This window comes from Isoptericola sp. NPDC019482 (genome assembly GCF_040632295.1).
Taxonomy (GTDB): Bacteria; Actinomycetota; Actinomycetes; order Actinomycetales; family Cellulomonadaceae; genus Isoptericola.
The window spans coordinates 1-55,956 of record NZ_JBEYBQ010000007.1; the positions used below are offsets into that span (position 1 = coordinate 1).

A 55,956-nucleotide genomic window follows, 5' to 3' on the forward strand; every position below is an offset into this window, starting at 1 on the left:
CTTTTTCTACCCCCCGGGGGGGGGGGTTTGGGGCCCCACCCCCCCCCCCTGCTCCGGTGGTTGTCCTCCCACCCCCTCCCCCCGGTTTTCTCCCCCCCCCCCCCCACGCTCGATTCGTCTGGTCAGCGGCCGCCCGCGGGCTCGGCCGGGTACTCGGCGGGCCGCTTGCCGAGCTCGACGGCGAGCTCGCGCCGCCCGGCGAGGATGTCGGCCCGCTCCTCGTCGCGCTGGCGCAGGGCGTCGGCCTGCAGCTCGGGCGACAGGTGGTCCCAGTAGAGGGTGCCGTCCAGGTGCTGCGCCTCGTGGATGAAGGCGCGGGCCAGGAAGCCGCGGCCGGTGAGCTGCACCGGCCCGCCGTGCTGGTCCACGCCCCGCACCGTGGCGGCGCCCGGCCGCTCCAGCGGCTCGTAGGCGCCGGGCACGGACAGGCAGCCCTCGTCCTCGGTCTCGGGGTCGGCGTCCGCGTCCACCTCGAGCACCGGGTTCACGACGTGCCCCACGTGCCGGTCGCCGCGCTCGTCGGTGACGTCGTAGACGAACAGCCGGATCCCCACCCCGACCTGCGGCGCGGCGAGGCCGACGCCCTCGGCGTTCTCCATCGTCGCGAACATGTCGTCGATCAGGCGCGCGAGCTCCGGGGTGGAGAACTCCTCCACGGTGGCGGCGGGCGTGTGCAGCACCGCCTCGCCGATCTCGGTGATCCGCAGCACGCGACCGCGTGCCGCCTCCGGCGCCTGGGCGGGGTACGGGTCCACCGGCTCGCCCAGCAGGTACGTGGTGGGCCGACGACGACCGAAGCTCCATGCCATGCGAGAAAGCCTAGGTGAGGTCGGCCTGGTCGCCGTCCCCGGTCGCGGGAGCGTGCCGACGTCCAGGCCGCGCTCGACCGGCTGGCCTCGGGCACCTACGGCCTCTGCGAAGTCTGCGGCCGTCCCATCCCCGCGGCTCGGCTCGAGGCCCGGCCCACCACCACGCGCTGCGTCGAGCACGCCACCTGAGCACCGGGCGGCCCCGACCCGGCCCGACGTCGCCCGGCGAGCATCCGCCCGCGGCGCCATCCTGGCCGTGCCCGCGTCGCCGACCGCCCGGAGGTGCCCGTGCCCCGCTCCCCCGACCGTCCCGGCGCTTGGCGCTGGGTGCCGGACGGCGCCGAGCGGTCCGACGTCGCGACGCTCGCGCAGGCCGCGCACGCGTGCCGGGGCTGCGAGCTCTGGCACGACGCCACCCAGGTGGTGTTCTCCGCCGGCGCTCCGGACGCCGACCTCGCGCTGGTCGGCGAGCAGCCCGGCGACCGCGAGGACCGCGAGGGCGAACCGTTCGTCGGACCCGCGGGCCGGGTGCTCGCGGACGCGCTCGACGCCGCCGGCCTGGAGGCGGGGTCGGTCTATCTCACCAACGCCGTCAAGCACTTCCGGCACGTCGAGCGGCCCGAGCGCGGGAAGCGCCGGCTCCACAAGACGCCGGACGTCGCGCACGTGCGCGCCTGCCTACCGTGGCTGGAGGCCGAGCTGGCCGCGGTCCGGCCACGCGTCGTCGTCGCGCTCGGGTCGACCGCCGCCCGCGCCGTCCTGGGCGCCCCCGCTCGGGTCGGCGAGCTGCGCGGCCGGGTGCTCGACCCGCCCGACGACGGCGCCTTCCCCGGTGCGGCCGTCGTCGTGACGACGCACCCCTCGGCCCTGCTGCGGCTGCGCGACCGCTCCGGCTGGGACGACGCCTTCGCCGCCCTCGTGGCGGACCTCGGCACGGCGGCCCGGGCGGCCCGTTCCGCCTGATCCTCCGGGGTCCCCCGGAGCCGCCTCGCGGCCGCGTCATACCCCAGGGGGACCCCGGCCGCGGCGGAATCCGCTCGTGGTCCGACGCGGGCCGCGGGACGCCGCGGGCACGGTAGGTGTCATGACACCTCTGCTGAGCGCGCGCGGACTGACGATGCAGTACCCCGGCGGGGTCACGCCCGCCCTGGACGCCGTGGACCTCGACATCGCCGCGGGCGAGTCGGTGGCGATCATGGGCGCGTCCGGCTCCGGCAAGACGACGCTGCTGCACTGCCTCGCGGGCATCCTGCGGCCGACCGCCGGGTCCGTGACGTTCGCGTCGGGGCAGGGGCTGGTGCGGGTCGAGTCGCTCGACGACGCCGCCCGATCGCGACTGCGGCGCGAGGAGCTCGGCTTCGTGTTCCAGCAGGGCCTGCTGCTCGACGAGCTGACCGCGCTCGAGAACGTCGCCGTGGCCCGCATGCTCGCGGGCGTGCCGCGCGGCCAGGCCGAGGCCGAGGCGGCGCAGTGGCTGCACTACCTGGGCCTCGCGGGCCTGGAGCAGCGCCGGCTCGGCGAGCTGTCGGGCGGTCAGGCGCAGCGCGTCGCGATCGCGCGCGCCCAGGTCACGGGCGCTCGCCTGATCTTCGCGGACGAGCCCACCGGCGCGCTCGACTCCGCCACCTCCGTCGAGGTGCTCGACCTCCTGCTGTCCGCCACCGCGCAGGGCCGCACGCTCGTCGTCGTCACGCACGACGCCGACGTCGCGCGCCGCTGCGCCCGCACGGTCGTGCTGCGCGACGGGCGCGTCGTCTCCGACACGGCCGCCCCCGCCCCCGCGACGGCATCCGCCGAGGTGTCGCGATGACCGCCACCGCCCCGGCACCGGCCACCCTGCCCGGTGCGCGCCCCGCCGGCTCGCTCGCCACGGCGATCCACCTCGCCCCTCTGTTCCGGCGGCGGCGCGACGGCGACCGGCTGGCCACGGCGCTGCCCGTCGCGAGCTTCGCCGTCGTCACCGCCCTGCTGCTCGTGGTGCTCGGCGGCGCGCAGGCCTTCTTCCGCTGGGACGACGAGCTCGCGTCCACGTATGAGTCGCTCGCCGTCATCGCCGTGGTGCTGCTCCTCGTGCCGCTCGCCACGGTCGGGGCATCGGCCGCCCGCCTCGCCGCCCGACGGCGCGACGAGCGGCTCGCGTCGCTGCGCCTGCTCGGCGCGACCACCGGCACCATCACCGCGCTCACCGTGCTCGAGGCGGCCGTGACGGCGCTGGTCGGCGCGGTCCTCGGCGTCGCCCTCTACGCGGTCCTCGCGCCGCTCGTCGGCCTGCTGCACTTCCGCGGCGAGGCGCTGGGCGCGCAGATGTGGGTGCCCTGGTGGTGGCTGCCGCTCGCCGTGCTCGGCGTGGCGCTGCTGGCCGCGGCGAGCGCCGTCGTGGGGCTGCGCGCCGTCGTGGTGACGCCGCTGGGCGTCCGCACCCGGCAGAAGGCCGGCACCGCGCACTGGGTGCGCGTCGTGATCGCCGTCGGGGTGCTCGTGGTGGGCATCGCCGTCATGGCGGTGGGGCTGCAGGTGTTCGGCGCCTGGGGCGGCGTGATCGCGATCATCACCGCGATGGCGATGGTGTTCGGCGGCATGCTGCTCGCCCTCGACGCCCTGGGCCCGTGGTTCGTCCGCGTGCGGGCGCGCCGGCAGGCCCGCAGGGCGCAGACGGTGCCGCGGCTGCTCGCCGCGCGCATGGTGCTCGAGGACCCGAAGGCCGCCTGGCGCCAGGTGAGCGGCGTCGCGATGACCAGCTTCGTCGGCGTCTTCGGCGCCGTCGGCCTGGCCATGGCGGGGACGACCTCGACCGAGGGCATGGACGCCGACGAGCGGTGGCTCATGCAGGACGTCTCCACCGGCGTCCTCGTCACCGTGGCGGTGTCGTTCCTCATGGTCGCCTGCTCGGTGGGCATCAACCAGGCCGCGTCGACCCTCGACCGCGCCGCGGTGCACGTCTCCCTGGACCGGCTCGGCGTGCCGCGCGACGTGATGAGCGAGGCCGCCCGGCGCGCCGTGATGTCGGCGCTGTGGATGGTGGCCGGCGGCTCGGCGCTGTGCGCGGCGGTGCTGCTCTTCCCGCTGGTCGGGTACGCGATCTTCATTCAGCCCGTGGCGATCGTGACCGCCCTGGCCGTCTTCGCGCTCGGCTTCCTCGCCGTCCGCGGTGCGGCGGCGCTCAGCGCGCGCCTCGTGCCGGGCATCCTCGCCCGGCCCGAGCGCGCGCTCTGAGGATCACTCCCCCGTCTTCTGCCCCGTCTCACGCTCCCAGGCGTCGAGCTGCTGGGTGAGGGCCCGCGCCAGCTCGAACACCTGCTGCGGGGGGATGCGGACGCGCGAGACCACCCGCCCCGGCACCACGCGGCCGGTGACCGCGCCCGTGTCGGGGTCGGTCACCGGCTGCGGCGGCTTGGTGGCCGCGACGAAGTCGATGACGAACGACGTCGACGTGTGCCACAGCGACGCGAAGTCCGCCGGCACGCCGCCCTCCAGCTCGGTGGGGACGTCGATCTTGAACTTCACCTCGTTGCTCGCCATGGCCACTACTGTCGTCCTCCGGCGGCCGCGTCGCCAGCACCCCGCGCGCGGCGCGACGGACGCGCGGTCAGCAGCGCCCAGACGGCCAGGCCCACGACGAGCGCCCAGAAGGCCGACCCGACGCCGAGGACGACGACAGGGCTCGCCGCCGTGAGGAACGTGGCGGTCGCGGCGACCCGGTGGGGCTCGTCCCGGAGGGCGGCGGCCAGCGCGGCGCCGAGGGTGGTGAGCAGCGCGAGGCCGGCGACCGCCTCGAACGCTCCCGCCGGCGCCGCGGCGACGAGCGCCGTCACCAGCGGCGAGAGCGCCGCGAGCACCAGGTAGGCCCACCCGGCGGTCTGCGTCGCGACCCAGCGACGCCGGGGGTCCGGGTGCGCCTCGGCCGACGCCGGGAGCGCCGCGGTGATCGCGGCGAGGTTGACGGCATGGCCGCCGGCGAACGCCCCCACCACCGTCCCGGCGCCCGTGACCAGCAGCGTCTCCCGCCAGGGCACCGCGTACCCGAAGGAGGCGAGGACGCTGACCCCGGGCACGTTCTGCGACGCCATCGTCACGACGTACAGCGGGAGGGCGATCCCGACGACGGCGGGGAGCGTGAGGTCGGGCGCCGTCAGCACGAGGGCGGGCGGCCGCAGGCCCAGCGTCCCCTCCCCGGTGGCGACCACCGTCAGGACGAGGACGACGGCGAGCCCGAAGGCGGCGGGCGTGGCCCATCGCGGCGCGAGCCGTGCGAGGAGGAGCCACAGCGCGATCACCGGGCCGACGAGCAGCGGCGCGGCCGTGACGGCGACCAGCGGCTGCAGGCACAGCGGGAGGAGCACCCCCGCGAGCATGGCCTGGGCGACGGGCACGGGGATCGCGGCGACGAGCCGGCCGAGCGCGGGCCACGCCGCGGTGAGCCCGATCAGGGCGCCGCACACGACGAACGCCCCGACGGCGGCGGGCCACCCGCCCGCGACGCCGCCCGCGCTCGCGAGGACGGCCGCGCCGGGCGTGGACCACGCCAGGGTCAGGGGCGCGTGATGGCGGCGGCTGAGCCAGATCATCCCGAGGCCCTGGACGACGCACAGCACGAGCAGGCCGGACGCCGCCTGCTCCGGGGTGGCCCCCACCGCGGTCAGGCCCGCGACCACCACCGCGAACGAGCTGGTGAAGCCGACCAGGGCGGCGACGATCCCGATGCCGACGGGCTGCGCGAGCGAACGTTCCACGAACGGAACGGTAGGGCGGCACCGTATCGTTCCGCAAACAGAACACTAGGCTGGCGGCATGCGATCCACCGAGCTCTCCGCGCTCATCGGCGAGCGCCTCACCTCCGCCCGCGCCGTCCGCGGCCTCTCCCTCGGGGCCCTGGCGCGTGCCGCCGGGATCGGCAAGGGATCGCTGTCGGAGATCGAGGGCGGCTCGCGCAACCCGAACCTCTCCACCCTCTACGCCCTCGCCGCCGCCCTCGACGTCCCGATCTCGTGGCTGCTCGCCGAGCAGGCGGGGGCCGAGGTGTCCTCGCCCGGCATCCACACCCGGCTGCTGGCCGCCACGCAGGCGGACGACGTCACCGTGGAGGTCTTCGCCCTCCGCCTCGACCCCGGCCCGCCGCACCGCTCGGAGCCGCACGGCGACCACGTGACCGAGCACCTGCTGGTCACCCGCGGCCGGGCCGAGGTCGGCCCGCTCGACGCCGCCGTCGAGCTCGGCGTCGGCGAGGCCCTGCAATGGACCGCCGACTCCCGGCACGGGTACCGCGCCCTCGACGACGCGCCCGCGGAGGCCGTGCTCACCATGTGGTGGCGGGGCACCGAGCTCTAGTCATACAGATTTCATACTTGTATGCTCAATCGGGTCGCCGGGGACGAGCCCGGGGCGGCCGCGACCGCGGCCCGCAGACGCGAAGGAGCGCCATGTCCCACCAGCCGCCCTACCAGCCCGACGCCATCCGGTCCGTGCAGCTCTCGACGCTCACGCTGCCGCTGGCCACCGCCATCTCCGACGCCAAGGTGTTCACCGGTCGACAGAAACCGATGACCGAGGTGGTGTTCCTCGTCGCCGAGATCACCACCGAGCAGGGGCACGCGGGCCTCGGCTTCTCCTACTCCAAGCGCGCGGGCGGGCCGGCCCAGTACGCGCACGCCAAGGAGGTCGCGGGCGCCGCGATCGGCGAGGACCCCAACGACATCGCCAAGCTGTACACCAGGCTGCTGTGGGCGGGTGCGTCCGTGGGCCGCTCCGGCGTCGCCACGCAGGCGCTCGCCGCGATCGACATCGCGCTCTACGACCTCAAGGCGAAGCGCGCTGGCCTGCCGCTGGCCAAGCTGCTCGGCGCGCACCGCGACTCGGTGCGGACCTACAACACCTCCGGCGGCTTCCTGAACGCCAGCATCGACGAGGTGAAGGACCGCGCGTCGCTGTCGCTGGCCGAGGGCATCGGGGGCATCAAGATCAAGGTCGGCCTGCCGGACACCCGCGCCGACCTGGCCCGCGTCGAGGCCGTGCGCGAGCACCTCGGCCCGGACGTCCCGCTCATGGTCGACGCGAACCAGCAGTGGGACCGCACCACCGCGCTGCGCATGGGGCGGCGGCTCGAGCCGTACGACCTGGTGTGGATCGAGGAGCCGCTGGACGCCTACGACGCCGAGGGCCACGCCGCCCTCGCCGCCGCCCTGGACACGCCGGTCGCGACCGGCGAGATGCTCGCGTCGGTGGCCGAGCACGAGCGCCTCATCGCCGCGCGGGCCTGCGACATCATCCAGCCCGACGCCCCGCGCGTCGGCGGCATCACGCAGTTCCTGCGCCTGCTCACCCTCGCCGACCAGGCGGGCCTGGACCTCGCGCCGCACTTCGCGATGGAGATCCACCTGCACCTGGCGGCCACGTACCCGCGCGAGCCGTGGGTGGAGCACTTCGACTGGCTCGACCCGCTGTTCGAGGAGCGCCTGGAGACGAAGGACGGCCGGATGCTCGTGCCCGACCGCCCGGGGCTCGGCGTGACGCTCACCGAGCAGGCGCGGGCGTGGACCACGGACAGCGTGCTGGTCGGGTCGCGGTGAGCGACGGCCGGGGCGTACCGGCCGGGGTGCGTCGGATGGAAGCATGAGCCCATGCCCCCGACCCTGAGCGGCGCCCTGGTCGCCGCGCTGCGGGCGCGGATCGTCGACGGCGACATCGCCCCCGGCGAGAAGCTGCCCAGCGAGACCGCGCTCGCCGTCGAGCACCAGGTCAGCCGCACCGTCGTGCGCGAGGCGATCGCCCGCCTCAACCTCGAGGGGCTGGTCCACACCCGGCGCGGCAGCGGCAGCTACGCGCTGACGCCGCCCGCCGAGGACGGTGACGACGCGCCCGTCGCGCGCTCGCTCGAGGACCGGCTCGGGCTGGTCGACTTCCGGCTGGGCGTCGAGACGCAGGCAGCCGCCCTCGCCGCGGAGCGCCGCACGGACGCCCACCTCGACGCGCTCGCCGCCCGCCTGCGGGACCTCGGGGCCGCCCAGGGGCACCCGGCGACGGCGATGCAGCACGACTTCGCGTTCCACCGGCTCGTCGCCGAGGCGGCGCAGAACCGGTATCTCCTCGACGCGCTCGACCGCCTCGGCCCGCAGATGATCGCGATGCCGCGCGGACGCCTGGGCTCGTCCGCCGCGCCGTCCGCGGGCACGGAGGACGGCACTCCAGGACGGTTCGCGACCGTCGCGCAGGAGCACCGGGCGATCCTCGACGCCCTGGCCGACAAGGACCCGCTCGCCGCCGCGGCCGCGATGCGCGTGCACCTGGCCGGCTCCCGGCGGCGGCTGCTGACGGAGTCGGGCGCGGGGTCGGGCACAGGGTCGGGCGCCCGCTGACCGGCGGCTCAGCCCGCCTGCGTGCCGGCCAGCGGCAGGGCGAGGATCGTGAGGTCGAGCCACCGGCCGAACTTGGTGCCCACCTCGGGCAGCCGCCCGACGTGGGTGAACCCGAGGGACTCGTGCAGCCGGACGGACGCGGTGTTCCCGGCCTCGATGTCGGCGAGCATGACGTGATGCCCGGCGGCGCGGGCGCGGGAGACGAGTTCCACCAGCAGCGCCCGACCCAGCCCCCGGCCCTGATACCCCTCGGCCACGTAGACGGAGTCCTCCACCGTGTGGCGGTAGCCGAACTTGGCGCGCCACTGCGCGTAGGTGGCGTAACCGGCCACGGTGCCGTCGTCGTCCGCCACGAGCACCGGGTTGCCGGCCGCCGCCTGCGCGCCGAACCACTCCTCCCGCTCGCCGCGCGGCACCTCGTCGTCCGTCCAGATCGCCGTCGACGAGCGGATGGCGGCGTTGTGGATCGTCAGGAGGGCGTCGAGGTCGGAGTCGACGGCGTCGCGGAGCAGCATGCGCCTATAGTACCCATCATGGCTACTATCGTATTCGCCGCGGTGCCGTGACGGACGACCTGGGCGCCGCCCTCGCGCACACCCTGCAGGCGGCCCGGGCCGACCGCGGGCTGACGGTCGCCGCCCTCGCCGAGTCCTCGGGCGTCTCCCGGGCGATGATCTCCCGCGTCGAGCGCGAGGACGCCCAGCCCACCGCCGCGCTCCTCGGGCGGCTCGCCGCCGCGCTCGGCATGACGCTCTCCGAGCTCGTCGCCCGCGCCGAGGGCGACACGCGGCGGATCGCCCGCCGGGCGGAGCAGCCGGTGTGGACGGACGCCGAGACGGGCTACACCCGGCGGGCGGTGTCGCCGCCGGCCAGCGCGGCGCTGGAGCTCGTGGAGGTCGAGCTCCCGCCCGGCGCCGAGGTGACCTACCCCGCCGAGTCGTACCGGTTCGTCGACCAGCAGATCTGGGTGCTCGACGGGGAGCTGCGCTTCGTCGAGGGCGAGCAGGTCCACGACCTCGGGCCCGGCGACTGCCTCCAGCTGGGCGCCCCCGCCGACTGCACGTTCGTCAACGCGACGCGGTCGGCGTCCCGCTACCTCGTCGTCCTCGACAAGGTCGCCTCGCCGCGACGACCGCGCTGAGGCCGGCGGCGCCGGCCGCCGACGTCTACGACGCCGGCTTGACCGCCAGCACCGGGTGCTCGGCCTGCAGCAGGATCCGCTGCGCGACGGAGCCCATGATGAACTTCCCCACCGGGCTGCGGCGGCGGAGCCCGATGACGATGAGGGTCGCGTCGTGCCGCCCGGCGAGCTCGAGGATCTCGTCGCTGAAGTCGTCGCGGTGCGTGCCGCGCACCACCCGGGCGGCGACGCCGGCGTCCGACGCCGCGGCGAGCACCCGGTCGAGGTCGTCGTCGGTGGCGACCGTCGTCTCGACGAGCGACCCTTCGCGCGCGGAGTTCACGACCAGCAGGTCCTCGCCCCGCAGCCGGGCCTCGGTGATGGCCGCCGTGGCGGCGGCCTCCCCCACCGGGGTGGGGACGTATCCCACGACGATGCTCATACGGACGCTTCCTCTCGGTCGGGGGCCGGCGCCTGCGCGGGCCGACGGCGACGGGCGGACTGCACGAGGGGCCAGACCGCGACGACGACGAACAGGGCGAGCAGCACGGCGGAGATGGGGCGGGTGACGAACCCGCTGGGGTCGCCGCCGAACAGCAGCAGCGAGCGCCGCACGCTCTCCTCCAGCAGGGAGCCGAGCACGAAGGCCAGCACCAGCGGGCCGGGCTCGAAGCCGAACTTCTTCATGAGGTAGCCGACGGCGCCGAAGACGACGACGAGCAGCACGTCGAAGACGGAGTTGTTGATCGTGTAGGCGCCGATCATCGTGATGAGCGCGGTGATCGGGGCGAGGATCGCGGCCCGCACCCGCAGGATGCGCACGAAGACCCCCACCAGCGGGATCGACATGATCAGCAGCAGGATGTTGCCGACGTACATCGAGTTCACGACGCCCCAGAACAGCTCGGGGTGCTGGTCGACGAGCTGCGGGCCGGGCGTGATGCCCTGGATGAGCAGGGCGCCGAACATCAGCGCCATCGTCGCGTTGGCGGGGATCCCGAGGGTGAGCAGCGGGATGAACGAGCTGGTGGCGGCGGCGTTGTTCGCCGTCTCGGGGCCGGCGACGCCCTCGATGGCGCCCTTGCCGAAGCGCGACGGGTCCTTGGCCCGCTTCTTCTCGGCCGCGTAGGCCGCCATCGACGCGATGGTCGCGCCGCCGCCCGGCAGGATGCCGAGGAAGAAGCCGAGCACGGACCCGCGGGTCACGGCGCCGGACGACTCGCGCAGGTCGGACCGCGACGGCCAGACGTTCGTCACCTTGCCCGGGGCGTGCACGGCCCGGTGCCGCTCCTCGAGGTTGTAGAGGATCTCCCCGAGCCCGAAGAGGCCCATCGCGACGGGCACGAAGTCGATCCCGTCGGCGAGGTCGAGGCTGCCGAACGTGAACCGCTCGGTGCCGGTGAAGGCGTCGCGGCCCACGGTGGCGAGCAGCAGGCCGAGCGCGGCGGCCACCAGGGCCTTGACCCGCGCGCCGGACGCGATGGTCGAGACGAGCAGGATGCCGAGGAGCGCGAGGGCCGCGTACTCGGGTGGGCCGAAGTCGAGCGCGAAGCTCGCGACCAGCGGCGCCAGGAACGTGAGCCCCACGATGGCGACGGTGCCGCCGACGAACGACCCGATGGCGGCGATGCCGAGCGCGGTGCCGGCCCTGCCCTGCCGGGCCAGCGCGTGCCCGTCGAGCACCGTGACCACGGAGCTCGCCTCGCCGGGCAGCCGCAGCAGCACCGACGTGATGGTGCCGCCGTACTGGGCGCCGTAGAAGATGCCCGCGAGCATGATGATCGCCGTCACGGGCTCGATCCCGTACGTGAGCGGCAGCAGGATCGCGATCGTCGCCGCCGGGCCGAGGCCGGGCAGCACGCCGATCAGCATCCCGATGAGCACCCCGACGAGGCAGTAGAGCAGGTTGGTGGGCTCCAGCACGACCTCGAACCCGGCCATGACGTTCTGCAGGTTGTCCACGAGACGTCTCCTTCAGAGGGTCGGAACGGGCGGGTCAGAACAGGTGCGGCACGTTGGTGCCGAGCGCGGCCACGAAGACGAGGTACAGCGCGACGACGGCGCCCAGCGAGCACACGACCGACGTGCGCCACGACTCCCCGCCGAGGAACCGCATCCACACGAGGCTGAGCAGCAGGGACGGGATCTCGAAGCCGATCACGGGCAGCAGGGCCACGAGGCCGAGCAGCGTCGCGAGCCCGACGAGCGGCATCCACGAGTGGCGCGTGAACCGCTCGCCGTCCCCGCCGGCCCGGCCCACGACGAGCTGGGCCAGCGAGAGGACGACGAGCCCGACGCTCACCACGAGCGGCCACATGCCCGAGCCGGGCTGCGCGGGCGTGCCCACGCCGAGGGCGAGGGAGACCACGACGCCGCCGACGCCGAGGGCCAGGGTGACGAGGCCGGCGCCGAGGTTGGCGAGCGGCCCGGCGGGCGGCGGGCCGTCGTCGTGCGTCTCGGGCTCGACCGCCTGCTCGACGGCGGTCTCGACGGGGGGCTCGACGGCGGGCTCGGGGTCCGGCGGGTGCGGGGCGGTCATCATCGGTCTCCTCCTGCGGGGTTGCTCACTCGGCGAGCGAGATGTCGTACTCCGCGGTCAGGTCCTGGTACTTCTCCGCGAGCGCGGTCCACTCCTCGACGACCTCCTCGCCGCTGATCTCGTGCGGCGTGAGCAGGTTGTTCTCGTTGAACGACGTGTACGCGTCCTCGGCCACCGCGGCGTCGACGGACTCCACGAGCCGCGCCTTGACGTCGTCGGGCAGCCCCTTGGGCGCGGCCAGCGCCCGGTACTGCGAGACGGGCACGTCGTAGCCCTCCTCGACGGCGGTGGGCACGTCGGGCAGGAACTGGTTGCGCTCGGCGGAGAACGCGAGCAGCGGCACCACGTTCCCGGCGTCGATCTGCGGCTTGGCCTCGCCGAGCTGGATGGTCGCGACCTGCACCTGGTCGCCGACGACGGCGGTCAGGGCGGGCGAGCCGGAGTCGAACGGCACGCTCGTCCCCTCGATCTCGGCCTGGGCGAAGAGCACCGCCTGGGCGAGCTGCGAGCCGGTGCCGACGCCGGTGGTGCCGTAGGTGACCTTGCCGGATGCGTCCTTGAGGTCGTCGAGGTTCTCGAAGCCCGACTTCTTGCTCGCGACCAGCACGTAGTCGTCCTGCGACAGGCCCTTGATGACGTCCACGTCGTCGAGCGAGACGGCCTCGTCCTCGGAGACCGCGAGCGGCGTGATCGTGATGAGCGAGGCGTTGAGCAGCACGAGGTTCGAGCCGTCGGCGGGCTTGCCCGCCACCTCCTGCGTGGCGACGGCGCCGTTCGCGCCGGCCCGGTTCACGACGGGCACCGAGACGCCGAGGTCGCCGGACATGCCGTCCGCGAGGGCCCGGGCGATGAGGTCGGTCGAGCCGCCGGCGTCCTGCCCGACGGTGAGGGTCACGGGGCCGGAGGGGTAGTCCGACGACGCTTCTCCCTCGCCCGACCCCCCGGCGACGTTGCCGCCGCAGGCGGCGAGGGTGAGTGCGGCGACCGCGGCGGTGGCACCGGCGACGGCACGGCGGTGGGCAAGTCTCATCACAGCTCCTCGGTGAACTTCGTGGTGGGGTGGTCGTGCGCTGGTGGCTGGGTCAGCCGTTCGCGGCCTGGTACGCCGCCGTGAGCTCCTCGGTGATCGTGTCGAGGCCCTGACCGCCCAGGCCGTCGATGATCGCCTCGTACTCGGGCATCTCGATCTGGCCGGACAGGTACTTGTTGTAGGCGTCGTTGGCCTTCTCCTCGAGGGTCGACCACTGCCGGTCGAAGGCCTCGGAGGTGAGGGTCTGGGCCGGGTTGAGCACGGCGTCCGGCGCCTGTTCGGTCATCTTCTCGTTGGCCTCGTCCACGTACGCGGTGGCGCTCTCGCGCAGGAAGGCGTTCTCGGACGGGCGCGAGGACGCGTACGGCTGGACCTCCTGCTCCCAGGCCGTCTGGTCGGTGATCGTCACGACGTCGTCGTCGACCGAGTAGTGCGTGCCCTCCACGCCGTCGGTCATCAGCGTGTACGCCTTCTCGTCCATCAGCTTGTCGATGAACGCGAGCACCTTCTTCAGCTGCGCCTCGTCCTGCACCTCGGTCTTGGGGATCGCCAGCCAGCCGCCCATGCCGCCGCCTGTGTCGGAGATGATCCGGTGCGGCCGGCCGTCGTAGGTCATGTCGTTGACGAGCGCCCACTCCATCGGCGTCTCCGGGTCCGCGCTCTCGGCGAGGGCCGCGTAGTTCTTGGCCTCGAACAGGCCGGTGACGACGATGCCGCCCTTGCCCTGCGCGATCGCGTCCTGCTGGTTCGACTTCTGGAGCGTGATGAACTCCTGGTTCACGCCGCCGTCCTCGTAGACGCCGCGGTACCACTCCATCGCCTCCTTGAACGCGTCCGACGCGAAGGCGGGGGTCACGCGGCCCGCGTCGTCGACGTCGAACACGTTGCCGGCGCCGAAGTAGCCCGCGAGCGAGTTGAAGCCGAAGTGGAAGCTCTCCGCACGGTCGACGAAACCGGTGGTGTCGTCCTTGCCGTCGCCGTCCGGGTCGTCGTGCGTGAAGGCGTGCGCCACCTTCGTCAGGTCGTCGATGGTGTGCGGGACGTCCAGGCCCAGGGCGTCGAGCCAGTCCTGGCGCACCAGCACGCCGTAGCGCGCCTTGAACTGCTGGAGCGGCACCCCGTACAGCGTGCCGTCGATGCGCGCGGCGTCGATGATCTCCGGGTCGATCTCGGACAGGTTCGGGTAGTCCGCGAGGTAGGGCTCGACGTCCCAGAACGCCCCGGACTTGAGCGCCGAGCGGACGCTGGTGCTCTCGGTCTCCGTGAGCGAGACGATGTCCGCGAGGTCACCCGAGGCCAGCGCCGCGTTGACCTTCTCCTCCTTCGAGGCGGCGGGGACCCACTGCATCTCGAAGTCCTGGCCCGTGTGCTCCTCGAGGGCCGCCTGGACGGGGCCGTCGGCGTCCGGCGTGCTGGGCGTGTGCAGCATCGCCATCCACGTGATCGTGCCGTCGTCGCCCCCCTCGCCGCCGGGAGCACCGCACCCGGCGAGCGCGAGCGCGGCGACCGCCAGGCACGCGGCGCCCCGGGCGAGCGTGGCGGGTCGTGCCGGGGATGGACGGTCGACAGGTGTGATCACGGCTCTCCTCGTTGAGATCTCGATCGAGCGGCGCGAGCGTCGGCGCCGCGGCAAGTCCGGTCGGGCGACGACTCTAGGGAGCCATACGATGCCTGTCTAAGCCTCAATCTGCATGGCTTGATCCACTGAGGGCATCAATCACGCCACCCGCGAGGAGCGCACCGGGATGACCACCGCCTACACGCTCGACCAGGTCCGCTGCTTCGTGGCCGTGGCGGAGGAGCTGCACTTCGGCCGCGCCGCCGAGCGCCTGAGCATGACGCAGCCCCCGCTGAGCCGGCAGGTGCAGAAGCTCGAGCACGCCGTCGGCGTGGCCCTGCTGGAGCGGGACAACCGGCACGTGGAGCTCACCACCGCCGGCGCGGTCTTCCTCGCCGAGGCGCGACGGCTGCTGACCTCGGCCGACGCCGCGCCCGCCCTCGCCCGCCGGATCGCCGCGGGCCGTGCGGGCGTGCTGCGGCTCGGCTTCACCGCGGCGACGGGGTTCAGCCTGCTCGGCACCCTGGTGCAGGAGATCGCCGAGGTCATGCCCGACGTCGACCTCGACCTCCAGGAGCTCGTGACGGTGGAGCAGCTCGAGGCCATCCGCCGCGGGGAGCTCGACCTCGCGCTGGGCCGCCCGCCCTTCGACGACCCCCGCCTCGACTCGCACCTGCTCCTGTCCGAGGACCTCGTCCTGGTGGTGCCCGAGGGGCACCCCCTCGCGTCGCTGCGGCGCCCCGTGCGGACGTCCGACCTGCGCGACGTGCCCCTCATCGGCCACCACCCGACCAAGGCGCGGTACTTCTACGACATGGTCGTGCGGTACGTGGACGTGGAGCACGCGAACGTCGTGCACGTGGTGAGCCAGATCCTCACGATGTGCTCGCTGGTCGGGGCCGGGCGCGGCGTCGCCTTCGTGCCCGAGTCCGCACGCCTGCTCGGCCTGCCCGGCGTGCGGTTCTGCGACCTGGCCGCCGTGCCGCACGCCGTCGTCGAGCTGCACGCGCTGTGGGACCGGGAGTCCAAGAACCCCGCGCTGCGCGAGCTCGTGCGCCACCTGCGGGCGGTGCACGACTGACCCTCCGCCCGGAGCACCAAGGCGATACCCGTACGGCATGAACCGATGCCATTCCGGGCTTGGACAGGCATCGTGAACGCTTCCTAGGTTGTCCGACGAACTGTCACCGCCGACGTCTGTCACCAGGAGGGGCCATCGTGGCCACGTACTCACCCGCGGAGCTCGCCGACACGCTCAAGGACGGCCTGCTGTCCTTCCCCGTCACACCCTTCGGGGACGACGGCGGGATCGACGCGGAGCGGTACGGCGCGCACATCGACTGGCAGTCGAGCTTCGAGATCGGCGGGCTGTTCGCCGCGGGCGGCACGGGCGAGGGCTTCAGCCTGAGCCCCGAGGAGAACGAGCAGACGGTCCGCCTCGCGGTCGAGGCCGCCGCCGGGCGGACGCCGGTGCTCGGCAGCGCCGGCGGTGCCACCGCGCACGCGGTGCGCAACGCGGTCGCGGCCGAGGCGGCGGGAGCCGAGGGCGTGCTGCTCCTGCCGCCCTACCTCACGGAGTGCGACCAGGAGGGCCTGCTCGCGCACGCGTCGGCCGTGTGCGCGGCCACGGGCGTGGGCGTCATCGTGTACAACCGCGCGAACGCCGTGTACTCCGCGGAGACGGTGGCGCGGCTCGCCGAGCGGCACGACAACTTCATCGGGTTCAAGGACGCCCTCGGCGACATCGAGCAGCTCACGCGCGTGGTCGCCACCAACGGCGACCGCCTGTTCTACCTCGGCGGGCTGCCCACGGCGGAGACGTTCGCGCTGCCGCTGCTGCAGCTCGGCCTGAGCACCTACTCCTCGGCGATGTACAACTTCGTGCCCGAGTTCGCGCTCGAGTTCTACCGCGACGTGCGGGCGTACGACCGCGCCGCCGTCACCGAGAAGCTCACGCGGTTCGTGCTGCCGTACCTCGACATCCGCGACCGCGTGAAGGGCTACGGCGTCTCGATCGTCAAGGGCGGCCTGCGCGCCGTCGGTCGTGACATGGGCTCCGTCCGCCCGCCCCTGCAGGACCTCGGACCGCGCGACCTCGACGACCTCGCCGCGCTGCTCGACGCCGCGCAGGTCCGGCCCGCACCCGCCGCGCTCGCCCGCTGACCGCGCCGAGAACACAGGCCGACGACATCCGCCGACGACACAGGAGGCACTCCATGACCACCACCGCCGTCCTCACCGGGCACTCGATCGTCGCCGGGGAGCCGCTGGAGGGCTCCGCCGGCACGGCCGTGGCCCACGACCCGGCCACCGACGCACCGCTCGAGCCCGCCTACTCGCTCCTCGGCGTCGACCAGCTCGGGCGCGCCACGGCCGCCGCGGAGGAGGCCTTCGCGTCCTTCTCCGCCCTCGCCCCCGAGCCGCACGCCCGCTTCCTCGACCGCGTCGCGGAGAGCCTCGAGGCCGCCGGGCCGGCGATCGTCGCGCGGGCGATGCGGGAGACCGGCCTGCCCGAGGCCCGGCTCACCGGCGAGCTCGCCCGCACCACGGGCCAGCTGCGCCTGTTCGCCGCCGTCGTGCGCCAGGGGGACCACCGCGGTGTCCGCGTGGACCCGGCGATCCCGGACCGCACGCCCCTCCCCCGGGCCGACATCCGCCAGCGCCAGGTCCCCGTGGGCCCGGTCGCCGTGTTCGGCGCGAGCAACTTCCCGCTCGCGTTCTCCGTGGCGGGCGGGGACACCGCCTCCGCGCTGGCCGCGGGCTGCCCGGTGATCGTCAAGGCGCACGGCGCGCACCCCGGCACCGGAGAGCTGGTGGGCCGTGCGGTCGCCGACGCCGTCGCCGCCGAGGGCCTGCACCCCGGCGTCTTCTCCCTCGTCTACGGGCCGGGTTCCCAGGTGGGGCAGGCGCTGGTGAGCGACCCGGTGATCCGGGCCGTCGGGTTCACGGGCTCCCGCTCCGGCGGCCTCGCGCTCGTCGCCGCGGCCGCCGCCCGCCCCGTCCCGATCCCCGTCTACGCCGAGATGAGCTCCGTCAACCCGGTGATCGTGCTGCCGGGCGCGCTCGAGGGCGCCGGCGCGGACGTCGACGCCCTCGCCGCGGCCTACCTGGCGTCGGTGACCGGGTCGTCCGGCCAGCTCTGCACGGCTCCCGGCATCGTCCTCGTGCCGCGGTCCGCGCACGGCGACGCGTTCGTCGACGCCGTGCGTCGCGCCGCCGAGTCCGCCACCGGGCAGACCATGCTCAGCGCCGGCATCGCGCGGGCGTGGCAGGACGGCGTGGACACCCTCGCGGCGCAGGACGGCGTCGCCGTCGCCGGCACCGGCACCCCGGGCGCCACGCGCAACGCGCCCGCGCCGTCCGTCTTCGTCGCCGACGTCGCCGCCTTCCTCGCCAACCCCGTGCTGGAGGACGAGATCTTCGGGGCGGCGTCCCTGGTCGTCCGGTACGCCGACGACGACGAGCTCCTGGCGGCCGTCGGCCGCCTCGAGGGCCAGCTCACCGCGACGCTGCACCTCACCGAGGCCGACCGGGCCACCGCTGCCCGCCTGCTGCCGGCGCTGGAGCGCAAGGCCGGGCGCATCCTGGCGAACGGCTGGCCGACCGGCGTCGAGGTGGGGCACGCGATGGTGCACGGCGGCCCGTTCCCCGCGACGTCGGACGGGCGCACGACGTCCGTCGGGACGCTCGCGATCGAACGGTTCCTGCGGCCCGTCGCCTACCAGAACCTGCCGGGGTACCTGCTCCCGGAGCCCGTGCACCCCGACAACCCGTGGCGCCTCACCCGGCGCGTGGACGGCGTGCTCCGGCCCGCAGACGCCACCACGGAGGCGGCCCGGTGAGCGCCCCGACCGTCGCCCGCGTCCGGGTCGTGCCCGTCGCGGGGCACGACTCCATGCTGCTCAACCTGTCCGGCGCGCACGCGCCGTTCTTCACCCGCAACGTCGTCATCGTCGAGGACTCCGAGGGCCGCACCGGGCTGGGCGAGGTGCCGGGCGGGGAGAAGATCCGCGCGACGGTCGAGGAGGCCGCGGGCCTCGTCGTCGGGCAGCCGGTCGCGCGGTTCCGGTCCGTGCTGCGCGGCGTCGCAAGCCGGTTCGCAGGCCGGGACGCGGGCGGGCGCGGGAACCAGACCTTCGACCTGCGCACCACCGTGCACGCCGTCACCGGACTGGAGTCCGCCCTGCTCGACCTGCACGGGCAGGCCCTCGGCGTCCCGGTGGCGGAGCTGCTCGGCGAGGGGCAGCAGCGCGACGCCGTCCCGATGCTCGGCTACCTGTTCTACGTCGGCGACCCCGACGTCACCGACCTGCCCTATCTGCGTGAGCCCGACGCCCCGGACGCCTGGTCCCGGCTGCGCCGCGAGGCCGCGACGACGCCCGACGCCGTCGTGCGCCTCGCCGAGGCGGCACGGGAGCGCTACGGCTTCCGCGACTTCAAGCTCAAGGGCGGCGTGCAGGCCGGCGACGCGGAGGTCGACGCCGTCGTCGCGCTCAAGGAGCGGTTCCCCGACGCCCGGATCACGCTCGACCCGAACGGCGGCTGGCAGCTGGACGACGCCGTCCGGCTCGGACGCCGGATGCAGGGCGTCGTCGCGTACGCCGAGGACCCGTGCGGCGCGGAGGGCCGGTTCTCCGGCCGCGAGGTGATGGCCGAGTTCCGGCGCGCCACCGGGCTGCCCACGGCGACCAACATGATCGCCACCGACTGGCGCGAGCTGGGGCACGCGATCCGGTCCGACGCCGTCGACATCCCGCTCGCCGACCCGCACTTCTGGACGATGGCCGGCTCCGTCCGCGTCGCGCAGCTCTGCCACGAGCTCGGCCTCACCTGGGGCTCGCACTCCAACAACCACTTCGACGTCTCGCTGGCCATGTTCACCCACGTGGGCGCCGCGGCGCCCGGGGAGATCACCGCGCTCGACACGCACTGGATCTGGCAGGACGGGCAGGGGCTCACCACCCGGCCGCTCGAGATCACCGGCGGCGAGATCCGGGTGCCGACCTCGCCCGGGCTCGGCGTCGAGCTCGACCCCGACCGCCTCGCCGAGGCGCACGAGCTGTACCGCGAGCACGGGCTGGGCTCGCGGGACGACGCCGTCGCGATGCAGTACCTCGTGCCGGGCTGGGAGTTCGACCCGAAGCAGCCCTGCCTCGTGCGGTGACGGGGCGTCACGGCGCCGGGCGGGGCTCCCCGTCGTCGACCGGGAACCGGGCGAGCTCCGCCCGCGCGAACTCCACCCGTGGCGTCTCCTGACCCTGCGCCGCGCCCAGCGCGTCCGCGAGGTCCTTGGCCGCCTCGAGGCGGTGCCCCCGCCGTCTCCGGTCGCGCAGGCCGCCGCCACGGCGGTAGGCGCGCCGCTGCTTCCAGGCGCCCGCGAGCGCGGCAGCCTCCTCCGCCGTGAGGGTGCCGTCGTCGACCTCGGGTGCCATGAGGTCCCGCATGGCTGCCCGCTCCGGCCCGACGGTCACGTGGAAGACCACGAGGACGATCACGATCGCGACGACGACCTGCAGCGCCAGGAACACGAGGATGAGGCCCCCACCGCCGCCGAGCGCGGCGGTGCTGTCCCACGCCCAGTGCAGCACCATCGCGACCAGGCAGAACAGCAGGCCGCGCCCGACCCGGCGCCGCTGCGCGAGCGTCCCCACGAGGTACACCACGCCCGCCCCGAAGATCGCGGAGTACAGGATGTGCGACGTGAAGCCGGTGCCCAGGCGCAGCGCCACGGTGTGCAGGCTCGAGCCGACCGGGTCGACGCCGAACCCGTCCGGCGCGGAGTTCAGCGCGTAGAGGATGTCCTCGACGATCTCGAACCCGAGGCCCACGAACGCCCCGACCACGAAGCCGTCGAACGCCGTGCGCAGCACCCGCGGGGCGATGAACATCAGCAGCAGGACACCCGCGCCCTTACCCCACTCCTCCATGAACGGGGCGGCGAGGCCGGCGCCCCAGTCGACGGCGAACGCCGGGCTGCCCAGCTTCGCGTAGAGGCTGATCAGCGCCGAGTTGCCGTGCAGCGCGATCGCCCAGGTGGCGGCGAACCCGCCCCAGAGGAAGGCGGCGACGCGGAGGTCCAGCGGCTGGCGGGAGTAGCGGTCGATGTGCGTGGTGAACCACCAGAACAGCACGGCGTACACGCTGAAGATCACGGCCGAGATGCCCAGCGGCTCCCCGTAGGCGGGCCCCTGGGTGCGCACCTGCGAGACGGTGTACCAGAGCCCGTAGGCGATGACCGCCACGAAGACCCAGAGGCAGGCGTTGCGCGGCTGGACCCACGAGACGCGCTGGCCCCAGCCGACCTCGTCGGCCACCTGCGCGCGCCGGTCGAGCAGCTCCGTGCGGGTCATGACGCCTCCACCGAGGTGACGGGACGGATCGAGCGGACCATGCCCACGACGTCGGCCTCGAGCTGCGCGTCGTCGGACTCCACGGGGCCCGTGACGACCACCTCGACGCCCGTGTCGTCGAAGACGTACGCCGCGACGAGCCCGGTGCCACCGGTGAAGGTGAACCGGCCGATGACGCCCCGCGCGCCCTGGGCGGTCTGGAACGTCTGCAGCCGGCCCATGTCGATGTCCGTGCCGTCGTTGAGGCGCTCGTTGTTCTTCTGCAGCTGCGCCATCAGCTCGGCGGGCGTGCCGTCGAACTCGTCCGAGGCGACGGAGAACACGAAGCCGTCCTTCGACACCTGGGCGGTGCTCGGGAAGCCGCCGGACTCCGGGGGGTCCGACGCGAGCACGCCGGAGTCGATGCTCCACCCGGCGGCCGGGTCGAACTCGACGTCCCCGACCCGGAGGACGTCGCCCGCCTGCGCCGGGTCGTCCACCGGGACGGCCCTGTCGAGGGCGGGCAGCCCCCACATCGCCAGCGCGACCAGCACGACCACGATCGCCGCCGGCAGCAGCGTCGTGCGGTCCATCCCCAGCCAGCGGCGTTCCACCGGCACCCAGTCCGGCGGCACGCTCTGGTGCTCCGGCGCGACTTCCGCTCGCATAGCCCTCCCCGGACGCCACGGACGCGACGTACCGGCGCCCGGCAGCGCGGAGATCGCGCGGCAGTACGGAAGATCGCACGATCTGGTACGAAGCGCGCGGCGAACGCGCGCCGGGGACGCGTACCGGGGACGCGGAGTGCCGGGCTCGGGGTATCAGACGGGCGTCCCGCGCGTCGTTCCCAGCAGGGGCCGGTTGCACCCGGCCCGACGCACCACCGAGGAGCCTTCCGATGTCCGCGATCGACGCATCCGCCACCGCCGCGACGACGGCCGCCCTGGCGTCGTCGGCCCCCGTCCCGGCGACCGTCCCCACCCCGGTCGCGCCGTCCGCGCCCGTGGTCTCGGGCGCGACCGGGCACGCCACGGTGTCGCCCCGGCTGCGCACCTACGCGTACGTCGTCGCGCTCGTCGTCGGCGCTCTCGCCACCGCCGCGTCCACCATCACCGCCGCCGTGGCGCCGGACTCCGCGCAGACCGTCACCGCCGTCGGCGGCGCCGTCGCCGGCCTGTTCGCCACCATCTCCGGCGGCCTCGGCACCGCGTACCGTCCGACGTCGTCGCGCGGCACGCCCTGACCCGGCACGGCCGCGCCCCGCGGCACGACCTCTGCGTCGTGCCGCCGGTCGCGTCGTTCCCGCAGCGGGCCCGCGGTCAGCGGTCCTCGCACTCGGGGCACTGGGCGGAGATGTCCTTCACCACGTCCTCGTGCCCCCGGCACGGGAGGTGCCACCCGGTGTTGGCGATGATCGTGTGGCTGACGGCGCTGCTGGAACCGGACTCCGTATGGACCACCGCCGCCGCGATCCCCTGACCGCACACCAGGCACCTGGTCGACGCCACGTACTTCACCGTGGCCATCCCGTCACCGTCGTCCGAGCCCTGGATGCAAGCATCCCGGCCGCACCGACCGCCCGGGCCGCCGGGCGGCGGCAGGGCGCCCCTCGCTCCCGCTTGCCGGGGGCCACGACCCTCGTTAAGTTAATCCCGATTCACGCTGGGGTGGATCGGAGACCATCACGAGGGATCGGTCGGCGCCGCGCGACAGGGGGCGAGAGGCGAGTCGCCGACGATCCGCGGACGAAGGGGTTCGACGTGGGCGACATCAGCAGGCGGAGTCTTCTCAGGGCGGGCGGGACGATCGGGGCGCTCGGCGCGCTCTCCGGCGTGGCCCCCGCGCACGCATGGACCTGGTCGTCGGCCGGGTCCGTCGCCGGCACGGGCACAGGGCGCGACCCACGCGAGGTGTGGGACGACCTGGCCGATCCGGTGCTCGCGAACCTCCTCGACACGGGCGGGGTGCCCGCGGTGAACGCGGCGCTCGCCTCGTGGACCACCAACGGCCAGGCCCTCCCGGCCGGGCTCCCCGCCGACGTCGAGGCCCTCGTCACGCGGGCACGGGCGCTGCCGTCGTGGGTCGACCACGCGAAGCTCGACAGGGCGTTCACCTTCACGACGAAGCGGGGCCTCTACCTCGGCGTGCTCTACGGGATGAACAGCGGCATGATGAGCGCCGCCATCCCGCGCGAGGCCCGCGCCGTCTGGTACTCGAAGGGCGGCGCCGACCTCACGGACGGCATCGCCAAGACGGCGAAGCTCGGCTACGACATCGGCGACCACCACGCCTACCGCCCCGACGGGAAGATGATCGTCACCTGCGTGAAGACCCGCCTGGTCCACGCGGCCGTGCGCCACCTGCTGCCGCAGTCCCCGCACTGGGCCGCCGTCGCCGACGAGGCCGTGCCGATCAGCCAGTTCGACATCATGGTCACCTGGCACAGCCTCGCCTCCTCCGTCTGGCAGAAGCTCGTGGAGTGGAAGGTGCCGATCTCGTCCGCAGAGGCGGACGCCTACCTGCACCTGTGGCAGGTGACCGCCCACATGCTCGGCGTGCTCGACGAGTACATCCCGTCGAGCTGGGACGAGGCGCTCGCACAGCGCGAGCAGGTGCTCGTCCCGCTGCTCGCCCGGACCGACGAAGGCGTGCTCATCGCCGACAAGCTCGTCAGGCTGGGCGAGAACCTCGACTTCACGCTCGTCACCAAGCCCGCCTTCGAGGCCGTCACCCGGTACATGCTCGGCGACCGGGTGACCGACATGCTCGAGCTGCCCCGCCGGCCCGTGCTCGACGCGACCATCTCGGCCGCCTGGATCCCGTTCGTCCGCGCCCGCGAGCTGGGGCTGCTCCTGCCCGGCTCGCCGGCCGTCTACTGGCTCTTCGACGAGCTCCTGCGCAAGGTCGCGCTGCTCTACCTCGAGCCCACGCAACCCATCAACATCGACATCCCGACCGTCAACAACCCGGACTACGACTAGCTACGGTGGGGGCCGTGACCACTGACGACGCCGGCTGCGGCTGCGGCTGCGGGACCCCCGGACGCAGCGCCTTCCTCTCCATCGGCACCGGCGCCCCGCAGGAGGTGCCGCCCGCCGCGGGGGGACGCCACTCGATCGAGCAGGCGCTCGTCCCCGCCGGCACGTTCACGATGGGCGACTCCTCGGGAGACCAGAACCCGGCCGACGGCGAGACCCCGCGGCACGAGGTGACGCTCGGCGCGTTCGAGATCGACGCGACCTCCGTGACCAATGCCGACTTCGCCCGGTTCGTCGACGACACGGGCTACCGCACCGAGGCGGAGACGTTCGGCTTCTCGGCCGTGTTCCACCTCGCGGTCGCCGCACCTGAGGACGATGTGCTCGGGCAGCCGCCCGGCACGCCCTGGTGGTTCGGCGTGCGCGGCGCCGACTGGCGGCACCCCGGAGGGTCGCGCTCCGACCTCGACGGCCTCGGGGACCACCCCGTGACCCACGTGAGCTGGAACGACGCCGTCGCCTACTGCTCCTGGGCCGGGCGCCGGCTGCCCACGGAGGCCGAGTGGGAGTACGCCGCGCGGGGCGGCATCGACGGGGCGAAGTACCCGTGGGGCGACGCCGAGGTCGACGAGGGCGGCTGGCGCGCGAACATCTGGCAGGGGACCTTCCCTCGCGAGAACACCCTCGAGGACGGCTGGCTCACCACCGCGCCGGTCCGCTCGTTCGCCCCCAACGGGTACGGCCTGTGGCAGCCGGTCGGCAACGTGTGGGAGTGGTGCCAGGACTGGTTCGACCCGCGCGCCTATCAGCGCGGGCCCGTCACCGCACCGGCCGGCCCCGGGCGCGGGACGGCCCGCGTCCTGCGCGGCGGCAGCTACCTGTGCCACATCTCGTACTGCAACCGCTACCGCAACTCGGCGAGGTCGCAGAACACGCCGGACTCGTCCATGGGCAACGCCGGCTTCCGCACCGTCGCCCGCGGCGCCGTGACCGCGTGACGGTCGGTGACGCAGAAAGCCCCCGCTGCTCGGGAGCAGCGGGGGCTTTCGTGTCGGAGCCGCCTATCAGAATCGAACTGATGACCTATTCATTACGAGTGAATCGCTCTACCGACTGAGCTAAGGCGGCGTGCCGTGCCCGGCGTGGAACCGGATCAACGAGCGCGCCTACAGTACCTGACGGCGGGGCCCGGCTCCAAAACGGTGCGCCGCTTCGGCGCGACAGGCGGCGCTGACCTCCGCATACTCGTGCCCATGCAGCCCACGACGTCGCAGAGCACCGGCATCACCACGGGGCGAGGGTGGTGGTGGAAGACGCTCGTCCTCGGCATCCTGCTCTGGGCGGTCACCGCGGTGGTCACGTTCAGCACGCAGAACTCGAACCTCATCCCGACGGTGATCCTGCTGGGCAGCTTCCTGGTGCCGTTCAGCGTGGTGCTGTTCGTGGTGGAGAAGGCGCACGGCTCGATCGACATCATGCTGCTGCTGGGCGCGTTCTTCTTCGGCGGCATCTTCGGCGTGCTGGGCGCGTCGATCCTGGAGTCGCACCTGTCGCCGTCGTGGTGGATCTACGTGGGCGTGGGCGCCATCGAGGAGGCCGTGAAGATCGCCGTGTTCCTGGTGGTCGGCGCCCGGGTGGCGCACAAGACCGGGCTCACGGGCGCGCTGCTCGGCGCGACCGTCGGCGCCGGGTTCGCGGCGTTCGAGTCCGCGGGGTACGCGTTCAACGCGAGCCTCACCCGCCTCGGGCAGATCGACCTGAACTCCCTGCTGCAGACGGAGGCCGTGCGCGGCCTGCTCACGCCGGTCGGGCACGTGCTGTGGACGGCGATCCTGGGCGCGGCGATCTTCGGCGCGGCGTCGGCCGCCGGCAAGTACCGCTTCACGGGCGGCGTGCTGCTCGCCTACCTGGCCGTGGTCGCGCTGCACGCGGCCTGGGACTCGATGGGCTTCATCTCCGCCTACCTCGCGATCAAGGTCACGGGCGGCGTGCACTACGAGCTCGCGTACGGCCAGCTGCTGCCGGCCGCGGCAGACAACGCCGCCACGTGGTCGACCGTCTTCTACGTCCTCGGGCTGATCGTCATCTCCGCGCTGGGCGTGCTCGCCCTGCGCCACTGGTCGCGCGCGCAGCGCCCCGCCGACCTGCCGGCCTGACGCCCGGCCCGCCCGGCGCTCAGCAGGTCGCGCCGTCCGCCGGCACGTCCCCGTCCACCAGGTACGACTCGACGGCGTCGGCCACGCACTCCCGCGAGGGCTGGTACGCCGTGTGCCCCTCGCCCTCGTAGGTGAGCAGCACGCCGGAGTCCAGCGTGTCCGCCAGCCCCTCGGCCCACACGTACGGGGTGGCCGGGTCGTTGGTGGTGCCGACGACGACGATGGGCGGCGCGCCCTTCGCGTGCAGGTCGAACTCCTGCTCCACCTGCGGGTACTCCGCCCCGGCGCAGGTCAGCCCGCCGTAGCCGAAGAACGTGCCCATCGTGGGTGCGTCCTCCTCGATCGCGGCGGCGTCCGCCCGCATCTGCTCGACGTCGGTGGTGGCACGGTCGTCCAGGCAGCTCACGGCGCGCATCGCCTCCTCGGAGTTCGAGGAGTAGCTGCCGTCCGCGTTCCGGTCGAAGTACTGGTCCGACAGGTAGAGCAGCACGTCGCCGGTGCCCTGGTTGATCGCCTCGTCCAGGCCCTGCGTGAGGGCGGGCCAGCTCCCCTGGTTGTAGAGCGTGACCGCGATGCCGTAGAACGCGAGGCTCTGCGTGACCGTGCGGTCGGAGGTCGAGGTGGGGTAGGGCCGCTCGTAGGCATGGTCCAGCACCTGCCGGATCTGCCGCATCCCGTCGTCCACCGACCCGCTGAGCGGGCAGCCCGCACCCGCCTGGCAGTCCTGCACGTACGCGCGCAGCGCGTTCTCGAACCCGACGGCCTGCCCGTGGGAGATCTCCTCCGAGCTGAGCGTCGTGTCGATGGCGCCGTCCAGCACGAGGCGGCCGGCGCGGTCCGGGAACAGGCCCGCGTAGGTCGCGCCGAGCTGGGTGCCGTACGAGAAGCCGAGGTAGTGCAGGGTGTCGTCGCCGAGCACCGCCCGCAGCATGTCCATGTCGCGGGCCGCGCTCTGCGTGTCCACGTGGCCGAGCACCTCGCCCGAGTTCTCGGCGCACGCCGCGTTCCACGCCTCGTACTCGCCCGCCATCTCCTCGAGCCCGGCGTCCGTGCTGCGGTCGAAGTCCTTCGCGAGCGACTCGCCCTTGCGGGCGTCGTCGAAGCACGTCACCGGCGTCGAGCGCTGCACGCCCCGCGGGTCGAAGCCGACGATGTCGAACGCGTCCTGCAGCCTCTTGCCGAACGTCGACCCGTCGGCCTGCGCGTCGCTGCGCACGAAGTCGACGCCCGACGCGCCCGGCCCGCCGGGGTTGACCAGCAGCGAGCCCTCCGGGTCCTTGCCGTCGGCCGGGTTGCGCACCAGCGACAGCTCGATGCTGCCCGCCTCCGCGTCCTGCCAGAACAGCGGCGCCGACGCCGTCGCGCACTGCAGGCCGTCCTCGCAGTCCTCCCACTCGAGCGACTGCCCGTAGTACGTCTCGAAGCCCTCGGGGGCCTGCGACGCGGCCGGCCCGGAGGCGGAGCCCACCGGCGACTGCTCCTTGGCGGGCGCCGTGCACCCGGCGAGCAGCACCGCCGCGGTGACGACGGCCGCGACGACGGCGCCGCCGCGCAGGCCCGGACGGCGCGCGCTCGAGCGGCGAGGACTCGGGCGGCTGGAGGTCGTGCGGCGGGCGGTCGGGCGGCGCTCGTCGGAGATCACCCGCCCAACCTACCGTCGCCGCGGACCCCGGTCCGACGTGGTCAGCCCGCGGCCGGCACCCAGGCCACCGGGCCCGCCTCGCCGCCCTTCGCGCGGGGCGGCACCTCGACCTCGCCGAGGTCGCCGACGCGCACGGTGACCGGCGTCCCCGCGTCGGCGTCCGGCGGGACGGCGACCGCGCTGGTGGTCGGCGAGTAGTCCATCGTGCACGCGCGGCCCGGGTCCGGCTCGACCGTCCGGACGTCGAGGGCCTCGCCCGCGTCGTCCCAGCCCGCCTCCGCCTCGGGCAGCAGGGGGCAGGAGCTCGACCCGTACGTCACGACCAGCAGCACGCCGGCGTCGGGCGACCACGCGACCCCGGCGGGGCTGTCGAACGTCCCCTCCGCGCCCTCGGGCAGGCCCCGCACGTGCTCCCCCGGCGCCGGGGCGGCGGCCGCGCCGTCGGAGGGCGCGGGGCCGGCCGACGGTCCGTCGGTGGGGCTCGTCGACGGCGACGCCGACGAGGCGTCCGACGTCGGCCCGCCGCCCGGCGCACCACCGGACGCGCAGGCCGTCACGAGCACCGCGACGGCGGCCGCGGCGCCCGTCAGCAGCGGGCCACGGACGGTGCGCAGGGTGCGATCGGTCACCGGGCGACCGTCTCGCGGACGTCCGCGAACCGCAACCGCTCCGGCGTCTCCAGCGGGGCCGCCTTGCGCAGGAAGTCGCGCCGCTTGGCGGCGAAGCCGCGCCGGTCGTCGAAGAGGTCCCGCGCCATCTCGGCGAGCTCGATCGTGCGGTAGTACGACAGCGGGCGGCGCGGGGCGCGCACCTGGGCGGCGGCGGCGGCCTCCGCCCGGCCCTCCGGCGTCGTGAGCGACGCGGCCAGGTCGGCCAGCCATCCGGTGAACCGCTCCGGGTCGCGCGGGCCGACGGCGTCCACGAGCCCGGTCCGCGCCGCCTCCACGACCGACACCGGCAGCTTCGCGCTCAGCAGCCGGTCGGCGTCCACCTCGCCCAGCCGGGACGCGACCGTCCACGTGTGCAGCTCTGAGCCGAAGATGCCCATGTCGTAGTACGGGTTGAGCACCACGCCGTCGCGGGCGACGACGACGTCGGCGCACAGGCCCGTCATGACGCCGCCGGCGCCAGCGTTCGCGGTGAACGCCGCGACGGTGAGCTGGTCGGCCGCGGCGATCGCCTCGCACAGGTCGTCAATGGCTCGGATGTTGTCCCACGCCTCCGCGGCGGGGTCGGCGGCCGCCTCGATCGCGCCCAGGTGGATGCCGTTCGAGAACGCGTGCTCGCTGCCGCGCACCACGAGCACCCTCGTGTCCTCGGTGAGCGCCTTCTCCACGGCGGTCGTGAGGCGGCGGCACTGCTGGGTGTGCATGGCGCCGCTGTACGACCGGATCGTCAGGTAGCCGACGTCCCCGACGCGCTCGTACACGGACTCCGCGAGCGCGGCCGGCGCCGGGCGGAACGGCACCCCGGCGACGTCGAGCACCCACGATGCGGGCAGCTTGGTGCCGCGCCGCTCGGCCAGCGTGGCCGCGTACCCCACCCACAGGGTGCCGTCGCCGGTCGCGATCGCCACGGCGTCCTCGTCCCGCCCGACGACGGTGCCGGGGGCGGCGTCCGGGTCCACGGCCTCGGGCGCGGCCACGGCGTCGAACAGGCAGAAGCGCGCGTCCTGGAGGGTGGCCGGGGCGCCGGGCGCGCCGTCGGCGGCGGCGATCGTGCGCGCCAGCTCGGCCGCGGGGCGGGACAGGTCGAGCTCGAACGCGGCGCGGCGCAGCAGCGGCAGCTCGCCGGTGCCGGGCACCTCCCGCTCGAGGCGGTCGGCCGGCGTCGGCTCCTCCCCCGCGGCGACCTTGCGCAGCACCTCCTCGACGCACGCCAGCGCGGCGTCGGCCACGAGCCCGTTGTACAGGGCGCTCTTGGCGACCGGCGCCTGCTCACCCGTGGGCAGCGGGAACGTCGACGTGGCCCACACCGGGCCGGCGTCCATCTCCTCCACCGTGGACAGGGCGGTGACGCCCCAGCGGTCCCGGCCGTCCAGGACGGCGTGGTCCAGCGACGAGGGGCCGCGGTCCCCCACCGGGCCCGGGTGCACGACGACGGTGGTCCAGCGCCGCCACACGTCCTCGGGCACGCGGTGCTTGAGGAACGGCGCGAGGATCAGGTCCGGGCCGATCTCCTCGACCCGAGCCGTGAGCTCCTCCGGCGAGCCGAACGTCGGCGCCAGCTCGACGCCCACGTCGTGTCCCCGGTCCGCCAGGTACCCCCACACACGCTGCGTGAGCCCGTTGAACGCCGAGACGAGCAGCAGGATCCTCATGCCAACCCCCAGTCAGGTCGCGGGGGCCACCATGGCCCCCGCCGCGGAACACCTCACCGCATGAAGGGGTGATGAGGCAACTGTCGCCCGTGAGACACGAACGATGCGGTCACCCCTGGGGGCGCAGCGCGACCGCCATCGCCTCGAGCGCCAGGAGCGGCGCCACGTTGCCCTCGAGCCGCTCGCGCGCGACGCCGATCGCGTCCATCCGCCGGATGGTCTGCTCGGGCGTCGAGTCCGCCGCGAGCGCGCGCACGGCGCCGTCGTGCTCGGCGTTCACCAGGTCGACCGTGGCGCCCAGCTGCACCACGAGCACGTCCCGGTACAGGGACAGCAGGTCCACCATCGACCGGTCGAGCACGTCGCGCTGGCGGCGGGTGGCGCGCCGCTTCTGGTCGTCCTCGAGCTGCTTGAGCTGCGAGCGCAGCCGGGGCGGCAGGGTGTCCCCGTCCTGCACGCCGAGGGCGCGCATCAGCTCCGCCTTCTCGACGGCGTCGCGCTCCGCGGTGGCCGCCAGGGCCTCGGCCTTCGCGACGTCGACCAGCTCCCCCGCCGCGAGCACGGCGTCCCCGACACCGCGGATCCGGCGCGCGATCTCGAGGACGGCGTCACGGCGCTCGCGCGCGTCGGCGTCGCGGGCGAGGCGGCGCGCCAGCCCGACGTGCGACTGCGCCGCGCGGGCCGCGGTGAGCGCGACCGCCGGGTCGATGCCGTCGCGGCGCACCAGCAGGTCCGCCACGTCCCGGGCCGGAGGCACGCGCAGCACGACACCGCGGCAGCGCGAGCGGATCGTGGGCAGCACGTCCTGCGCGCTCGGGGCGCACAGCACCCAGACGGTGTGCGGCGGGGGCTCCTCGATCGCCTTGAGCAGCACGTTGGTGGTGCGCTCCGCCATCCGGTCCGCGTCCTCGACGACGATCACGCGGTAGCGGCCCGACGACGGCGTGCGCGCCGACGTCATGATGAGGTCGCGCACCTCGGCGACGGTGATGACGACCTTGTCCGTGGCGACGACCGTGAGGTCCGGGTGCGTGCCCGCGAGCGTCGTCGTGCACGCGTGACACCTCCCGCAGCCGCCGGTCTCGCCGTCGGTGCCGGTGCACTGCAGCGCCGCGGCGAACGCCCGGGCCGCGACCGACCGCCCGGAGCCGGGCGGGCCGGTCAGCAGCCACGCGTGCGTCATCGCGGCCGGGTCCGTGGCCGCACGGCGCAGCGTGCCGACGGCGTCCGGCTGCCCGACGACGTCGTCCCACACGCTCACTGGAGGCCCTCCCCCGATGACGCGGCCTCGTCGACCACAGGGGTGAGGTCCAGCCGGGCGGCGACGTCCACGCGCACCTGCGCCTGCACGTCGTCCAGGCCGGCCGAGGCGTCCACGACGACCCAGCGCCCGGGCTCGGCGGCGGCCCGGCGCAGGAACGTCTCGCGCGTGCGGCGGTGGAACTCGTCGCCCGCCCGCTCCAGCCGGTCCGGAGCGCCCGACAACCGGGCGGCCCCCACCAGCGGGTCGAGGTCCAGCAGCACGGTGACGTCGGGCAGCAGGTCGGCCGTGGCCCACAGCGAGAGTGCCTCGATCTCCTCCTCCGACAGCTCCCGGCCGCCGGCCTGGTACGCCACCGAGGAGTCCAGGTAGCGGTCAGTCACGACGACCGCCCCGCGCTCGAGCGCCGGCCGCACCACCGTGGCGACGTGGTGGGCCCGGTCCGCCGCGTACAGCAGGGCCTCCGTGCGCGGGTCCATGTCCTCGCCGTGCAGCACGTGCCGGCGCAGCTCGAGGCCGAGCTCGGTGCCCCCCGGCTCGCGCGTCACGACGACCTCGCGACCCGTGACCTCGTGCAGCCAGTCGCCCAGCAGGCGCACGTGCGTGGACTTGCCGGCGCCGTCGCCGCCCTCGAACGAGACGAAGTATCCGGGTGCGCTGCTCACTCCGGACACCCTATCCGTGACCACTCACACACCCGTCCGCGAGGGCGGACAGGGCTGCTCGGGGAGACGATGGACACACAGGAACAGTGACCGTCCCGTCCGCAGGAGGTTCGATGTCCAGCCAGTCCCAGCCGTCCCAGACCGTGCTCACCGAGGAGGAGTGCTGGGAGCTCCTCGCGGGGCAGAAGACCGGCCGGCTGGCCACGTCGGTGGCCGGCGAGCCGGAGATCTTCCCCGTGAGCTTCGCGGTCGCCGGCCAGCGCATCTTCCTGCGCACCAGCCCCGGCACCAAGCTCGCCGAGGTGACGATCAGCCCCCGCGTCGCGTTCGAGGCCGACGAGATCGGCGACGACGGGGCGTGGAGCGTCGTGGCCAAGGGCCGCGCGCAGGTCCTCGAGCGGGAGGACGACCTCGCCGAGGCCCGCGGGACCGGCCTCGTCAGCTACCTCGAGGACGGCAAGTCCATCTGGATCCGCATCACGCCGAGCGAGGTCTCCGGCCGCCGCCTGGTGCCGGGCGACCTGCGCTGACCGGCCCCGCCGAGGATCCGGGTCACTCCCCCGGGTAGACGACGCCCACCTGGCGGCGGACGTCGTCCATGGTGCGCATGACCTCGAGCGTGCCGTCCCACGACATGCGCGGGCTCTCGACGTCCCCCGCCGCGATCCGGCGGGCCACCTCGGCCGCCTGGTACTGCTTGCCCTCGCCGCGGAAGCCGTCGTACGCCCAGGTGGCGCCGTCGTGCCGCTCGACCGTGAACGACGTCGGCGCGTAGAACGTGCGCGCCACCTCGATGCGCCCCTCGGTGCCCGAGATCACGGCCGTGTTGGCGGTGCGCGCCCACAGCGTGGTGGACAGCGTGGCCTGCGTGCCGCCGGGGTAGCCGAGCACCATGCCGATCTGGCCGTCGACGCCGGTCTCGGTGAGCGCGCCGACGGCGGAGACGGACTCCGGCGCGCCGAGCAGGTCGTGCGCGAAGGAGACGGGGTAGACGCCGAGGTCCAGCAGCGCGCCGCCGGCGAGCCCGGGCGCGTACAGCCGGTGGGCCGGGTCGAAGGGGAACTGCTGGCCGTGGTCGGCGATCACGCCGACGACGCGGCCGATCTCACCGCGCGCGATGACGCCGCGCAGCGCCGCGACGTGCGGCAGGAACCGCGTCCACATCGCCTCCATGACGAAGACGCCCGCCTCGCGCGCGGCGTCGAGCACCTCGCGCGCCTGCGCCGCGTCCTGGGTGAACGCCTTCTCGACGAGCACGTGCTTGCCCGCCCGGATCGCCAGCAGCGCGTGCTCGTGGTGGTGGGAGTGCGGCGTCGCGACGTACACGACGTCGACGTCGGGGTCGGTCACCAGCGCCTCGTAGTCGCCGTGCGCCCGGGCGCCCGGGGCGTGGGCCGCGGCGAACGCCTCCGCCTTCGCGAGGTCGCGCGAGCCGACGGCGACCACGGACGCCGCGGTGTGCTCGCGGACGCCGTCCGAGAACGACCCGGCGATGTTGCCGGCGCCGAGCACGCCCCAGCGCACGGCCGGCGCGGTCCGCGGGTCGGGCACCGTCCCGGCGAGGTCGTCGGTGGTGAGGCCGGGCGCGAACGAGGCGGGTGTGACGTCGGTCATGGCCGACACCGTACCCGCCTCGTCCGCGCCGTCGCGCGGGTGCCCGCGCCTACTTCTTGGTGTGCGTCACCGACAGGTCGTACCCAGCGTCGAGGAACGTCAGGTCACCGGTCGGCAGGTTGGACACCAGCGTGGCGAAGTCGCGCTGGTTGCCGTTGGCGCACTTCGTCACGAAGCCGGCCTGGGAGATCTGGTCGCCCGTGAGCCGGTAGACGAAGTTGCCCGCCCCGTCCGTGATCTCGAACGCGTTCGTCACGCCGGGCGTGAGGTCGCACGTCGCGACCACCTGGAGCGTCCAGTTGTTGTCCTGGACGCCCGTGGTCTCGACCCACTGCCCGGCCTCCGACGAGACCGCGGCGGCGGCGCCGTCCACGACGACGTCGTCCACGAACCAGCCGGTGTCGAGGTAGGCCGCGTCGGTGGAGTACCGGAACCGCACGTCCGTGGCCCCCGCCGGCAGCTGCGCCGTGAGGTGCACGTACTCCGGCTCGTCCACGAAGTAGGCGCCGCCCGACGTCCCCGTCAGGCCGTTGCCCTCCGTGTTGTTGCCGTGCGGGTCGTCGTCCGTGGTGACGGTCGCGCCGGCGTCGTCGACGAGCGGCACGGTGACCCACTCGCCGCCCACCTGCGCCTCGACGAAGCCGTAGTCCCAGCCCTCCTCGATGAAGTGCCAGGTCCAGAAGTCGAGGCTCGCCACGGCGCCGTCCGTCTCGACGTCGAGCACGTTGTCCGACTGGCTCTCGTAACCGCCGTACCAGTGGGTGTCGCCGGTGTGCGGCGCCACCTCGGAGGTGTCCTCGCCGTCCAGCCCCACCGTGACGCGCGGGCCCGGGTTGCGGAACCGCTCCACCTGGATGCCGTACGGCAGGGCGACGGGCGACTGCCCGTTCGCGCGCCGGTCCCACTTGGCGTCCGGCTGGGCGCCCTGGTTGGAGCCACGACCCTCCCAGTACTGGTCGTCCGCGATGTCGATCGTCCAGTCCGTGAAGGCCGGGTCCCCGAAGTCGACGGCCTTGATGTCGAACAGGTCGCTGTCCTCGTCGTCGAGGTACACGGCCACGGCCCAGTCCTGGTAGAGCGTCGCGACGTCCGGCAGGTCGGCGCCCGTGGCCGCGTTGAACTCGTCGAGGGCCGCCTGCACGCCGTCCATGCCGTCGGCCTGGTTCGCGAAGATCTGCTGGATCAGCAGGTCACCGCCGGCCCCGTCGTACGTGAGGTCGGGCGTGTACGTGCCGTCGCCGTTGCCGCCCGCGCGCTCCCACAGGTACTGGAAGAACGTGTACGCGGCGCCGTAGTTCTCCAGACCGCCGGCCCAGCGGGTCAGCGACGTCTCGGCGTAGAACACCTGGTGGTAGGTGAGGTGCGAGCCGCCGACGTCGTACCCGTTGAGGAAGACCGCGAAGTCCGCGAGGCCCTCGTCCACCCAGGACAGCTCGCCCGGGTCGGAGTAGTTGTGCAGCAGGTGCTCCAGCTCGTGTGCCACGACGCCCTCGTACAGCTCCGGCTGGTCGTTGTCCGGGTCCTCGTCGTTCCACGGCGCGTCGGCGCCGCCGAGCCGGTTCTGCCAGTCGAACGCGTCGATCACGATGGCGTTCATGCCCACCGAGTCGATGAAGTCCGGGGCGAAGTAGCCGGCCGTGTACGACGTCTGCTCGCAGTCGTAGTACAGCTCGTCCTGGACGTTGTAGACGACCATGACCAGCGAGTCCGTCGCGGGCTGGGCCGGGTCGGCCGCGTCCATCTCGCCGTAGTGCTCCTCGTCGACGGCGACGATCTGGTTCGACAGCTCGTCGCCGAGGAAGTCGATCTGCGCCTGCGTGAGGGTGAAGTCCTCGGCGGTGAGATCGGTGCACGGCTCGAACTCGTCGTCCGGCGCGTGGTCGAACGACGGGTCGAGGCTGTTCACATCGGTCGGGGCGCTGCCGTCCAGCGGCGTCCCGGCGGGCACGTAGACGTACACGGGGGTGCCGTCCGGCGTCGTCCCCGAGTACGCGCGGTCGAAGTCCTGGTCGTAGGTGCCGCCGGCGGCGCTGTCGTTGATCGGGAGGGTGATGATCTCGTCGCCCGGAAGGTTCTCCGGGTCGGCCGCCGCGACCGCGGGTAGCGACGCGGCGGCGGTCAGGAGCAGCGCACCCGCGCCGCTCAGGAGGATGGTGGCTCTGCGTCGTGCACGGAGCATGGGTGGTTCCCCTCTGGGCAGGTTCCGCACGTCCTTGTGCGGGTCATCGCTCATGAAACCACCGTCGGCACCGGAACGGGACATGGTTGCCCGGGACCTCGACGCTCAGGCGAGGGCGCCCTGCGACGCCGCCACCACCCGGTTGGCGACGTCCCGCACCTGCTCCAGCTCGGCCAGGCTCAGCCCGCTCGCCGCGACCACCTGCGCGGGTACCTCCTCCGCCCGGTCCCGCAGCGCGCGCCCGGTCGCGGTGAGGTGCAGCTCGACGACGCGCGCGTCGCCGGCGCCGCGGCGCCGCTGCAGCAGCCCCTGGCGCTCCAGCCGCTTGAGCAGCGGCGAGAGGGTGCCGGGGTCGAGCAGGAGCCGGGCGCTGAGCCCGGTGACCGTCGTCGTCGCCCCCGCCCGGTCGTCCTGCCACAGCCCGAGCATCACGAGGTACTGCGGGTGCGTGAGCCCGAGCGGCTCGAGGATCGGGCGGTAGATCGACACCATCGCCCGGGCGGCCGCCGAGAGCGAGAAGCACACCTGTGCCTCGAGACGCAGGGGGTCGGCGGGCAGGTCCATGCGCCCACCCTACGAGTCGGCATATAGTTGGCGCACCAATGGTTGGCCCACCAAGTTTTTTCGGACGGAGTGTCATGGCACGACGCGCACGCGAGGACGACGACCGGACCTGGGGCATGAAGGTCACGGAGAGCCTGCTGCGGTTCTTCGGGCCCGCGTCCATCCGCCGCACGCCGCCGATCCCGCCCAGCGCGGAGGACCTCGCCCGCGACGCCGCGCTGCGCAGCTCGCTGCAGCGCGTCACGCGCCCCGACGGCCACGTGTACCTCGTCGAGCGCCAGGACTGACCCCGCCCTCGGTGTTGTGAGCGGGGCCGCTACTTCTTGGTGGTCGTCTTCTTGGCGGCAGGCTTCTTCGCGGCGGGCTTGCGCGTCGTCGTGCGCTTCTTGGCCGGGCCGGCGGCGCGCTTCTCCGCCAGCAGCTCGATCGCCCGCTCGGGCGTGATGCTCTCCGGCGTGAGGTCGCGCGGCAGCGTCCGGTTGGTCTCGCCGTCGGTGACGTACGCGCCGAAGCGGCCGTCCTTGACCACGATCGGCTTGCCGCTCGTCGGGTCGTCGCCCAGCTCCCGCAGCGGCGGGGTCGCCGCGCGGGCGCCCCGGCCGCGCTTGGGCTCGGCGTAGATCTTCAGCGCCTCGTCCAGCGTGATCGTGAAGAGCTGCTCCTCCGACGCGATGGTCCGCGAGTCCGTGCCCTTCTTGAGGTACGGGCCGTAGCGGCCGTTCTGCGCGGTGATCTCGTCGCCCGACTCCGGGTCGGTGCCCACCACGCGCGGCAGCGACAGGATCTTCAGGGCGTCGTCGATCGTCACCGTCTCGAGCGTCATCGACTTCAGCAGCGACCCGGTGCGCGGCTTGGGCTGCGCGGCCTTCGCCTTCTTCTGCGCCGCCGCCGACAGGCTCGGGTCGATCTCCGGCAGGTCGAGCACCTCGGTCACGTAGGGGCCGTAGCGGCCGTTCTTCGCGACGATCTCGTTCCCGGACACCGGGTCAGTGCCGAGCACCTTCCCGTCCTCGGCGCCCGCGGCCAGCAGCTCGCGCGCCTTCGCCACGGTGAGCTCGTCGGGGGCGACGTCATCCGGGATGGAGGCGCGCGGCGGGTTCTCCCCCTCCGCCACCTCGGCGCCCAGGTCCTCGACGTACGGGCCGTAGCGACCCACGCGCACGCGGATGCCCTCGCCGATCTCGACCGAGTTGATCGCCACGGGGTCGATCTCGCCGAGGTTCTCGACCAGCTCGTGCAGGCCCCAGCCGGTGGTCTCGCCCGAGCCGTCACCGAAGTAGAACCGCGTCAGCCACGCCACGCGGTCCCGGCTGCCCGACGCGATCTGGTCGAGGTCGGCCTCCATCTCGGCGGTGAAGTCGTAGTCCACCAGCCAGCGGAAGTGCTCCTCGAGCAGCTTCACGACGGCGAACGCGAGCCAGGTGGGCACCAGCGCCTGGCCCTTGGTGCGCACGTAGCCGCGGTCCTGGACCGTCGAGATGGTCGCCGCGTAGGTGGAGGGGCGGCCGATGCCGAGCTCCTCCAGGGCCTTGACCAGCGACGCCTCGGTGTAGCGGGCGGGCGGGGAGGTCGAGTGTCCCTCGGCGGCGAGGTCGTCGCCGCGCAGCGGGTCGCCCTCGGCCATGCGCGGCAGGCGCGCGTCCTTGCCCGACGCGGCGGCGCCGTCGCCCTCGGCGACGTCCGTGCCCTCCTCGTACGCGGCGAGGAAGCCGCGGAACGTGATGACGGTGCCGGACGCCGAGAAGACGGCGTCGCGCCCGGCGAGCTCGCCCGCGGCGTCGGACAGCGTGGCCGCCAGCCGCACGGACGCCGTCGACCCCTTGGCGTCGGCCATCTGCGAGGCCACGGTGCGCTTCCAGATCAGCTCGTACAGCTTGAACTGGTCGCCCGAGATCTCGCGCGCCACCTGGGCGGGGGTGCGGAACGAGTCGCCCGCGGGACGGATCGCCTCGTGCGCCTCCTGGGCCCCCTTGCTCTTGGAGGCGTACAGGCGCGGGGCGCCCGGCACGTACTCGGGGCCGTACAGCTCGGCCGCCTGCCGCCGGGCGGCGTCGGTCGCCTCCGCGGACAGCGACGGCGAGTCGGTCCGCATGTAGGTGATGTAGCCGTTCTCGTACAGCGCCTGCGCGGTGCGCATGGCCTGGCGCGCGCTCATGCGCAGCTTGCGGCCGGCCTCCTGCTGCATGGTCGAGGTGGTGAACGGCGCGGCCGGCTTGCGCGAGTACGGCTTGGTCTCGAGCGAGCGCACCGAGAACGCCGCGTCGGCGAGCCCCGCGACGACGGCGCGCGCCGACGCCTCGTCCAGCTGGACCACACCGGTACGCACCTTGAGGCGGCCGCGGTCGTCGAAGTCGCGACCGGACGCCACGCGGTCGGCGCCGAGGCCCGAGAGACGGGCGCGGAACGCCTGGCCCGCGTCGTCGCCCTCGGTGGGCGCGAACTGCCCGGTGACGTCCCAGTAGTCGGCGGAGACGAACGCCATGCGCTCCCGCTCCCGCTCCACGACGAGCCGCGTCGCGACGGACTGCACGCGCCCCGCCGACAGGCCCTGTCGGACCTTGCGCCACAGCACGGGCGAGACCTCGTAGCCGTAGAGCCGGTCGAGGATGCGGCGCGTCTCCTGCGCGTCGACGAGGTCCTCGTCGAGCTCGCGGGTGTTCTCCAGCGCCCGCATGATCGCCTCGCGGGTGATCTCGTGGAACACCATCCGCTTGACCGGCACCTTGGGCTTGAGCTCCTGGATGAGGTGCCAGGCGATGGCCTCGCCCTCGCGGTCCTCGTCGGTGGCGAGGTAGAGCTCGTCGGCCTCCTTGAGGGCCTTCTTCAGCTCGCGGACCTTCTGCTTCTTGTCCGCGTGCACCTCGTAGTAGGGGTCGAACCCGTTGTCGACGTCGACGGCGAACTTGCCGTACGGGCCCTTCTTCATGTCCGTCGGCAGGTCGCGCGGCTGGGGCAGGTCACGGATGTGCCCGACGCTCGCCTCGACCTCGAAGTCGTCACCGAGGTAGCCCTGGATCTTGCGGGCCTTGGTCGGCGACTCGACGATCACGAGCTTGCGTGGCTGGGGCATCCGTTCCTGCTTTCCCTGGTGCTACGGCGGTGCGGGCGGCGTGCTGGTGCGGCGGAGATGGTGCCGGCCGACCGGTCATGTCACGGTACGACATCCGCTCGTCACTTCCCCGACACGGCCGCCGGGCGGCACTCTACCGAGACGTGAGGCGGGGCTGCGCGGTGAGCTGACGCAGCACGAGGAGGGTGGCGAACGCCGCCGCGGTCACGGCGAGCACGCCCACGGCGCCCGCCGCGTACGCGGTGATGTCCGGCGCCAGCGGCACCGGGTCGCCGTTCGTGACCAGGCCCACGAGGGTGCCGCCGGAGATCAGGACGCCGGCCAGCGACGCGAGCAGCAGGAGCCCCGCGACGACGTACGACCCGGGTGCCGCGTAGGAGCCGCCCGGCCGCCGCAGCTCGTCCGTCGACGACGCCGGCGTGAGGGCGCAGACGGCCGCGCCCCAGGCCAGGACGACGAGCAGGGCCGCGACGACGTCCGACGGGCGGTGCCACTGGCCCACGAGCGTCGAGACGCCGGTGGCCGCCGTGTACGCGGCGCCGAGGATCGCGACGACCGGCCGCCAGGCCCGCGGCGTCACGAGGAGCAGCGCGACCGACACCGACGCGGCCACCGTGGTGTGCCCGCTGGGCAGCGTGTTGGGGCCGGTCCACCCGGGCAGCAGCTCCGGCCGGTCGAGGATGCCGTGCTTGAGCACCTGGGTGGTGACGTTCGCGCCGCCCACGAGCACCGCGACCTGCAGCGCCAGCACCCACCGCCGCCGGACCAGGGCGACCAGCATCGCCACCCCGACCCCCGCGACGACGAAGGCCACGGACACGACGTCGAGCACCGGCTCGGCGACCTGCCACAGCCGGCCCTGCCCGTAGGTGGCGCCGGCGAACGCGAGCTCGTCGACCCGCTGGCCCGCGGCCGTCCCCACGAAGAACCGCCAGGTGAGCCACACCCCGAGCACGGCGAGCACGGCGACCACCGCGGCGGCGACGCGCGGCGCGGTCCGCGCCTGCGGCGTCGGCCGCTCGCCCCGCCACGCGCCGACCGGCAGGATCGGCGCGCCGACGCCCGCCGTCCCCTGCGAGGGGGTCGGCGGCGGGAGGGGGCGCGTCTCGGTGAGCACGGGTCCACGCTACCCATTGCGGTGTGTCGGAAACGTATGCGCGAGGTGGGGGCCTCCTCGCGTTACGGGGCGTGGTGCCGCAGGGTGATCGTGTTGGAGAAGACCTGGCCGACGTTGCGGTCCTTGGGCATGTACAGCAGCTTGAGGTACGTCTTCCCCGACGCGACGTTCGCGATCCCGATGACGTGCCCGGGCACGCGGATGCGCCGCTTGCCGTCGTTCACCTTCCACGACCAGTTGGTCCAGCACTCGCTCCACCGGCGGTCGACGTGCGGGTCGCGCGACCAGATGCACAGCGTGCCGCGCTCCGGGAGCCCGGCGGTCTTGACGGTGACCGTCGCGCCGACGGAACGGTCCGGCGACCAGTCGTTCGGGAACGACGTGCGGTCCATGCGGAACGTCACCTTCGGCCGCGCCTGGGCGACCTTCTGGGTCCAGGCCCGCTGCGAGCGCTCGAAGGTGGACGGCCCGACGTACTTGACCACCATGGACTGCCGGTTACCGTTCCGCGGTTCGACGCGGGTGGCGGGGAGGTACAGCGACGCCTGTCCTCGCGAGAGCGTGGCGGAGCGCAGCTTGCGGCCGTACGACCACAGCTCGACCCGGCCCGTCGGCGTGACGCCCGGCGACGTGACCTTCACCGCCACACGGCGCGCCTTCCCGTAGGTCCACGTCTTCGGGGTCGATACGGTGACCGTCGTGGCGCGCGGACGGACGGTGACGTAGCCCGAACCGGTCTTCTGCTCGTACCTCGTCTGCCCGTCGAACCGGACCTCCAGACGGTTGCTGCCGAGCGGGAGCTTGCTCGCGGGGAACCGGAGCGTCGCGCGCCCGTCCGTCACTGCAGCCGACGCCAGGACGTCGCCCGAGTCGCGCCCGACGGAGACCCGGCCCTGCGGTGTCCCCTGCGACGACGTCACGCGGACCGGGACGACGACGTCCGCGCCGAGGCGTACGGCGGAGGGGAGGGGCGCGGTCAGCGTCACCGGTCTGCTCTGGGCGTGGACGGACAGCTTCCACGTCGCCGTGCGCTCCCCCGACGGGCTCGTGTGCGTGAGCGTGACCGACCTCTGGCCCGCGAGCTCTGTGCCGTCGAGGTCGAACCCGGCCACCCCGTCGCGCAGCGTGGCCGACCGCTCGACGCCGTCGCCGAGGGCGACGGACACCGTGCCGTCGCGGGGTTCGTCCGTCCCCGTGACGTCGAACCGCAGCCGGTGCTCGTCGCCGTAGTACCACGAGGACCCGTCGAGGACGGGGCGCGCCGGATCGGCGAGCTCGAACTCGACCGTGTCCGAGGAGAGCGCGGGCCACTGCCTGGTCGTCGGGTCGGCGACGGCGGACGCGTCGACGTGCCGCACCTCGACCACGTGCCGGCCTGGCGAGAGGTACTTGCTCGGGATCACGACGGTGGCGCGCCCGTCCGTCAAGGGGACGCGCCAGAAGTACGCCCCGCGTCCGTCCTCGAGCCACGCGACGTACCCGGTCCCCGGCACGCCGTCGCGGGTCACGCTCACGTCGAGGGTGATGTCCTGGCCCGTCCACCACCGCTCGTCGGTGGGCGCGACGACCGTGCTGTCCTCCCCGACGTCGGCCACCGCGGACGGCACCACCAGCCCCGTCGACACCAGGGCGAGCGCCAGCATCGCGCCGACCGCCGCCATCCACCGCCGCACACCCGCGTCCGCGCGCACCCTGCCGCCCTTCGTCGTGACTGCGAGCAACATAGCGACAGGTCAGGTACCGCTCCAGGGCTCGGCGAGCACTCCGCGCCCCCGCCGAGAACTTCATACCCCCCTCGGGTACGAGGTCCTCAGCGGGCGAGCTCCGGCGGCAGCGCGCCCGAGGTGCCCGCACCCACGAGGTCGCCGTCGTGCAGGTGGCACGCCACCCGCCGGGGCTCGCCCGTGCGCGGCGGGCCGAGCACGGGCCGCACGTCGCGACAGACGTCCATCGCGTGCGGGCAGCGCGGCGCGAACGGGCAGCCCGCGCCGAGCCGCTGCAGGTCGGGCGGGGCGCCCGGGATGCCGGACAGCTCGCGCCGCGGGCCGTGCAGCGGAGGGAAGGAGCCGAGCAGCCCGGCGGAGTACGGGTGCCGGGGCTTGCGGTACACCTCCGAGGCGGTGGCCTCCTCGACGATCTCCCCGGCGTACATGATCGCGATGCGGTCGGCGACCTCGACCAGCAGGGACACGTCGTGGGTGATGAGCACGACGGAGAAGCCCAGCCGGTCGCGCAGCTCCATGATCTGCTCGAGGATCTGGCGCTGCATGACGACGTCGAGCGCCGTCGTCGGCTCGTCCATGAGCAGCACCTGCGGCTCCAGGGCGAGCGCCATCGCGATCATCACGCGCTGGCGCATGCCGCCGGAGAGCTGGTGCGGGTACGCCCGGAGCCGGTCCGCGGAGATGCCGACCATCTCGAGCAGCTCTGCGGCGCGCGCCTCGAGGTCGCGCGGCGACAGCCCGGGCCGGTGGGCGCGGATGCCGTCGGTGAGCTGCCGCCCGATCCGGAAGACCGGGTTGAGCGAGCTCATCGCGCCCTGGAACACGATGGCGACGTCGCGCCACCGGGCGGCCCGCAGCTGCGCGTCGGTGAGGCCGAGCACGTCGCTGCGCCGGCCCTCGCGGTCGGTGAGCCAGACCTCGCCACCGGTGATGAGCCCGGGCGGCGGCAGCAGCCGCGTCGCGGCGTACGCGAGGGTCGACTTGCCGCAGCCGGACTCCCCCGCCAGCCCCAGCACCTCGCCGCGGTGCAGCGTGAGATCCACGCCGCGCAGCACGTGCGTCGGGTCGTCGCCGAAGCCGTAGTCCACGTGCAGGTCGCGGATCTCCAGCACGGGCTCGCTCATCGGTCCTCCTCGGTGTGCGGTTCCTGGTGCAGTGCGGCGCGCCCGACGTCGCGCGCGCCAGCCCCCGTCGGCCTCACCACCGGGGTGAAGCCGACGCGCGGGCGGATGCCGCGCCGGCGCAGGGTGCGGGCGTGCATGCCGGTGCTGCGCAGGCGCGGGTTGACCAGCTCGTCGATGCCGAAGTTGATCAGGGTGAGCGCCATGCCCAGCAGCGCGATGCACAGGCCCGCGGGGACGAACCACCACCAGGCGCCGCGCTGCAGCGCCAGGTTGTTCTGCGCCCAGAACAGGATGGTGCCCCAGTTCCACTCGCTCACCGGCGTGATGCCGATGAACGCGAGCGTCACCTGGCTGAGCACGGCGAACGTCACCGTGCCGACGAAGCCCGCGGCGATGATCGCCGTGAGGTTCGGCAGCACCTCGGCCAGCACGATCCGCCAGGTCCGCTCGCCGGTGGCGCGCGCGGCCTCGACGAAGTCCCGCTTGCGCAGCGACAGGGTCTGGGCGCGCAGCACGCGCGCCCCCCACGCCCACCCGGTGACGCCGATGACGAGCGCCACGGTGATCCCGCCGGCGCTGGGCAGCTGGGCCGCGATGATGATGATGAGCGGCAGCTGCGGGATGACGAGGAACACGTTCGACAGCGCCGAGAGCCCCTCGTCGCCCAGCCCGCCGACGAACCCGGCCGTGACGCCGACGACGACGCCGAGAGCGGTGGCCCCCAGCCCCGCGACCAGCCCGACGACGAGCACGCCGCGGGTGCCGACGATGATCTGGGACAGGATGTCGCGCCCGGTGTGGTCGGTGCCGAGCCAGTGCGCGCCCGACGGCGGCTGCAGCAGGGCGGTGCTCACCTGGTCGGGGTCGTAGGGCGCGACCCACGGCCCGACGACGGCCAGGATCCCGAAGAAGACGAGGATCGCGATGCCGACGAGCGCCTTGGAGTTGCGCAGGAACAGCAGCCGGGGCCGCCGGCCCGGGCGCGCGACGCCCTGCCCGACGTCGTCCGCCCCCGCGGGTGCCGCGACCTCGATCGCGGTGGTCGATGTGGCCATGTCAGCCCTCCTGCCGGGTGCGGGGGTCGAGCGCCGCGTACGCCAGGTCGGCCACGAGGTTGGCGACCAGCACGGACAGCGTGATGACGAGGAAGCAGCCCTGCATCAGCGGGTAGTCGTGGGTGGAGACGGCCTGGAAGAGCGTGTAGCCGATGCCCTGGTAGCTGAAGACCATCTCCATGACGAGCGTGCCGCCGACGACGAAGCCGAGGGCCAGGGCGAAGCTGGAGACCTGCGGCAGGATCGCGTTCCGCGCCGCGTACCCCACGACGACCGCCCTGGCGGGCAGCCCCTTGGCGTGCGCCACGGTCACGTAGTCCTCGCTCGAGACGGTGACCATCATGTTGCGCATCCCGAGGATCCAGCCGGAGATCGACGACACGACGATCGTCAGCGCCGGCAGGGTGCCGTAGTAGATCACCGAGCCGACGAACTCCCAGCTCAGCGACGGCACCATGCCGCGGTCGTAGCTGCCGTTGGACGGGAACCAGCCCAGGTTGACGGCGAAGACCGCGATGGCGATGAGGCCCAGCCAGAAGTACGGCACGGCGGAGAAGAACGTCGTGATCGGCAGGAGCGAGTCGGCCCAGGTGCCGCGCCGCCAGCCGATGCCGGTGCCCACGGCCGTGCCGAGCAGGAACGCGATGATCGTGGCGATCCCGACGAGCCCCACCGTCCACGGGAGCGCCTGGGTGACGATGTCGGCCACCGGCGTCGGGAAGTGGGTGAAGCTCAGGCCCAGGTCGCCGTGCAGCAGCATCTGCCAGTAGTGCACGTACTGGTCCCACAGGGACATGTCCTGGTCGAGCCCGAACAGGACACGCAGGGACTCCTCCGCGTTCGAGTCGATGCGGCCCTGCATGCGCCCCATGAGGGCGGTGACCGGGTCGCCGGGCAGCAGCCGCGGCACGAAGAAGTTGATGGTGATGGCGGCCCAGGCGGTGAACAGGTAGAACGCCGCGCGGCGCAGCACGAACCTCATGGCGTCACCTCCGGCGAGGTCAGCACCGGCGCGTCCGCACGGTCGGCGTAGCCCCAGCACGCGGCCCGCCGCGGCTCCCCCGCCGGGCCGTGCCCGACGTCGAGCAGGGGCGGCGTCTCGGCGGCGCACAGGTCGGTGGCGAAGGGGCAGCGCGGGTGGAACCGGCAGCCCGACGGCGGTCGCACGAGGCTGGGCGGCTCGCCGCGCGGCGTGCCCTCGGGACGCTCGGCCAGGTTCTCGGGGTCGGGGGCGGAGGCCAGGAGCAGCCGCGTGTACGGGTGCTTCGGGTCCTGGGTGACCGACTCGCTGTCCCCCGACTCCACGACCCGCCCGGCGTACATCACCAGGGTGGTGTCGGCGAAGTACCGGGCCGAGGCGATGTCGTGGGTGATGTAGAGGATCGCCAGGTGCAGCCGGTCGCGCAGGTCGGCGAGCAGGTTGAGGATGCCGAGCCGGATGGACACGTCGAGCATCGAGATGGGCTCGTCGGCCAGCAGCACCTCGGGGTCGGCCGCGAGCGCCCGCGCGATGGCGATGCGCTGACGCTGCCCGCCGGACAGCTCGTGCGGGTACTTGTCGACGTACCGCTCGGCGGGCGTGAGGTGGACGCGCTCGAGCAGCTCGGTGAGCGCCCGCTCCAGCTCGTCCCCGCGCAGGCGGCCGCGGTGGATCCGCAGCGCCCGCGTGAGCGTGTACCGCACGGGGTGCACGGGGTTCAGGGACGCGAACGGGTCCTGGAAGATCATCTGGACGCGGCCGACGTAGCGGCGGAACGCCCGACGGCCGCGCGCACGGGCGTCGGCGCCGCCGAGCAGGAGGCGGCCCCCGGTGGCGGGCTGGAGCTGGGCGAGGAGCCGCGCCACGGTCGACTTCCCGGAGCCGGACTCGCCGACGAGGGCCACGACGCGGCCGGCGTGGAGCGCGAGGTCCACGCCGTCGACGGCGTGCACGACGGCGCCGCGCCCGGAGCCTCGGCCGGCGCCCTTGACCGGGTAGTGCTTGGTGAGCCCGACGGCCTCGAGCACGGGCTCCCGGGGGTCGGTCTGGGGGGAGGCCCCCGGGGCGCCGTCGGGCGCCCCGGGGACGGTGGTGTGGACGGACATCAGGACGCGGGCTCCAGGTGCATGACGATCTGGGCGGCCTGGACCCCCGTGGGCTGCGGCTGGTTGTACGGGTCGTCCTCGGACGGCCAGCCGACGTAGTTCAGCGAGGAGTACTGCGCGGTGGCGGGGCGCGACCAGATCGGGATGGCGGGCACCTGCTCCACGTAGACCTGCTGGATGATGTCCATCGCGGCCTGGCGCGCGGCGTCGTCGGTCGCGGCGGCGTAGTCGGCGAACGCCTTCGTGGCGGCGTCGTCCTGGAAGCGGCCGAAGTTCCACGTGGCCGGCTCGCCGAGCTTCTTGTACTGCGCGCCGTCGAACTGGTCGGAGTACATGTCCCACGGGGTGGCGCCGCCGTCGGTCCAGTGCAGCGTGGCCTGGAAGTCGCCCGGCGGGACGACGTCGGCGAACCAGCCGTCCTGGTTGACGGGGTTGACCGTGGCGTCGACGCCGAGCTGCGCGGCCGCGTTCTTGATGAGGTCGAGCGCGGTGAGGTAGTCGTTCCAGCCCGCCGGGTCGGTGAGCTCGAAGGTCACCTTCTCGCCGTCGGGGTCGACGAGCTTCTCGCCCTCCCAGGTGTAGCCGGCGTCGGTCAGCAGCGCCTTGGCCCCCTCGACGTCGACGGCGAGGTCCGCGTCCGCATACGCGTCGGAGAGGTACGGCTCGCCGGCGGGCAGCGGCAGGCCGGTGGCGTTGGTGAGCGGAGGGTTGACGCCGGAGGTGGCGACGTCCACCAGCTCCTGCCGGTCGATGACCATGTTGAGCGCCTGGCGGAAGGCGACGTCGTCGAACGGCTTCTTCTCGTTGTTGAGGAAGAGCGCGTCGATGCCGAGACCGGCGGCCGCGTACTGGTGGTAGTGCTCCGGGTCCTGGGCGATGTAGACGTTCTCGTAGTCGGCGATGAACGTCCAGCCCCACTGCGCCTCGCCCGTGGTGAGGGCCGTGGTGAGCGCGTTGTTGTCGTTGTACGACGAGTACCGGATCTCCGGCACCTTGGGCTGGCCGCCCCAGTAGTCGTCGCGGGCCGTGACGGTCGCGGCCTGCGGCGTCCAGGACTCGAGCGTGTACGGGCCGGTGCCGACCGGGTCGGTGTTGGTGAACGTCGTCGGGTCCTCGACGTCCTTCCACAGGTGCTCCGGGACCATCAGCAGGTCGTAGAGCTTGGACTGGTTGACGTACTGCGGCGCGGTGAACGACACCGTCGCGGTGGTCCCGTCGGTCTCGACCTTGTCGTACGGCAGCGCGGCCGCGTTGAGGCCCTCGTGGTCGATGCGCAGCTGGATCGAGAACGCGACGTCGTCGGCGGTGAACTCCTCGCCGTCCGACCAGGTCACGCCGGCACGCGGCGTGATGACGGCCTGCGTGTAGTCCTCGTTCCACTCGATCTTCTCGGCCAGCCAGGGCTCCGGGTCCTCGGACGGCTTGGCCTGGTTGCGCATCATGAGCGGCTCGTAGATGACGAACGCGTAGCCGAGCGAGAGCGCGGACGAGCCGGTGGCGAACGGCGACTGGTTCTCGGTCTGCACGCCGTTGGGCATGCCGACCGTCAGGGTCTCGGTGCCGACCCCGCCGGCGGCGGCCGACGGCTCGCCGCCGCCGTTGCCGCCGCCGCAGGCCGTGGCCAGCAGGGCGACGACCGCCGCGCTCGCGACCGCCGTGCTGAGCTTGCTGATTCTCACGGTGTGCCTCCTTGCACGAGCCCCGCGGGCGCGGGGCGCTGGGTGATGGTCAGTGCTGGATGGTCAGTGCTGGGTCAGTGCTGGGCTGTCGGGCTCGACGTCGACAGCGAGGTCGACGGTGAGGTCGACGGTGAGCCGCGGGTCGCGCACCGACCGGCTCGCGGTGAGCCGGTAGGTGCCGGGCGGGGTGGTCCAGCCGCCGGCGGCGGCGTCCCACGTCTGGAGGGTGCGGCGGGGCACGCGCACCTCGGCGACGGCCTGCTCCCCCGGCGCCGCGTCGACGACGGCGAAGCCGCCGAGCCAGCGCACGGGGCGCGCTGGGTCGGTCGCGGCCGTGCCCGCGGGCGGGGCCACGTAGACCTGCACGACCTCGCGGCCCGGCCGGGCACCGGTGTTGCGGACCGTGACGCGCAGGACGACGTGGTCGGTGCCGGTGCGGAGCTCCGCGGACTCGTAGGCCCACGTCGTCCAGCCCAGCCCGTGCCCGAAGGGCGCGGCCGGCGCGGGGCCGGCGCACGATCCGGAGCCGACGTCGAGCCGGCGCTCCCAGGCGCGGTAGCCGACGTCGAGCCCTTCGGCGTAGTCGACGACGCCGTCCGCGGGGATCGCGTGCGGGACGGGCACGTCGCCGGCCCGGGCGGGCAGCGTCCACGGGAGGCGGCCGGACGGCTCGGTGACGCCGGTGAGCACGTCCGCCCAGCCCGTGCCGGCCTCCTGGCCGGGGAGCCAGCCCCAGAGCACGGCGGGGGCGTCCCCGTACCAGGGCAGCAGCACCGGGGCGCCCGCGTTGACCACGACGACGGTGCGGGGGTTGGCGGCGAGGACGCGGCGCACCAGCTCGTCCTGGTTCCCCGGCAGCTCCAGGTCGGCGCGGTCATACCCCTCGGACTCGACCTCGTGCGTGGTGCCGACCACCACGACGGCGGCGTCGGCGGCCCGCGCGGCCGCGACCGCGGCCTCGAGCTCGTCCTCGGCCGACGGCCCGGGCAGGCGGTGCACCAGCGCGCCGCGCACGAACCGGTCGTAGCCGACGGGGTGCACCACCTGGAGCTCGGCCACCAGCAGCGCGCCGTCCGGCCCGCCCGCGACGTCGAGGGTCGCGGCGATCGGGTGGTTGTGCCCGGAGGCGAGGATGACGTCCTCGCGGGCGACGACGTCGCCGGTCGACGCGAGCCGTCCGTCCACCGTGACGCGGTGCACGCCGACCGTGCCCACGCCGAGCTCGTGGCTGCCCGGCTCGTCCGTGCGCACCCGCGCGGTGAGGCGCAGGGTGACGTCGTCGGGGCCGACGTCGGCGCACCAGCCGTCCCAGGCGGTGCGGGTCTCGACGCGGCGCACGCCGCCGTCGGCACCCACCCACTCGACGCGGAGGCCGAGCGCGCCCGTGACGGGGTCGGTGCAGCGCGCCGGGTCCAGCGCGGGCGGGTTGCGCAGCACGCGCGAGCCGGCGACGACGTCCACGACGGAGCCCGCCGGGAGCGCCTCGCGCAGCGCGTCGGCCGGGTGCGCGAGGCGGTCGGGCACGACGAACGACGAGCCCCCGCCCTGGAAGAACGGCTCCACCGCGTGCGCGCCGAGGAGGGCCACGCGCAGAGGGCCGCGGTCGGGTCCGCCGACGAGCGGGACGAGCCCGTCGTCGTCCTTGAGCACGACGACGGAGCGCGCGACGAGCTCGCGCAGCAGCGGTGCGGGGTCCACGGCCGGGGCGGTCAGGGCCGCACCGTCGTCGCCCGGCAGCGCGAGCCGCCCGACGCGGTGCGCGAGCCGCAGCAGCCGCCGCACCTTGTCGTCGAGGTCGGCGACCGCCACCGCCCCCGACCGGACGGCATCCAGCAGCCCGTCGCCCCACGGCCCGTCCGGCCCGGGCATCTGGAGGTCGAGGCCGCCGCGGACGGCCGGCGCCACGGACTGCGTGGCCACCCAGTCGCTCACGACGAGCCCGTCGAAGCCCCACTCCTCCTTGAGCACGCCGGTGAGCAGCGGCCGGTGCTCCAGGGCCGGCGCCGCGACGGTGCCGTCGTCGACGCCGCTGTACGCACCCATGACGCTCCACGCGCCCGCGGCGACGAGCCGCTCGAACGGCGCGAGGTACACCTCGCGCAGCGTCCGCTCGTCGACCCGCGCGAGATAGCGGGTCCGGTCGGTCTCGGAGTCGTTGGCCACGTAGTGCTTCACGCACATCCCCACGCCGCGCTCCTGCGCCGCGCCGACGAGGGCGACGGCGACCTCCGCCGTGAGGTGCGGGTCCTCGGCGTAGCACTCGAAGTGCCGCCCGCCCACGGGGGTGCGCTGGAGGTTGACCTGCGGCGCCAGGACGACGTCGACGCCGTGCCGCCGCGCCTCGGCCGCGAAGAGCTCCCCGGCCCGGCGCGCGAGGTCGAGGTCCCAGGTGGCCGCGAGCGCCGACGGTGCGGGCAGCATCGCGGAGGTGCCGCGGCCGTGCGGGTCGCGCACGCCGACCGGTCCGTCGGACAGGACGACGGGCTCGAGGCCGACGGCCGCCACGGCCGTCGTCGTCCACATGGAGGCTCCCACGACCAGGGCGACCTTCTGCTCCACGTCCAGGCGACCGAGGACGTCCTCGATCTCGCGCTCGGCGCGGGTGCCCCCGGCGCGGGCCGCCCCGTGCACGGGGGCATCGGCGCTGCTCGTGACTGCGGTCTGCGATGACACGCGGTGGCACTCCTTCGTCCCGGTCGGCGCACCTCGTCGGCGTCGACTGGCGACAGTGAAGCACAGTTACTGACAGGTAAGTAAGTAGCGCAAGGTCACAGTATGGTGACGCCATGGCAGACGGCAGCGCCCCGCGACGGACCCGCCCCTCGAAGGCCGAGCGGCGCGAGGAGATCCTCGCCGCGGCGACGCGCGTGTTCGGCTCGAAGGGCTACCACGCGGGCTCGCTGGTGGACGTCGCCGAGCAGGTGGGCATCACGCACGCGGGGGTGCTGCACCACTTCGGCAGCAAGGACAAGCTGCTCTGGGCCGTGCTCGAGTACCGCGACCGGGTCGACGTCGAGCACCTCGAGGGCCAGCACATCCCCGGCGGCCTCGACCTGTTCCGCCACCTCATGACCACGGCGCGGATCAATGCCGAGCGGCGCGGCATCGTGCAGGCGTACGCGGTGCTCACGGGCGAGTCCGTCACCGACGGCCACCCGGCGGCCGCCTGGGTCACCGAGCGCTTCACCGTGCTGCGCGGCGAGATCGCCGCCGCCGTGCAGCAGGTGGCCCGGGAGCGCGGGACGGAGCTCGGCGACCCGCAGGCACGGCGGGCCGCGAGCGCCGTCATCGGCGTCATGGACGGCCTGCAGGTGCAGTGGCTCCTGGACCCCGACGCCGTCGGCCTCGCCGAGGACACCGCGTTCGCCATCGAGGCGATCCTCGCCGCCGCGCTGGCCGGCCCGGAAACCCCGCGCGTCGTCCCCGCGAGATAGAGAACCCCTGAGCGCGCTCAGGGGTTCTCTATCTCGCGGCGGTCAGCCGGTCACCAGGGTGAGGCCGTAGGCGTCGAGGATCTCGCCCACCGGCTGGAAGAACGTCGTGCCGCCCGAGGTGCAGTCCCCGGACCCGCCGGAGGTCACGCCCTGCGCCTGGTCGCCGGCCAGCAGCGAGCCGCCGGAGTCGCCCGGCTCCGCGCACACGTCGGTGCGGATGAGCCCGTCGACCGTGCCCTCGGAGTACGAGACGGACACGTCGAGCGCCTCGACCGTGCCGCAGTGCCAGCCCGTCGTGGAGCCGGAGCGGCACACCTGCGCCCCCACGGGTGCGGGCTCGGCGCCCGCGACGGCGACCTGGCCGCCGGACCAGTCGTTCACGGCGCCCACCGGCGTGCTGCCCGCGTCCACCTGCACGTACGCGTAGTCGTCGCCGGGGAAGCTCGACCCGGCGAACTCGCCCGTCGGCTGCACGGTCGGGTCGCCCGCGGCGCCGCAGTGCCCCGCGGTGACGAACCCGTCGGTGACGGCGAAGCCCACCGAGCAGCGCGATGCCCCGTTGATGTAGAACGCGTTGCCGCCGACGACGTCGTCGAGCACGCGCGGCCGCTCGGCGGTGGTCGTGACGGTGGCCGCCCCGTCGGGCACGCCTGCCTCGGCGAGCGCGGCGCGCGCGTCGTCGGCGGCGCCGTCGAGCGCCTCCACCACGAGCGCGTTGTCCCGCAGGTCCACGTGCCAGCCGGTCACGCCGCCCCCGGCGGCGCCGTCCAGCGACTGCGCCCAGCCCTCGAGCTGGTCCAGCGAGTAGCGGGCGTCGACGGTGCGCGCGCCCGCGGCGCGGGCGGCGGCGGACCCGTCGCCCGTCGTGGCGACGTACAGGCGGTCGCGCTCGGGGTCGAGCCACGCGCCGGCGAAGTCGTCGCCGAACGCCTCCCGCAGCCGCTCCTGCGCGTCCGCGGCGTCGTCCTGGAAGTCGAGCCGTTCGACGGCGCGCTCCCGCGACACGCCGAGGTCGTCCGTCATGGCCTGCAGGAGCCCGGCCGGATATCGCTCCGCGCCCGCGACGTCGTCGTCGGGGCTCGGGCCGGCGGCCTGGGCCGTCGCCGCGGTCGCCGCGAGCGTGAGCCCGGCGGCCGCGGCGGCCATCGTCCTGAAGGTCGTGCGTCTCATCGGAGAATTCCTTCCGTCAGGTACCGGACGGTTGCCCGGCGCACCACACGCTACGGGGGTGGTCAGCGCGCGGCCAGGGCGCGCCCAGCCCCCCATGTGCGCCCGGCCGGGTGCACACTGATCCTTCGTGCGCCCGATCCCGTGGCTGCGCCCGCACCGGGTGCCCGCGACCTCCCCCACCTCGCCCGCGAGCCTGCGCCGTCGCCCGGCTCAGGTCGTCACCCTCGCGTTCCTCGCGACGATCGCGGCGGGGACGGCCCTGCTGAGCCTGCCGATCAGCGCCGCGGGGAGGAACGCGAGCTTCGTCGAGGCGCTCTTCACGGCGACGTCCGCGACCTGCGTGACCGGGCTCGCCGTCGTCGACACCGAGCACTTCTGGACGCCGTTCGGGCAGGCCGTCATCCTGCTGCTCATCCAGGTGGGCGGGTTCGGCGTCATGACGCTCGCCTCGCTGCTCGGCCTGCTGCTCACCCGGCGCCTGGGGCTCAGCACCCGCCTGGTGGCGACCGAGTCGACGCGCTCTGTCGGCATGGGCGACGTGCGGCGGGTGCTGCTGGGGGTGCTGCGGTTCACCGTCGTCACCGAGTTGGTGGTCGCCGCGCTGCTCACGGCGCGGTTCGCCGCCGCCTACGACGAGCCGCTCGGCCACGCCGTCTGGTCGGGCGTCTTCCACGCCGTGTCGGCGTTCAACAACGCGGGCTTCTCGATCTACAGCCAGAACCTCGTGCCGTTCGTCGCCGACCCCTGGGTGTGCCTGCCCATCTGCGCCGCGATCATCATCGGCGGCCTCGGCTTCCCCGTGCTGCTCGAGCTGTGGCGCCTGCACCGCATCCGCCGCACCGAGGAGGGGCCGACCGACCTCGCCCGGCTGTCGCGCTGGAGCGTGCACACGCGGCTCACCGTGCTGATGACGGCGGTGCTGCTCGTGGTGGGCACGCTGTTCTTCCTCGCGGCCGAGTGGCGCAACCCCGGCACGTTCGGCCCGCTCGACCCGCCCGCGAAGGTGCTGGCCGCGTTCACGCAGGCGGTGATGCCGCGCACGGCGGGCTTCAACTCCGTGGACCTGTCGCAGGCCAACAACGGCACGTGGTTCTTCACCGACATGCTCATGTTCATCGGCGCCGGGTCGGGCGGCACCGCCGGCGGCATCAAGGTGACGACGTTCGCCGTGCTCGCCGTCGCGATCTGGTCCGAGCTGCGCGGCGACCCCGACGCCACCCTCTGGGACCGGCGCCTCACCCCCGCCACCCAGCGGCAGGCGCTCACCGTCGCGCTCGTCGGGGTCGCCGCCGTGGTGCTGCCCACCCTCGCGATCACGCTCTCCACCAGCCTGTTCACGCTGGACCAGGTGCTGTACGAGGTGATCTCGGCGTTCAGCACCACCGGCCTGTCCACGGGCATCACCGCGGACATGCAGCCCTGGCACCAGCTCGTGCTCGTGGCGCTGATGTTCCTCGGCCGGCTCGGCCCCATCACGCTCGGCACGGGCCTCGCGATGCGCGACCGGCAGCGCCTCTACCGACGTCCGGAGGCGGCCGTCGTCATCGGCTGACGACCGCCCCGTGCTCGGAGCGTGTCAGCAGTTGGTGCCGGCGTACGTACCGACGGCCTGCGCGGACTCCTGGAACTCGGAGCCGGTCATCGCGGACATCGCGTCCTGCAGCTGGGTCATCGCCTCGGCGTCCGTGGGGTCCTCGGCGGCGGCGGCCAGGCCGTCCGTCGCGGTGCGGAACGACGTCGTGAGCGCCTCCCAGTCGTCCGCGATCTCCGCGGGCGGCTCGTCGACGCTCTCGAGCGTGGTGGTGAGCTCCTCGAGCTTGTCGACCGTGGGCTGCAGGTCGGCGGGGTCGACGTCGCCCATCGCGGAGGACGCCTCGGTGATGGCCTGGACGGCGCCGCACACGTCGTCGCCGGCGGCCTCCTCGGCCGGCGCCTCCTCCTCGGCGGGGCTCTCCTCGGGCGCCTGCTCCTCGGCGGCGGGCGTGGTCTCGCCGGAGCCCGAGTCGCCCGACCCGCTGCACGCGGCGAGGCCGAGGGAGAGCAGGGCGGCGGCGGCCACGGCGGCGGCACGGGTGGTCGTCAGTCGGTTGCGCATGGTCACCATGGTGGACGACCGGACGCGTTCGCGCGCCCCCGTCCGCAGGGCAGAGGTCCCCATGTGGCGCCGGTCACGCCGGGCGACGTGATGGTGCCGGTGACGGTGCCGATGACAGTGCCGGTGACAGTGCCGCTGACAGGCGATGACACACTCGTGCCGCACGCTGACGCCGGCGACCCGGCGGATCTGCCCACGCACGAGGAGGACGCACCGATGGCCGAACGAGTGACGTTCGCGAGCAGCACAGGGCCGCGGCTCGCGGGCATCGTCGACCGCCCCGAGGGCGAGGTGCGCGGCTGGGGCCTGTTCGCGCACGGGTTCACGCTCGGCAAGGACTCCCCGGCCGCGGCGCGCATTTGCAAGCAGCTCGCCGCCGAGGGCATCGGGATGCTGCGGTTCGACAACCTCGGGCTCGGCGACTCGGAGGGCGACTGGGGCGACGGCTCGTTCACCGTCAAGGTCGCCGACACGGTGCTCGCCGCGCGGTTCATGGCCGAGCACCTCACCCACGGCGAACCGCCGGCGCTCCTCGTCGGGCACTCCTGGGGCGGGGCCGCCGTCATCGCCGCGGCGCAGGAGGCGGGCGCGCGCGCCGTCGCCTCCGTGTGCGCGCCGTTCGACCCCAGCCACGCCGAGCACCAGTACGACGACCTGGTCGACCAGGTGCTCGCCGAGGGGAACGCCGTGTGGCAGGTGGGCGGCAAGCGCCTCAACCTCAAGCGGGGGATGGTCGAGGACGTCCGCGACGCCGACCTCGACCATCGCATCGCCGACCTCGGACTGCCGCTGCTGATCATGCACTCGCCCACCGACCGCGTCGTGGGCATCGAGAACGCCAGCCAGATCTTCGCGGCCGCGCGGCACCCCCGCAGCTTCGTGGCGCTCGAGGGCAGCGACCACCTGCTCACCGCGCCCGGGCAGGCGCAGCGCGCCGCCCGGATCGTCAGCGCGTGGGCCGACCCGTACCTCGGCCCGCGGTAGCCGTCAGGCCGCGGTAGCCGTCAGCCCGCCGTGGCCGGGCGCAGGAAGCCGTCGCGCACGAGGCCGCGGACGGCGGGCAGCAGCTCGGCGCGCAGGTCCTCGGCGGAGAGGTCGAGCAGCGCGCCGAGCGCGCCGACGATCTGCCCGACGGCGAGCTCGCCGTCGCACACCCCGACGAACGCGGCCAGGCCCGTGGAGGCGTGCACCCCGCGGCCCAGCCCGTCGCCCTGCCGCACCACGACCACGTTCGGGTCCGCCAGGCCGGGCGTGTGGAACCGCTCCTCGGTGACGTCGTCCGCGACCACG

General features: G+C 73.9%; 52 protein-coding genes, 1 tRNA gene and 1 pseudogene (1 of these 54 only partly in view). 21 read left to right on the forward strand and 33 right to left on the reverse strand.

The window, feature by feature from the left end:
• Positions 1-122 precede the first annotated feature (122 nt).
• Positions 123-809, reverse strand: a complete 687-nt coding sequence (gene def / locus ABZ493_RS07085; protein ID WP_430581471.1) for a peptide deformylase — start codon at positions 807-809, stop codon at positions 123-125.
• A gap of 54 nt (positions 810-863) precedes the next feature.
• Between def and ABZ493_RS07090 the strand changes: the two are divergent.
• From ABZ493_RS07090 to ABZ493_RS07105, 4 genes and pseudogenes are all read left to right on the forward strand, one after another.
• Positions 864-998, forward strand: a pseudogene (locus ABZ493_RS07090) (TraR/DksA C4-type zinc finger protein); the annotation flags it as partial.
• Between the two features lie 99 nt (positions 999-1,097).
• Positions 1,098-1,772: a UdgX family uracil-DNA binding protein gene (locus tag ABZ493_RS07095; RefSeq protein ID WP_430581472.1), complete on the forward strand. Its 675-nt coding sequence runs from the start codon at positions 1,098-1,100 to the stop codon at positions 1,770-1,772.
• 121 nt (positions 1,773-1,893) lie between these two features.
• Positions 1,894-2,619, forward strand: a complete 726-nt coding sequence (locus tag ABZ493_RS07100) for an ABC transporter ATP-binding protein (protein WP_430581473.1) — start codon at positions 1,894-1,896, stop codon at positions 2,617-2,619.
• Positions 2,616-4,022, forward strand: coding sequence for an FtsX-like permease family protein (locus ABZ493_RS07105; protein ID WP_430581474.1), 1,407 nt, complete (start codon positions 2,616-2,618; stop codon positions 4,020-4,022). Before ABZ493_RS07100 ends, ABZ493_RS07105 begins: the two co-directional genes overlap by 4 nt.
• Before the next feature lie 3 nt (positions 4,023-4,025).
• Here the strand turns inward: ABZ493_RS07105 and ABZ493_RS07110 are convergent, their stop codons facing one another.
• A complete protein-coding gene (locus ABZ493_RS07110; protein ID WP_430581475.1) occupies positions 4,026-4,328 on the reverse strand; it encodes a DUF3467 domain-containing protein in 303 nt (100 codons plus the stop codon).
• A gap of 5 nt (positions 4,329-4,333) precedes the next feature.
• Positions 4,334-5,539 carry a benzoate/H(+) symporter BenE family transporter gene (locus ABZ493_RS07115; RefSeq protein ID WP_430581476.1) on the reverse strand — a complete coding sequence of 402 codons (1,206 nt, stop codon included), beginning with the start codon at positions 5,537-5,539 and terminating at the stop codon, positions 4,334-4,336.
• A 58-nt stretch (positions 5,540-5,597) separates the two neighbouring features.
• Between ABZ493_RS07115 and ABZ493_RS07120 the strand changes: the two genes are divergently transcribed.
• From ABZ493_RS07120 to ABZ493_RS07130, 3 genes are all read left to right on the forward strand, one after another.
• Positions 5,598-6,134, forward strand: a complete 537-nt coding sequence (locus tag ABZ493_RS07120) for an XRE family transcriptional regulator (protein WP_430581477.1) — start codon at positions 5,598-5,600, stop codon at positions 6,132-6,134.
• 92 nt (positions 6,135-6,226) lie between these two features.
• Positions 6,227-7,372 (forward strand): mandelate racemase/muconate lactonizing enzyme family protein, encoded by a 1,146-nt coding sequence (locus tag ABZ493_RS07125; protein ID WP_430581478.1) that lies wholly within the window; start codon positions 6,227-6,229, stop codon positions 7,370-7,372.
• A gap of 51 nt (positions 7,373-7,423) precedes the next feature.
• Positions 7,424-8,158 (forward strand): FadR/GntR family transcriptional regulator, encoded by a 735-nt coding sequence (locus ABZ493_RS07130; protein WP_430581479.1) that lies wholly within the window; start codon positions 7,424-7,426, stop codon positions 8,156-8,158.
• Positions 8,159-8,166: 8 nt separating this feature from the next.
• Here ABZ493_RS07130 and ABZ493_RS07135 read toward each other — a convergent pair whose 3' ends face one another.
• Entirely contained in the window at positions 8,167-8,673 is a 507-nt protein-coding gene (locus ABZ493_RS07135; RefSeq protein WP_430581480.1) for an N-acetyltransferase family protein, read from the reverse strand.
• A gap of 47 nt (positions 8,674-8,720) precedes the next feature.
• Between ABZ493_RS07135 and ABZ493_RS07140 the strand changes: the two genes are divergently transcribed.
• Complete coding sequence (locus tag ABZ493_RS07140; RefSeq protein WP_430581481.1) at positions 8,721-9,299, forward strand: XRE family transcriptional regulator; 579 nt, start codon at positions 8,721-8,723, stop codon at positions 9,297-9,299.
• 25 nt (positions 9,300-9,324) lie between these two features.
• On the opposite strand, the gene ABZ493_RS07145 is transcribed toward ABZ493_RS07140, so the two are convergent.
• Genes ABZ493_RS07145 through ABZ493_RS07165 form a run of 5 tightly spaced genes read right to left on the reverse strand, consistent with a single transcriptional unit; the run spans position 9,325 to position 14,426 of the window.
• Entirely contained in the window at positions 9,325-9,720 is a 396-nt protein-coding gene (locus ABZ493_RS07145; protein WP_430581482.1) for a universal stress protein, read from the reverse strand.
• Positions 9,717-11,240, reverse strand: coding sequence for a tripartite tricarboxylate transporter permease (locus tag ABZ493_RS07150; RefSeq protein ID WP_430581483.1), 1,524 nt, complete (start codon positions 11,238-11,240; stop codon positions 9,717-9,719). The genes ABZ493_RS07145 and ABZ493_RS07150 overlap by 4 nt, the downstream gene beginning before the upstream one ends.
• Before the next feature lie 34 nt (positions 11,241-11,274).
• A complete protein-coding gene (locus tag ABZ493_RS07155; RefSeq protein ID WP_430581484.1) occupies positions 11,275-11,817 on the reverse strand; it encodes a tripartite tricarboxylate transporter TctB family protein in 543 nt (180 codons plus the stop codon).
• A gap of 25 nt (positions 11,818-11,842) precedes the next feature.
• The gene (locus ABZ493_RS07160) at positions 11,843-12,847 is read right to left on the reverse strand and encodes a tripartite tricarboxylate transporter substrate binding protein (RefSeq protein WP_430581485.1); all 1,005 of its coding nucleotides are present in this window, start codon (positions 12,845-12,847) and stop codon (positions 11,843-11,845) included.
• 52 nt (positions 12,848-12,899) lie between these two features.
• Entirely contained in the window at positions 12,900-14,426 is a 1,527-nt protein-coding gene (locus ABZ493_RS07165) for a hypothetical protein (protein WP_430581486.1), read from the reverse strand.
• A gap of 166 nt (positions 14,427-14,592) precedes the next feature.
• On the opposite strand from ABZ493_RS07165, the gene ABZ493_RS07170 reads away from it, so the two are divergent.
• From ABZ493_RS07170 to ABZ493_RS07185, 4 genes are all read left to right on the forward strand, one after another.
• On the forward strand, positions 14,593-15,486 hold the full coding sequence (locus tag ABZ493_RS07170) for a LysR family transcriptional regulator (RefSeq protein ID WP_430581487.1): 894 nt from the start codon (positions 14,593-14,595) through the stop codon (positions 15,484-15,486).
• Positions 15,487-15,623: 137 nt separating this feature from the next.
• Complete coding sequence (locus tag ABZ493_RS07175) at positions 15,624-16,568, forward strand: 5-dehydro-4-deoxyglucarate dehydratase (RefSeq protein ID WP_430581488.1); 945 nt, start codon at positions 15,624-15,626, stop codon at positions 16,566-16,568.
• Between the two features lie 53 nt (positions 16,569-16,621).
• Positions 16,622-18,247, forward strand: coding sequence for an aldehyde dehydrogenase (NADP(+)) (locus ABZ493_RS07180; protein WP_430581489.1), 1,626 nt, complete (start codon positions 16,622-16,624; stop codon positions 18,245-18,247).
• A 53-nt stretch (positions 18,248-18,300) separates the two neighbouring features.
• Positions 18,301-19,569 (forward strand): enolase C-terminal domain-like protein, encoded by a 1,269-nt coding sequence (locus ABZ493_RS07185; RefSeq protein WP_430581601.1) that lies wholly within the window; start codon positions 18,301-18,303, stop codon positions 19,567-19,569.
• Between the two features lie 7 nt (positions 19,570-19,576).
• Here ABZ493_RS07185 and ABZ493_RS07190 read toward each other — a convergent pair whose 3' ends face one another.
• Positions 19,577-20,755, reverse strand: coding sequence for a PrsW family intramembrane metalloprotease (locus ABZ493_RS07190; RefSeq protein ID WP_430581490.1), 1,179 nt, complete (start codon positions 20,753-20,755; stop codon positions 19,577-19,579).
• Positions 20,752-21,402 (reverse strand): hypothetical protein, encoded by a 651-nt coding sequence (locus ABZ493_RS07195; RefSeq protein ID WP_430581491.1) that lies wholly within the window; start codon positions 21,400-21,402, stop codon positions 20,752-20,754. Before ABZ493_RS07195 ends, ABZ493_RS07190 begins: the two co-directional genes overlap by 4 nt.
• Before the next feature lie 230 nt (positions 21,403-21,632).
• Here ABZ493_RS07195 and ABZ493_RS07200 point away from each other — a divergent pair, with 230 nt between their 5' ends.
• Entirely contained in the window at positions 21,633-21,977 is a 345-nt protein-coding gene (locus ABZ493_RS07200; RefSeq protein ID WP_430581492.1) for a hypothetical protein, read from the forward strand.
• Positions 21,978-22,053: 76 nt separating this feature from the next.
• Here the strand turns inward: ABZ493_RS07200 and ABZ493_RS07205 are convergent, their stop codons facing one another.
• On the reverse strand, positions 22,054-22,260 hold the full coding sequence (locus ABZ493_RS07205) for a hypothetical protein (RefSeq protein WP_430581493.1): 207 nt from the start codon (positions 22,258-22,260) through the stop codon (positions 22,054-22,056).
• Between the two features lie 234 nt (positions 22,261-22,494).
• Between ABZ493_RS07205 and ABZ493_RS07210 the strand changes: the two genes are divergently transcribed.
• Both ABZ493_RS07210 and ABZ493_RS07215 read left to right on the forward strand, forming a co-directional pair.
• Positions 22,495-23,715: an oxygenase MpaB family protein gene (locus tag ABZ493_RS07210; protein WP_430581494.1), complete on the forward strand. Its 1,221-nt coding sequence runs from the start codon at positions 22,495-22,497 to the stop codon at positions 23,713-23,715.
• A gap of 14 nt (positions 23,716-23,729) precedes the next feature.
• Positions 23,730-24,710 carry a formylglycine-generating enzyme family protein gene (locus ABZ493_RS07215; protein WP_430581495.1) on the forward strand — a complete coding sequence of 327 codons (981 nt, stop codon included), beginning with the start codon at positions 23,730-23,732 and terminating at the stop codon, positions 24,708-24,710.
• A gap of 57 nt (positions 24,711-24,767) precedes the next feature.
• Here the strand turns inward: ABZ493_RS07215 and ABZ493_RS07220 are convergent.
• Positions 24,768-24,840 (reverse strand) — tRNA-Thr (locus ABZ493_RS07220).
• 125 nt (positions 24,841-24,965) lie between these two features.
• Between ABZ493_RS07220 and ABZ493_RS07225 the strand changes: the two genes are divergently transcribed.
• The gene (locus tag ABZ493_RS07225; RefSeq protein ID WP_430581496.1) at positions 24,966-25,868 is read left to right on the forward strand and encodes a PrsW family glutamic-type intramembrane protease; all 903 of its coding nucleotides are present in this window, start codon (positions 24,966-24,968) and stop codon (positions 25,866-25,868) included.
• A gap of 19 nt (positions 25,869-25,887) precedes the next feature.
• Here the strand turns inward: ABZ493_RS07225 and ABZ493_RS07230 are convergent, their stop codons facing one another.
• The 5 genes from ABZ493_RS07230 to tmk all read right to left on the reverse strand — a co-directional run bounded on the left by ABZ493_RS07230 (position 25,888) and on the right by tmk (position 31,756).
• A complete protein-coding gene (locus ABZ493_RS07230) occupies positions 25,888-27,510 on the reverse strand; it encodes an alpha/beta hydrolase (RefSeq protein WP_430581497.1) in 1,623 nt (540 codons plus the stop codon).
• A gap of 41 nt (positions 27,511-27,551) precedes the next feature.
• Positions 27,552-28,139, reverse strand: a complete 588-nt coding sequence (locus tag ABZ493_RS07235; protein ID WP_430581498.1) for a hypothetical protein — start codon at positions 28,137-28,139, stop codon at positions 27,552-27,554.
• The gene (locus tag ABZ493_RS07240; RefSeq protein ID WP_430581499.1) at positions 28,136-29,830 is read right to left on the reverse strand and encodes an enoyl-CoA hydratase-related protein; all 1,695 of its coding nucleotides are present in this window, start codon (positions 29,828-29,830) and stop codon (positions 28,136-28,138) included. The genes ABZ493_RS07235 and ABZ493_RS07240 overlap by 4 nt, the downstream gene beginning before the upstream one ends.
• Before the next feature lie 109 nt (positions 29,831-29,939).
• Positions 29,940-31,091: a DNA polymerase III subunit delta' gene (locus ABZ493_RS07245; protein WP_430581500.1), complete on the reverse strand. Its 1,152-nt coding sequence runs from the start codon at positions 31,089-31,091 to the stop codon at positions 29,940-29,942.
• Complete coding sequence (gene tmk, locus ABZ493_RS07250) at positions 31,088-31,756, reverse strand: dTMP kinase (protein WP_430581501.1); 669 nt, start codon at positions 31,754-31,756, stop codon at positions 31,088-31,090. The genes ABZ493_RS07245 and tmk overlap by 4 nt, the downstream gene beginning before the upstream one ends.
• Before the next feature lie 113 nt (positions 31,757-31,869).
• Between tmk and ABZ493_RS07255 the strand changes: the two genes are divergently transcribed.
• Positions 31,870-32,286 carry a pyridoxamine 5'-phosphate oxidase family protein gene (locus tag ABZ493_RS07255; RefSeq protein WP_430581502.1) on the forward strand — a complete coding sequence of 139 codons (417 nt, stop codon included), beginning with the start codon at positions 31,870-31,872 and terminating at the stop codon, positions 32,284-32,286.
• 22 nt (positions 32,287-32,308) lie between these two features.
• On the opposite strand, the gene ABZ493_RS07260 is transcribed toward ABZ493_RS07255, so the two are convergent.
• Genes ABZ493_RS07260 through ABZ493_RS07270 form a run of 3 tightly spaced genes read right to left on the reverse strand, consistent with a single transcriptional unit; the run spans position 32,309 to position 36,113 of the window.
• Positions 32,309-33,370, reverse strand: a complete 1,062-nt coding sequence (locus tag ABZ493_RS07260; protein WP_430581503.1) for a Gfo/Idh/MocA family oxidoreductase — start codon at positions 33,368-33,370, stop codon at positions 32,309-32,311.
• 49 nt (positions 33,371-33,419) lie between these two features.
• Positions 33,420-35,603, reverse strand: coding sequence for a hypothetical protein (locus ABZ493_RS07265; RefSeq protein WP_430581504.1), 2,184 nt, complete (start codon positions 35,601-35,603; stop codon positions 33,420-33,422).
• A gap of 51 nt (positions 35,604-35,654) precedes the next feature.
• Positions 35,655-36,113 carry a MarR family transcriptional regulator gene (locus tag ABZ493_RS07270; RefSeq protein WP_430581505.1) on the reverse strand — a complete coding sequence of 153 codons (459 nt, stop codon included), beginning with the start codon at positions 36,111-36,113 and terminating at the stop codon, positions 35,655-35,657.
• 74 nt (positions 36,114-36,187) lie between these two features.
• Between ABZ493_RS07270 and ABZ493_RS07275 the strand changes: the two genes are divergently transcribed.
• Positions 36,188-36,400, forward strand: a complete 213-nt coding sequence (locus tag ABZ493_RS07275) for a hypothetical protein (RefSeq protein ID WP_430581506.1) — start codon at positions 36,188-36,190, stop codon at positions 36,398-36,400.
• A gap of 29 nt (positions 36,401-36,429) precedes the next feature.
• On the opposite strand, the gene topA is transcribed toward ABZ493_RS07275, so the two are convergent.
• From topA to ABZ493_RS07320, 9 genes are all read right to left on the reverse strand, one after another.
• Positions 36,430-39,183 carry a type I DNA topoisomerase gene (gene topA / locus ABZ493_RS07280; RefSeq protein ID WP_430581507.1) on the reverse strand — a complete coding sequence of 918 codons (2,754 nt, stop codon included), beginning with the start codon at positions 39,181-39,183 and terminating at the stop codon, positions 36,430-36,432.
• 133 nt (positions 39,184-39,316) lie between these two features.
• Positions 39,317-40,300 (reverse strand): phosphatase PAP2 family protein, encoded by a 984-nt coding sequence (locus tag ABZ493_RS07285; protein WP_430581508.1) that lies wholly within the window; start codon positions 40,298-40,300, stop codon positions 39,317-39,319.
• Positions 40,301-40,362: 62 nt separating this feature from the next.
• The gene (locus ABZ493_RS07290) at positions 40,363-42,024 is read right to left on the reverse strand and encodes an Ig-like domain repeat protein (RefSeq protein WP_430581509.1); all 1,662 of its coding nucleotides are present in this window, start codon (positions 42,022-42,024) and stop codon (positions 40,363-40,365) included.
• An 86-nt stretch (positions 42,025-42,110) separates the two neighbouring features.
• On the reverse strand, positions 42,111-43,148 hold the full coding sequence (locus ABZ493_RS07295) for an ABC transporter ATP-binding protein (protein WP_430581510.1): 1,038 nt from the start codon (positions 43,146-43,148) through the stop codon (positions 42,111-42,113).
• Positions 43,145-44,203, reverse strand: a complete 1,059-nt coding sequence (locus tag ABZ493_RS07300) for an ABC transporter permease (RefSeq protein WP_430581511.1) — start codon at positions 44,201-44,203, stop codon at positions 43,145-43,147. The genes ABZ493_RS07295 and ABZ493_RS07300 overlap by 4 nt, the downstream gene beginning before the upstream one ends.
• A gap of 1 nt (position 44,204) precedes the next feature.
• Positions 44,205-45,185: an ABC transporter permease gene (locus ABZ493_RS07305; RefSeq protein ID WP_430581512.1), complete on the reverse strand. Its 981-nt coding sequence runs from the start codon at positions 45,183-45,185 to the stop codon at positions 44,205-44,207.
• On the reverse strand, positions 45,182-46,288 hold the full coding sequence (locus ABZ493_RS07310; protein ID WP_430581513.1) for an ABC transporter ATP-binding protein: 1,107 nt from the start codon (positions 46,286-46,288) through the stop codon (positions 45,182-45,184). The genes ABZ493_RS07305 and ABZ493_RS07310 overlap by 4 nt, the downstream gene beginning before the upstream one ends.
• Positions 46,288-47,967 carry an ABC transporter substrate-binding protein gene (locus ABZ493_RS07315; RefSeq protein WP_430581514.1) on the reverse strand — a complete coding sequence of 560 codons (1,680 nt, stop codon included), beginning with the start codon at positions 47,965-47,967 and terminating at the stop codon, positions 46,288-46,290. Before ABZ493_RS07315 ends, ABZ493_RS07310 begins: the two co-directional genes overlap by 1 nt.
• A gap of 63 nt (positions 47,968-48,030) precedes the next feature.
• Positions 48,031-50,640: a glycoside hydrolase family 3 C-terminal domain-containing protein gene (locus ABZ493_RS07320; protein WP_430581515.1), complete on the reverse strand. Its 2,610-nt coding sequence runs from the start codon at positions 50,638-50,640 to the stop codon at positions 48,031-48,033.
• A gap of 113 nt (positions 50,641-50,753) precedes the next feature.
• Between ABZ493_RS07320 and ABZ493_RS07325 the strand changes: the two genes are divergently transcribed.
• Entirely contained in the window at positions 50,754-51,401 is a 648-nt protein-coding gene (locus tag ABZ493_RS07325; protein WP_430581516.1) for a TetR/AcrR family transcriptional regulator, read from the forward strand.
• 42 nt (positions 51,402-51,443) lie between these two features.
• Here ABZ493_RS07325 and ABZ493_RS07330 read toward each other — a convergent pair whose 3' ends face one another.
• The gene (locus ABZ493_RS07330; protein WP_430581517.1) at positions 51,444-52,571 is read right to left on the reverse strand and encodes a S1 family peptidase; all 1,128 of its coding nucleotides are present in this window, start codon (positions 52,569-52,571) and stop codon (positions 51,444-51,446) included.
• A 127-nt stretch (positions 52,572-52,698) separates the two neighbouring features.
• Here ABZ493_RS07330 and ABZ493_RS07335 point away from each other — a divergent pair, with 127 nt between their 5' ends.
• The gene (locus ABZ493_RS07335) at positions 52,699-54,123 is read left to right on the forward strand and encodes a potassium transporter TrkG (RefSeq protein ID WP_430581518.1); all 1,425 of its coding nucleotides are present in this window, start codon (positions 52,699-52,701) and stop codon (positions 54,121-54,123) included.
• A gap of 24 nt (positions 54,124-54,147) precedes the next feature.
• Here the strand turns inward: ABZ493_RS07335 and ABZ493_RS07340 are convergent, their stop codons facing one another.
• Positions 54,148-54,666, reverse strand: a complete 519-nt coding sequence (locus tag ABZ493_RS07340) for a hypothetical protein (protein WP_430581519.1) — start codon at positions 54,664-54,666, stop codon at positions 54,148-54,150.
• A 216-nt stretch (positions 54,667-54,882) separates the two neighbouring features.
• On the opposite strand from ABZ493_RS07340, the gene ABZ493_RS07345 reads away from it, so the two are divergent.
• Positions 54,883-55,650: an alpha/beta hydrolase gene (locus ABZ493_RS07345; protein WP_430581520.1), complete on the forward strand. Its 768-nt coding sequence runs from the start codon at positions 54,883-54,885 to the stop codon at positions 55,648-55,650.
• Between the two features lie 20 nt (positions 55,651-55,670).
• On the opposite strand, the gene ABZ493_RS07350 is transcribed toward ABZ493_RS07345, so the two are convergent.
• Positions 55,671-55,956 carry the 3' end of a methyltransferase gene (locus tag ABZ493_RS07350; protein WP_430581521.1) on the reverse strand. The gene runs 1,358 nt beyond the window's last position, so 286 of the gene's 1,644 nt are visible here — the last part of the coding sequence; its start codon lies off the right edge, out of view; it ends in the stop codon at positions 55,671-55,673.

Excerpts from the sequence above, each read along its gene's own strand:
- def (WP_430581471.1), bottom strand. The coding sequence starts at position 809 with ATGGCATGGAGCTTCGGTCGTCGTCGGCCCACCACGTACCTGCTGGGC.
- ABZ493_RS07100 (WP_430581473.1), top strand. The coding sequence starts at position 1,894 with ATGACACCTCTGCTGAGCGCGCGCGGACTGACGATGCAGTACCCCGGC.
- ABZ493_RS07105 (WP_430581474.1), top strand. The coding sequence starts at position 2,616 with ATGACCGCCACCGCCCCGGCACCGGCCACCCTGCCCGGTGCGCGCCCC.
- ABZ493_RS07110 (WP_430581475.1), bottom strand. The coding sequence starts at position 4,328 with ATGGCGAGCAACGAGGTGAAGTTCAAGATCGACGTCCCCACCGAGCTG.
- ABZ493_RS07120 (WP_430581477.1), top strand. The coding sequence starts at position 5,598 with ATGCGATCCACCGAGCTCTCCGCGCTCATCGGCGAGCGCCTCACCTCC.
- ABZ493_RS07125 (WP_430581478.1), top strand. The coding sequence starts at position 6,227 with ATGTCCCACCAGCCGCCCTACCAGCCCGACGCCATCCGGTCCGTGCAG.
- ABZ493_RS07130 (WP_430581479.1), top strand. The coding sequence starts at position 7,424 with ATGCCCCCGACCCTGAGCGGCGCCCTGGTCGCCGCGCTGCGGGCGCGG.
- ABZ493_RS07135 (WP_430581480.1), bottom strand. The coding sequence starts at position 8,673 with ATGCTGCTCCGCGACGCCGTCGACTCCGACCTCGACGCCCTCCTGACG.
- ABZ493_RS07145 (WP_430581482.1), bottom strand. The coding sequence starts at position 9,720 with ATGAGCATCGTCGTGGGATACGTCCCCACCCCGGTGGGGGAGGCCGCC.
- ABZ493_RS07155 (WP_430581484.1), bottom strand. The coding sequence starts at position 11,817 with ATGACCGCCCCGCACCCGCCGGACCCCGAGCCCGCCGTCGAGCCCCCC.
- ABZ493_RS07160 (WP_430581485.1), bottom strand. The coding sequence starts at position 12,847 with ATGAGACTTGCCCACCGCCGTGCCGTCGCCGGTGCCACCGCCGCGGTC.
- ABZ493_RS07170 (WP_430581487.1), top strand. The coding sequence starts at position 14,593 with ATGACCACCGCCTACACGCTCGACCAGGTCCGCTGCTTCGTGGCCGTG.
- ABZ493_RS07180 (WP_430581489.1), top strand. The coding sequence starts at position 16,622 with ATGACCACCACCGCCGTCCTCACCGGGCACTCGATCGTCGCCGGGGAG.
- ABZ493_RS07185 (WP_430581601.1), top strand. The coding sequence starts at position 18,301 with ATGCTGCTCAACCTGTCCGGCGCGCACGCGCCGTTCTTCACCCGCAAC.
- ABZ493_RS07190 (WP_430581490.1), bottom strand. The coding sequence starts at position 20,755 with ATGACCCGCACGGAGCTGCTCGACCGGCGCGCGCAGGTGGCCGACGAG.
- ABZ493_RS07195 (WP_430581491.1), bottom strand. The coding sequence starts at position 21,402 with ATGCGAGCGGAAGTCGCGCCGGAGCACCAGAGCGTGCCGCCGGACTGG.
- ABZ493_RS07200 (WP_430581492.1), top strand. The coding sequence starts at position 21,633 with ATGTCCGCGATCGACGCATCCGCCACCGCCGCGACGACGGCCGCCCTG.
- ABZ493_RS07205 (WP_430581493.1), bottom strand. The coding sequence starts at position 22,260 with ATGGCCACGGTGAAGTACGTGGCGTCGACCAGGTGCCTGGTGTGCGGT.
- ABZ493_RS07225 (WP_430581496.1), top strand. The coding sequence starts at position 24,966 with ATGCAGCCCACGACGTCGCAGAGCACCGGCATCACCACGGGGCGAGGG.
- ABZ493_RS07240 (WP_430581499.1), bottom strand. The coding sequence starts at position 29,830 with ATGAGGATCCTGCTGCTCGTCTCGGCGTTCAACGGGCTCACGCAGCGT.
- ABZ493_RS07255 (WP_430581502.1), top strand. The coding sequence starts at position 31,870 with ATGTCCAGCCAGTCCCAGCCGTCCCAGACCGTGCTCACCGAGGAGGAG.
- ABZ493_RS07260 (WP_430581503.1), bottom strand. The coding sequence starts at position 33,370 with ATGACCGACGTCACACCCGCCTCGTTCGCGCCCGGCCTCACCACCGAC.
- ABZ493_RS07265 (WP_430581504.1), bottom strand. The coding sequence starts at position 35,603 with ATGAGCGATGACCCGCACAAGGACGTGCGGAACCTGCCCAGAGGGGAA.
- ABZ493_RS07270 (WP_430581505.1), bottom strand. The coding sequence starts at position 36,113 with ATGGACCTGCCCGCCGACCCCCTGCGTCTCGAGGCACAGGTGTGCTTC.
- ABZ493_RS07275 (WP_430581506.1), top strand. The coding sequence starts at position 36,188 with ATGGCACGACGCGCACGCGAGGACGACGACCGGACCTGGGGCATGAAG.
- topA (WP_430581507.1), bottom strand. The coding sequence starts at position 39,183 with ATGCCCCAGCCACGCAAGCTCGTGATCGTCGAGTCGCCGACCAAGGCC.
- ABZ493_RS07290 (WP_430581509.1), bottom strand. The coding sequence starts at position 42,024 with ATGTTGCTCGCAGTCACGACGAAGGGCGGCAGGGTGCGCGCGGACGCG.
- ABZ493_RS07295 (WP_430581510.1), bottom strand. The coding sequence starts at position 43,148 with ATGAGCGAGCCCGTGCTGGAGATCCGCGACCTGCACGTGGACTACGGC.
- ABZ493_RS07300 (WP_430581511.1), bottom strand. The coding sequence starts at position 44,203 with ATGGCCACATCGACCACCGCGATCGAGGTCGCGGCACCCGCGGGGGCG.
- ABZ493_RS07305 (WP_430581512.1), bottom strand. The coding sequence starts at position 45,185 with ATGAGGTTCGTGCTGCGCCGCGCGGCGTTCTACCTGTTCACCGCCTGG.
- ABZ493_RS07310 (WP_430581513.1), bottom strand. The coding sequence starts at position 46,288 with ATGTCCGTCCACACCACCGTCCCCGGGGCGCCCGACGGCGCCCCGGGG.
- ABZ493_RS07325 (WP_430581516.1), top strand. The coding sequence starts at position 50,754 with ATGGCAGACGGCAGCGCCCCGCGACGGACCCGCCCCTCGAAGGCCGAG.
- ABZ493_RS07330 (WP_430581517.1), bottom strand. The coding sequence starts at position 52,571 with ATGAGACGCACGACCTTCAGGACGATGGCCGCCGCGGCCGCCGGGCTC.
- ABZ493_RS07340 (WP_430581519.1), bottom strand. The coding sequence starts at position 54,666 with ATGCGCAACCGACTGACGACCACCCGTGCCGCCGCCGTGGCCGCCGCC.
- ABZ493_RS07345 (WP_430581520.1), top strand. The coding sequence starts at position 54,883 with ATGGCCGAACGAGTGACGTTCGCGAGCAGCACAGGGCCGCGGCTCGCG.